Genomic DNA, 54,188 nt, shown 5'->3' with positions numbered 1-54,188 from the left:
GATATTTCCTTTATTGTTATTGATAGGCGATGGCTTGAGCCTGAGCTTGGTGTGCCAGCATCAGGTACACACCTTACCCCAGCCGGCTTTGATGCCGCTCCCGGGTTTCCTGTTTGGCCCGCTCACTCTTGCGCAACAATACATACAGGCTGCCGGTGCTGCCATGGTGGCGCTGGGTGCTGTGATAGGCAAGGACCTGAGGGATCTGCTTCAGCCAGCCGGAGACATAGCTCTTGAGCAGGGCCTGGGGTTGGCTGCGTTCGCCCTTACCGTGGACCACCACCAGGCTGCGATGACCCTGACGCAGGCTGTCGCGGATAAAATCCAGCAGTGCCTTACGGGCCTGCTCCACCCTGTGGTCGTGCAGGTCGAGACGGGCCTCACAGGGATAGTGCCCCAGGCGCAGCTTCTTGAACACCCCCTCCTGCACCCCGTCTTTTTTGTAGCCGACGATATCGTCCGGGTGCAGCAAGTCGACGGATTCGAGGGATAAATACAGGGGGGAATCTTGAGCCGGGGTTTCGGCCGCACTCCGTTTGGCGGCCAGGCTGGCGGCATCCCGGTCGGGGTTTGTCCGATGGGCCAGGGTGTCCTGATTGAGCGGCGTGATATCACCCAGCTCACCGACAAAGGCAGACCATTCAGAGGAAGACATAGGTGCGGCTCCGTAACGACAGGGTTAGCCGCAGTATAAGCAAGTTCAGCCGGAGAGGAAACGGCAGGCCCTGGGGGGGGGGAGGAGGTCAGGGTCCACCGCTGGTTAACGCGTATTATTCGTTAGGCTTGTCGGTTTTTACCTTGTAGATAAAATAGCCTGCGTAAAAGCTGATCAGTATGGAGGTGGCGATCACGACTATCATGGACATCAAACCAACATCGCTGCCAAACATCAGCTTCAGCCAGAATTCCATTGTGTGTCTCCTTCAGTCTGTGCTTCGAACACATCTTAGCGAGACGGCACCGGGCCATGATGATCCTGATCAATAAAGCGTGTCATCCTCGATTTTATTGAGGGTAAAACCGCGGGCGGACAAGCCTGCCAGCAGCCCATGCTCACCATACAGATGCAGGGCGCCGACCACCACCAGCACCTCGGGCGAGCCCTGCTTGGCCAGCTGCTCCAGCCACAGCTGGTTGCGTTGTGCCAATAACTGCTGTTCGATAAAGCGGCTCAGCTCGGGGCTTTGTTGTTGCGCCAGCAAGTCCTGCAGCGCCTGCTCGTCACCGCTCAGCCAGGCGCTCAACAGGGCATCCAGCTGGGTGGACATCTGTGCCATTTCATCCAGGCTGTGGCGCACGAAGTCATCCTCCAACCCAAGCTCCGCCAGGCGGGACAGCATGTCGAACACCAGGGTAGGGGATTCGAGGCCCTGGATGGGCAGGCCCTTTTGTCGAGCTTTTTTGTGCAGCTGAAAATCGATCCCCCATCGGGCGCTGAATCCAAATGACAGGGTCTTTGCCTGGGTCAGCTGAAGGGCGGCAAACCAGGGGGGGAAGCGGGTGAGTTGTTCCATGTCCTGTTCCCGGGCCGTGCGGTTCAGTTCGTTGGCCAGCGCGGCCCCCAGGCGCCCGGACCAGCTTTCTCCGGCGGGCATGGTCAGGAAAGGGGTTAGCTGCTCCATTGAAATCAGCTCGGGATCCACTTCCAGCAGCAGTAGCTGGCTCTGATCCAGCGCCTTGGTCAGGGCGGGGGGCAGTTGGCTCATCCGCCGGTCTGCCAAGTGGATGGAGCCAAACAACCAGAGTTGCTGGTTGTCCCTGGTGGCCGACCAGAGCGCGGGTGCCGCCAGCGCCTGGCTGCACCAGAGCCATAACAATCCATGTAATAAAATTTTCATAGGCCCTGCTGTTTTGTCGCTAAGGTTGTGATTATCATCGAATCGTCTCTTACTTCAGCATCTACAAAGGAATATTCCCATGCCTCACTTGCGTTTTCGCGGCGTATCCCGTGAAACAGTCAAACAACTTAGCAAATCCCTGGTCGATACCCTGGTTCCCCTGGCCGGTAGTCCGGCTGAGCATTTTACCCTGGAGTTCATCCCCGCTGAGTTCGTGCATCAAGGGCATGTGGTACCCGGATATCCGTTGGTGGAAGTATTCTGGTTTGAGCGCCCGCTCGACGTCCAGGACAAGGTCGCTGCCGCCATTACCCAGGTACTCAGGGCCCTGGTCGGTGATGAGCTGGAGATCGGCGTGATCTTTACTTACCTCAATGGCCGTAATTACTATGAAAATAGTGCACACTTCGGCTAAAGCATAGCCGACTATCCGCCGGCCTTGGCCAGCATCTTGTCCAGTGCCCGGTCGGTGAGCAGCCGCTTGAACCAGGCCATCATCCTGGTGGGCCGGGTAACCGGGTAGCGTATCCTGGGACTGGAGCTGGTCAGGGCATGGAGCACAGGCGCCATGCACGCCTCCGCCGGCAGGCTGAAGCGCGAGCTGGGCCCCGGCTGCTCCAGCCGGGCCAGGGTTTGCCGATAGGCCAGGGCATGGCGGCTATCGGCGGGCCGGATATAACGCAGGAAGGCGTCCCTGGCATTTTCCCGAAAACGGGTTTCTATCGGCCCCGGTTCCAGCAGGCTGACATGGACCCCGGTGCCCCGCAGCTCCAGGCGCAGGGTATCCGTGTAGCCTTCCAGGGCGAATTTGGAGCAGTTATAGGCGCCCCGGTAGGGCATGGCCACGAAGCCGAGGATGGAGCTGTTTTGGATTACCCGTCCCTGTCCGGCGGCCAGCATGATGGGCAATGCCAGCCGGGTCAGGTGGTGGGTGCCGAACAGGTTGGTGTTTAACTGCTCCCTCAGGGCCCGGGTGGGCAGATCTTCCAGGGCGCCGGGCTGGCCATAGGCACCGTTGTTGAACAGGCCGTAAAGCCGGCCGCCGGTCAGCGTCATCGCCTCCTTGAAACCGGATTCTATGCTGGCCTCGTCGGCCAGATCCAGTTGTACCGCCTCCAGCCCCTGTTGCCTGAGCGAGGCCACGTCGGTGGCGTTCCTGGCCGAGGCGATTACCCGGAAGCCTTTGGTCTTGAGAAAATGGGCGGCCGTGTGGCCAATACCCGAAGAACAGCCGGTAATCAGTACCGCGGAGTCCATAGCGTCACCCTGAAGATGGAAAACAATGGCTAATGTAGCCCGAACAGGGGGGCCGGGGTCAATCGCAGAGGAGCAGAGAGGAGGGAAAGTATCGAGCGCCATGAAATGGCGCCCCCACCAGGACTCGAACCTGGATCGGCCGCTTAGGAGGCGGCTGCTCTATCCTGTTGAGCTATGGGAGCCTGCGGCGAGTATATATAAGTCCCCTACGGATGAGAACCCTGACGGGCGCGAGTGCGCAGAAAAGCAGCACAGGCTTGGAAATCCCTGCGCTCTTTGTTTTAAAACAAGATTTGGTGAGAATTTTACCCCTGTCCGGCTTATGTTAACGCCTTCGGTGGCCCCTTGTGCTAGACTGGCGCCCATTTTTGAACAGTCTTAGTCACTGATTTATGCTTGAAGCCAGAGCCTTAACCTGTGTCCGGGAAGAGCGCACCCTGTTCCGTGAGCTGTCACTCAGGGTCGAGCCCGGCGACCTGGTACAGATTGCCGGGCCCAACGGAGCGGGGAAAACCAGCCTGTTGCGGCTGCTGGCCGGCCTGTCCCGGCCCTTCTCCGGCGAGGTGCTGTGGCAGGGCGAGCCGATCCAGCATGGCCGTGACGGTTATCATGCCGAACTCTTCTACCTGGGTCATCAGGCCGGTATCAAGCACGAGCTGACCGCCTTCGAGAACCTGGCCTTTTTCCGGCGCATGCACCATGGCCAGAGCCAGGCCAACCTGTGGCAGGTACTGGCCCAGGTGGGGCTGGCCGGGCTGGAAGAACAATATGCCGGCCAGCTGTCGGCCGGCCAGAAGCGGCGGGTCGCCCTAGCCCGTCTCTGGCTTGGCGGTCCCAGGCTGTGGATCCTCGACGAACCCTTTACCGCCATCGACAAGCACGGCGTCAAGGTGTTGGAAAATCTGCTGCTGACCCATACGGATGCCGGCGGCATGGTGCTGATCACCACCCATCAGGACTTGTCCCTGTGCGCCGGACGGGTACGCACCCTGACCTTGACCCCGAGCCTGGAGGAATAAGCATGTGGCAGATGTTTACCGGGGTGGCCCGGCGTGAACTGGTGTCGGCCCTGCGCCGCCGGGCCGACGTGCTCAACCCGCTGTGGTTTTTCATGATCGTGATCACCCTGTTCCCGCTGGGGATCGGTCCCGAGCCGGCGCTGCTGGCCCGCATCGCCCCCGGCATCGTGTGGGTGGCCGCCTTGCTGTCCTCGTTGCTGGCGCTGGAGCGGCTGTTCCGCGACGATTTTATTGACGGCACCCTGGAACAATTAATGCTTATGCCCTGTCCACTAGGGGTGCTGGTGCTGGCCAAGGTGCTGGCCCACTGGCTACTGACCGGCTTGCCGCTGTTGCTGCTGTCGCCGCTGGTCGCCGTCTTGTTGAGCCTGGACATGAGTACCTTTATGGCGGTGTTCTGGACCCTGTTGCTGGGCACGCCGGTGCTGAGCCTGCTGGGCGGCATAGGGGTGGCGCTGACGGTGGGTATCGGCAAGGGAGGGGTGCTGTTGAGCCTGCTTACCCTGCCCCTGTATATCCCGGTGCTGATCTTCGCCACCTCGGCGATAGAGGCGGCGAGCCTGGGGGTGGCCTATAACGGCCAGCTGGCGATCCTGGCCGCCCAGCTGGTGGGCAGCATAACCCTGGCACCCTTTGCCATTTCGGCGGCGCTGCGGGTGAGCGTCAATTAACCGGCTGTTTTGATCGAAAGGTTTTTTGGGGGGCGGATTTGGAGTATCTTTAATCTGCCGGATGATGCGTAGTATAAAAAAGGTTAGTAAGCAAGATGTGGAAATGGTTACATCCCTATGCCAAGTCTGAAGAGGCCTATCGGCTGGCCGGTTTATGGCTGCCCTGGTTCGCCGGCTTCAGCCTGATTTCCTTCACCATCGGCCTCACATGGGGGCTGGCCTTCGCGCCCGCCGATTATCAGCAGGGGGATGCGTTTCGCATCATCTATATCCATGTCCCCGCCGCCATCATGTCGATGGGCGCCTATTCCTCGATGGCGGTGGCCGCCTTTATCGGCCTGGTGTGGCAGGTAAAGACCGCCGACATGGCGGTGGCGGCCATCGCCCCGGTGGGGGCCGTGTTTACCTTTATTGCGCTGTTTACCGGCGCCGCCTGGGGCAAGCCCATGTGGGGCACCTGGTGGGTGTGGGACGCCCGCCTGACCTCGGAGCTGATCCTGCTGTTCCTCTATCTCGGCGTTATCGCACTCTACAACGCCATTTCCGACAAGATACTGGCGGGCCGGGCCGCCGGCATACTGGCGCTGGTAGGGGTGATCAACCTGCCGATCATCCATTACTCGGTCGAATGGTGGAATACCCTGCATCAGGGGGCCACCATCACCAAGTTCGCCAAGCCTTCCATTTCCAATGACATGCTCTGGCCGCTGTTGATCATGATTTTTGCCTTTATCTGTTTCCTGGGCGCCCTGACCCTGATGCGGCTGCGCAACGAGCTGCTGCGCAGGGAATCCCACCGGCCCTGGGTGCTGAAGCTGGCGGAGGAACAGGATGAAATTTGACAGTCTGTCGGCCTTCCTGGCCATGGGCGGCTACGGCTTTTATGTCTGGCTGTCGTTTGCCGTCACCCTGGTCGCCTTGCTGGGGCTGGTGCTGGCCAGTATCACCACCAGGAAACGTTTGCTGCGCGAAGTGCAACAGAAACAAGCCAGGGCTGCCCGCCGTAAGGCGGCCCAGAAGTTGGAGAATACCCTATGAACCCAAGACGTAAGAAGCGCATGGCCCTGTTGGTCGCCGTGGTGGTTGGGCTGTCGGCGATGACCGCGCTGATGCTCTATGCGTTGCAGCAGAATATCGATCTCTTCTATACCCCCACCGAGCTGGTGCAGGGCAAGGGAGAAGACAAGCTCAAGCCGGAGCCGGGCCAGCGGCTGCGCATCGGTGGCCTGGTGGTGCCGGGCTCGGTGCAGCGGGATCAGCAGAGCCTGAGGGTCAGCTTTGAGCTGGTCGATGCCGGCGGTGAAAAGGTTACCGTGCTGTTTGACGGCATACTGCCGGATCTGTTCCGGGAAGGGCAGGGCATAGTGGCCCAGGGCAACCTGAAGGATGCCCGCACCATAGAGGCATTCGAGGTGCTGGCCAAGCATGATGAAGAATATATGCCGCCGGAAGTGGCCGAGGCGCTCAAAGGGATGGAGCACTTCAAGCCGGAATATACCGAGGAGCAGCTGCAGGGGAGCCGTTCATGATCCCTGAGCTTGGCCAATTCACGCTGATCCTGGCCCTGGCCGCCGCCCTGTTGCTGAGCTGCCTGCCGTTGCTGGGCGCGGCCCGGGGCAACATCAACATGATGCTGACCGCCCGGCCCCTGGCCTATGCCCAGTTCTTTATGCTGTTGCTGTCCTTCCTCTGCCTGACCTGGGCCTTCGTCGACAACGACTTCACCGTGCTCTACGTCGCCTCCAACTCCAACAGCCTGCTGCCCCTGGAATACCGCATCTCGGCGGTGTGGGGCGCCCACGAGGGCTCGTTGCTGCTGTGGGTGCTGATCCTGGCGGGCTGGACCGCCGCCGTGGCCCGTTTTAGCCGGGCCCTGCCGCTGGATGCGGTGGCCCGGGTGCTGGCGGTGATGGGTATCGTCGCCATCGGTTTCCTGCTGTTTGTGCTGGTCACCTCTAATCCCTTTGAGCGCACCCTGCCTTATTTTCCGGTCGATGGCCGGGATCTGAACCCCTTGCTGCAGGATCCGGGACTGATCTTCCACCCGCCCATGCTCTATATGGGCTATGTGGGCTTCTCGGTGGCCTTCGCCTTCGCCATCGCCTCGCTGATGACCGGCAAGCTGGATGCCGCCTGGGCACGCTGGTCCCGGCCCTGGACCATGGCGGCCTGGATTTTCCTGACCTTAGGCATTGCCCTGGGCTCCTGGTGGGCCTACTACGAGCTGGGCTGGGGCGGCTGGTGGTTCTGGGATCCGGTCGAAAACGCCTCCTTTATGCCTTGGCTGACCGGCACCGCCCTGATCCACTCCCTGGCGGTCACCGAGAAGCGGGCCACTTTCAAGGCCTGGACGGTACTGCTGGCGATCCTGGCCTTCTCCCTCAGCCTGCTGGGTACCTTCCTGGTGCGCTCGGGCATACTGGTGTCGGTGCATGCCTTTGCCTCGGACCCCACCCGCGGCCTGTTTATCCTGGTGTTCCTGATGCTGGTGGTGGGGTCGTCGCTGTTGCTCTATGCCATCAGGGGCGCCGAAGTCAGAAGCCACGGCAAGCATGAGCTGGCCAGCCGGGAAAGCCTGTTGCTCGGTAATAACATCATCTTGATGGCCGGCCTGCTGGTGGTATTTATCGGCACCCTGCTGCCGTTGGTGCATAAACAGCTGGGGATGGGCAGCATCAGCATAGGCGCGCCCTTCTTCAACAGCCTCTATGCCTGGTTGATCATTCCCTTTGCCCTGTTGCTGGGTGCCGGTCCCCTGTTCCGCTGGCGCCGTCAGCAGATGGGCGAAATCAACGGCAAGCTGCTGTTTGCCCTGGTGGTGAGCGTGCTGCTGGGAGGCGGCCTGCCCTGGCTGTTTGCCGAACGCTTTGATTTCTGGGCGGCGACCGGCATCGGCCTGGGGGTCTATATAGTGGTGACCAGCCTGCAGGAAACCTGGGCCCGTGCCACCCACAGGCACAGCTTCGGAGTCGGGGTACGCAAGCTTGGCAACAGCCACTGGGCGATGATCCTCGGCCATATCGGCCTGGCGGTGTCCATCATCGGTGTTGCCAGTACCCAGATCTACAGCATAGAGCGGGATGTACGCATGGCCACCGGCGACAGCGTCACCTTTGCCGGTTATACCTTTACCTTCGAGGGCAGCCGGCGTGATGACGGGCCCAACTACGAGGGCCATAAGGGCATCATCCAGGTGGCGAAAAACGGCCGTCCGCTGACCACCCTGACCCCTGAAAAACGCCTGTATATAGTGCAGCGCATGCCGATGACCGAAGCGGCCATCGACGCCGGCCTGACCCGGGATCTGTATGCCGCCCTGGGTGAACAGCTGGATGACGGGGCTTGGGCGGTGCGCCTCTATTACAAGCCCTTCGTGCGCTGGATCTGGTTTGGCGCCGTGCTGATGGCCATCGGTGGCCTGGTTTCCATGGCCGACAAGCGCTATCGCTTCGGCCGCAACAACGGCCAGGCAAAGGAGGCAGAATGAATCGTCGTATCTTGATCCTGCTGCTGCCCCTGGCGCTGTTTCTGGGCGGCTCGGTGTTTCTGTACAAGGGTCTGTTTTCCGATCCTACCAGGCTGGAATCGGTACTGATCAACCAGCCGATCCCCGAGTTCGAGTTGCAGGACCTGCATCAACTGGACAAGCAGCACAGCCGGGAGATCTTCACCGGCCGGCCCATGCTGCTGAACGTCTGGGCCACCTGGTGCCCCACCTGCTATGCCGAGCATGAATACCTCAACGAGCTGAAGGCGACCGAGGGGCTCTATATCGTCGGCATGAACTACAAGGACGAGCGGGACAAGGCGCTGAACTGGCTCGACAACCTGGGCAACCCCTATGCCATCGATCTCTACGATCCCAAGGGCATGCTGGGGCTGGATCTGGGGGTCTATGGCGCGCCCGAGACCTTCCTGATCGACAGTCGGGGAGTGATCCGCTACCGCCATGTGGGGGATGTGAACGCCACCGTGTGGAACAATACCCTCAAGCCCATATTCGAGCAGATGGAGTAAGGCATGCTGTTATTCCGTTTATTGCTGTTGCTGCCGCTCCTCTGGCTAGCCCAACCGGCACGGGCCGCCATCGATGTCTATGAGTTCGAGTCGCCGCAGCAGGAAGCCCAGTTCCGCGAGCTGACCCGGGAGCTGCGCTGCCCCAAGTGCCAGAACCAGGACATCGCCGATTCCAATGCGGAGCTGGCCCGGGATCTGCGCGAAAAGACCTACCAGATGGTCATCGAGGGCCGTAGTAAGCAGGAGATAAAGGACTACATGGTGGCCCGCTATGGTAACTTCATCCTCTATCGCCCGCCGTTGATGGCTTCCACCCTGATCCTCTGGCTTGGTCCCGTGCTGGTGATCCTGTTCGGCCTAGCCCTGGTTATCCTGCGTACCCGAAAGGCCCCGACCAGGGCCAGACAGGCGGGTCTGGACGAGGCCGAGAAACAACGGCTGGCGGATCTGTTAAACAAAGATAAAGAGAGCTGATATGACCCTATTCTGGATCCTCAGTGCCCTGCTGACCGCAGCCCTGGCACTGGTGGTGATTTTCCCCCTGCTGGCCGGTCGGGCCGAGTCCAGCCAGAGCCGTAATGAGCTGAATACCCGGCTCTATCGGCAGCGCCTGCGCGAACTGGCCCAGGACAAGGAGCAGGGCCTGCTCGAAGACGAGGAAAGCGCCCGGCTGGAGCTGCAGAAAAGCCTGCTTGACGATGTGGTGCAAGAGCAGGCCGCTCCGAGCCGGCGGGCCTCCTGGCTCTGGTTGCCGGCGGCGGCGCTGATCCTGGCGGTGGCCTACGGTGGCTATTTCCAGCTGGGCGCCCATCGGGAAGTTCAGGCGTGGCAGGAGGTCAGCGGCCGACTGGGCGAGTTGTCAAAACGGGTACTGGTCGAACAGGACGAGACGGTGACCGAGCAGGAGCTGCGCGAGCTGGTGCTGGCGTTGCGCACTCGCTTGCATAAAGAGGGTGACGATTATCGGGGCTGGCTGTTGCTGGGCCGGCTGGCGCTGGAGCTGCGCGACGGTGAAACCGCCAAGGAGGCGCTGGAGCGGGCTTTCACCATGGCCGACGATAAGGGCATGGTGCTGGTCCCCTATGCGGAAGCCCTGGCGATGATGGGTGAAACCCTGCGTGCCGAAGGCATGCTCAAACAGCTGCTGGAGCAGGATCCGGATAACCTGGAAGCCTGGTCCGTCTATGCCTTTATGGCCCTGCAGCAGGATGATTTGGTCACCGCCAAGGCTCGCTGGCAGCAGATGCTGGGCCGGATGACGGAGGACAACCCCCGTTATGGCATGGTTGAACGATCCATCGCCTTTGTCGATCAGCGGATGTCTGCTGAGCAGGTCGTCCCGGTGACAGGTCCCCGCTATCAGGTGCAGATCACCACCTCTAGCGCGGTTCCCTATCATCCGGGGGCGGTGCTGTTTGTCTATGCGGTGGACGCGGCGGGCGGCGAGATGCCGCTGGTGGCGCGGCGCATAGAGAATCCCGGCTTTCCCCTCACCATTACCCTGTCCAACGCCGATGCCATGGTGTCGGACAATAATATGAGCCAGCGGGACGCCGTGGTACTGAGGGCGCGTATCGCCCCCAGCGGTAACGTGATGGACAAGACCGATGCCTGGGAAGGGCGCTCGCCGGTGCTGAGCACGGAGCAGGACAGCCAGGTGGAGATCATGATAGATACGCCGCTTTAGGAATCCTCCCCCTATGGGTGGCTCCATGATGCCGGTATTACCGCGTCCGGGCTGGTCAGAGCGGGAATGAATAAATACACTAGAGCCAGACGATAACAATAATAAGGAACTGACTATGTGGCGAGGTCTGCTGCTGACAGCCGGTATCATGTTGAGCGGCTGTGCCGCTCATGAAGGGGCTGAGGCCGAACAGGCTGGGGCTCCGTCTGAAAGTGCAGAGCCGGTGCATTACGGTCCGGCGGTGGCGGATGATCCTCGCGATCCCTTCGAGCCGGTCAACCGGGCATCCTGGGTGCTCAACTACGATCTGCTGGAGCCCTACGCGGTGCGCCCCGTGGTGCATGCCTACGCGGATTATATCCCGGAGCCGGCCAAGACAGGGGTGCAGAACATGATGCTCAACCTGGAAGAACCGGCCAGCCTGGTCAATCACCTGATCACCGGGGACCTGCCGGGGGCGGGCACCAACCTGGCGCGTTTTACCCTGAACAGCACGGTCGGCGTGCTCGGCTTCTTCGATGTGGCCGACAATATCGCTCTGGAGCCTGCGCCCAAGGACTTCAGCCAGGTCATGGGGCAGATTGGCATCACCGACGGTCCCTACCTGATGATCCCTGTCTTGGGACCGACCACCTTGCGTCAGTTGTCGGGCGATGTGGTGGATACCCTCTATTTCCCCTACGATCTGATGACCTTCGCCATGCGTGCCGGCAAGTTCGTCGCCATGGGCCTGTATGAGCGCAGCCAGCTGATCGATCAGGAAGCGGTAATCGACAACTCGCTCGATCCTTACGGACTGGTCAAGGATTTCTATCTGCAATATCAGGCCGCCAAGATTGGCAAGGAAATACCGGCCGAAGACGAAGAGGATCTCTCCGAGTTTATGGACGAGATCGACGGCTAGAGACTGGAAGCTGGCTTGGCGGAGGAGGAGGCCCCGGGGTCGATAAGACCGCCTGTTGGCTTATCGCGGCGGGGTTGCCGTTCCTAGGGTTTGCCTACCGGTGTTTTTGTCTTGCCGTTGGTTTTGCCGTTCGGCTTGCCGGTGACCCCGCCGCTGACCACAAAGCTGGTCACGGCGCCGGCGGGGGCATCCAACGGGCTGATCTTATCCCGTTCGACGATGATCAGATTGCCCGCAAAGTTGTAGGACTGGGGCAGATACACCGCCACCTTGTCCCTGAGTCCGAATCCGCCCAGATCTTCCTGGGTGATAAAGCCCATCAGTTGCACTTCTCCCCCCATCAGGTTGACCAATACGGGTTTATCGAAGCGTTTGTTGTCCCCCAGCAGGGCATTGAACAGATCACTCAATGAGTTATACAGCATTTTTACCAAGGGGATCCGCGTCAGCACGCCGTGAAAGATCGACAGGAAAAAACGACCCAGGAAATTAGAGGCGAGCATACCGGTCAGGATGATCAGCGTCAGGGTAACCAGGCCGGCGGCCAGGCTGGAGATCCAGCCCGCCTGCAAGGCCGGAAAAGCCAGCCGCAACAGGGCTCCTAGGGCGGAAAACAGGGTTTCATCCAGGGCGGCGAAGATCAGGTACACCAGATAAATGGTCAGGATAAAGGGCAGCAGGATCAGCAGCCCCTGGAAGAAAAACCGAATGAGTTGTTGCATCTAGGTATCGAATCCCGGAATGGACGAGGCGTCATAATGACAGCCTGCGGGCATGATTGCATCCCCCATGGAAGGAGCTGGGGCAGCGGGGGACGCAGCAAGGGATCAGCGCCAGCGACGCAGCAGCTTGCGGTACCAGGGGGGGCTAAAACGGCGGCTCTGCTCGGCGGCGAACAGCGCTTTTTGCAGGGTGGCGGTGCTGGGTTTACGGCCATAACGGCTGAGCCAATACCGGCCTATTTCTTCGACGATCAGCCGGCATTGGTGATCGTAGAGGGTGTCATTGTTATAGGACATGGGGCTGGTTTTATAATCGATGGCATAGTGATCCAGAATGCGTCTGAAGCTGGTCACCAGTAGTTGATATTCTTGATCCATCGGCATTCCTCCTCTTACCTCAGTATATAGTTTGGTTTGGCTCTTTTATCGTCATTTGACGCTCAACTACTAAAATAAATCGTTTTCGTCCGAAATCAGCACTTTGCAACCCAGGCCAGCCTTGGTAAGGTGAATGTGGTTGCGTAAAAGAGAAGTTGCGATATGTCAAATAAACAGCAATTTTTCTTTCTTGGTTAGTGTAATTATTTGTTTACAAGTGAGGATGTCATCATGCAGAAAGACACATTGAATAATATTCATATCCAATCGGAACGGGTCATGATCACCCCGGCCGAGCTGAAAGCTAAGCTGCCGATATCACCCAAGGCCTTGCAGTTTGTCGGCGAGGCCCGTCAGACTATTTCGAATATTATTCATCGCAAGGATCATCGTCTGTTGGTGATCTGTGGTCCCTGCTCGATTCACGATCTGGATGCAGCCAAGGAATACGCAACCCGCCTCAAAAAACTGCATGATGACTACCGTGATAGCCTTTATATCGTAATGCGCGTCTATTTTGAGAAGCCGCGCACCACAGTCGGTTGGAAAGGTTTTATCAACGATCCTCACCTGGACGGCACCTTTGATATCGAACTGGGCCTGCACAAGGCGCGCGAGTTGCTGTGCTGGCTGGCCGAGCTGGAACTGCCCCTGGCCACCGAAGCCCTGGATCCCATCAGCCCGCAATACCTGGCCGAGCTGTTCTCCTGGTCGGCGATCGGTGCCCGCACCACCGAATCCCAGACCCACAGGGAAATGGCCTCCGGCCTGTCGATGCCGGTCGGCTTCAAGAACGGCACCGACGGCAACCTGGGCACCGCCATCAATGCCACCAAGGCGGCAGCCGAACCCCACGCCTTCATGGGCATCAGCCAGGAAGGCCAGGTTGCCCTCCTCACCACCCAGGGCAACCCGGACGGCCATGTGATATTGCGCGGCGGTAAGCTACCCAATTATGATTCCGTGAACGTAGCCCTGGCCGAGAAAGCCATGAGCACTGCCAAGTTGCTCCCCAGCCTGGTGGTGGACTGCAGCCATGGCAACTCCAATAAGGACTACAGCCTGCAGCCACTGGTGGCGGAAAACGTTATCCACCAGATTCAGGAAGGCAATGATTCGATCATCGGCATCATGCTGGAGTCTCATCTGTTTGAGGGCAACCAGTCGAGCGAGCAGCCGAAGCAGCAGATGCGATACGGGGTATCCATCACCGATGCCTGTATCGATTGGGAGACCACGGCAGAACTGCTGGAAAAGTGCCAGCAACAGTTGGCCGAACCGCTCAAGGCTCGACGTAACAAATAAACAGCAGGTATCATAAGCACCGGCCTGGAACGGAAACGAGCGGTGTGTGCGAACATTGTCACCGGCAAGCGCTCGCAGGCATAATAGGCACCGGTTCGGGACGAGCCGGTGCCTTTTTATTGGAACTAGACCCATGGTAGATGAATTAAATGTCCTGCGGGATCAGATTGATGATGTAGACCAGCAGCTGGTCGAACTGTTTGCACGCCGGTTGAAACTGGTTGCCGGTGTGGGCGAAGTCAAGAGCCGCCACGGTGTGCCCATCTATGCGCCGGATCGGGAGGCGGCCATGCTGGCCCGTCGCCGTGCCGAAGCCGAGGCCCGCGGCGTACCACCGGATCTGATTGAAGATGTCTTGCGCCGCCTGATGCGCGAGTCCTATGCCAGTGAAAAAGACACCGGCTTCAAGTGTATCAATCCTGCCCTGAGCAAGGCGGTGGTCGTTGGCGGAGCCGGCCTGCTGGGTGGCTTGTTTGCCCATCAGCTGAAACTATCCGGTTATCGGGTCGAGATACTCGAGAAAGACGACTGGCAGCAGGCTGAAAGCCTGCTGGCCGGAGCCGGCCTGGTGGTGCTGGCGGTGCCCATCGATCAAACGGTGGCGGTGATTGGACGGCTGCCCAAGCTTCCCGATGACTGCCTGCTGGTGGACTTGACCAGCGTCAAGAGTGAGCCGCTGGCGGCCATGATGGCGACCCATGCCGGTCCCGTGCTGGGTCTGCACCCCATGTTCGGGCCGGATGTATCCAGCCTGGCCAAGCAGGTGATCATTTACTGCGCCGGCCGGGGTGCCGAGCAGTACGAGTGGCTGCTGGCCCAGATGCGCATCTGGGGGGCCCGGCTGCAGCCGGTATCGGCGGAAGAGCACGATGAAGCGATGAGCCTGGTGCAGGCTCTGCGTCACTTTACCAGTTTTGCCTATGGGGCACATCTGTGTGCCGAACAGGCGGATATTACCCAGTTACTGCGGTTAAGTTCGCCTATCTACCGGCTGGAGCTGGCCATGGTGGGGCGCCTGTTCGCCCAGGATCCGGCGCTGTACGCGGATATCATCCTGTCTTCGCCCAAGAATATCGAGATGATCCGCCGCTATCACCGCCGTTTCGGCGAACTGCTGTCCCAGCTGGAAAACGACAAGCGTGATGCCTTTGTCGAACAGTTCCGCACAGTAAGCGATTATTTTGGCGATCATGCTGAAATTTTCCTTAAAGAAAGCCGCATGTTGCTGGCTCAGGCCAACGACAGCCGCCACTATGGTGACGAGCCGGCAGGCTAACAACGGGAATGAGGCCGGTACGCTAGAGGGGCGATATTTGTTCTGACAACAGGCTTGTCAGGGTACTTTCAGTTTATGGCTTTGAGCACAATCGGTCTCCCCCGAATTCATTCGGGGGAGACCGATTGCTATTTTTCCTCTTTATTCCTGATACAACCGATGGGTCAGTTGCTGCAGCGCTTGCCAATCCGGCTGTTCTCCTTCCATGCCCGCCGTCAGCGGCAGGCAAAATCCCTGCACCCCGGCGCCTTTCAGGGCGTTGGCCATGGCCGGTAGCAGGCTGTCGGCCTGCAACACAGCAACCAGCGGCAGATGAGTAGCCTGCTGCAGGGTCAGCAGCCGAGGCAACGCCAGCTGCTGGCGGTCGAGCAGGGCGACCTGTTGGTTACCCTCGGCCAGGATCTGCTCGGCTCCGGCCAGCCAGGCATCGATATCGGTACCCGACGGCTGCTCCAGCAGCACCGGCCGGGTGCAGCGACCAGCGGCGGTCAGCAGCTCGGCATTGTGGGCGTCCTGGGCCCGAATCAGCAGCGCATCGGCCGACTCGGCCGCCCGGTTCAGTGTTTCGGGCTGGCTGATCCAGGTCATGATCGCCAGATCAAATTGATCCGCCACCTGACGAAGCTGGCGCAAACAGTCCATATTCTGCTCCGGATCGCCGTTGTCAAAGCAGGGGGCGGCCAGTACCTGGCCTCCGGCTTCCTTCACCTGGCGGGCTACCTCCATCAAGGGGGTCTTGCCCGGCCACCGGCTCAACTCGGCCAGGATCATGGGCTCATCGCCGCCCAGATAGAAACGGCCCAGCTGTAGCTGGGTTGTCGTTGCCTTATAGCTCCGGCTGTGGCGAGCCTGCTGTCCTTCGTCATCGACGGGGCTGTGTTGATGGCGCTGGCTCAGGGCCTTGGACGGTATCTGGGTCGGGCTGATCTCGGCACTGGGATAGCAGCCCAATACCTTGATAAAGCGGGTAATGCGGCCCAGCTCCTTGAGTGCCGACTGCATGGCCTCGCCATTGACGTTGGCGATCACGTCAACATAGAACATTTCTTCCCAGGGATTGCCGATGATGGGCCTGGACTCCAACTTGGTCATGTTGATGTCGTGGTTGCGCAGTACCAGCAGGGCCTCGACCAGCGCGCCGCTCTGTTGTCCGGTGGACATGATGAAGGTGGTCTTGGCGGGGATCTGCTCGGCGACCTCGATCGGTTTGCGCGCCACCACGATAAAACGGGTCATGTTCTGCTTCTGGTTGGCCAGCCCCTGTACCAGGGGCCGCAGTCCGTGCAGTTCGCCGCCATCGGCACTGCCCATGGCGCCGACGTCCGGCCGCTGCAGGCCGGCGACCAGTTCCATGGCATTGGATGACGCGGCGCAAAATTCGACCTTGACCTCGGGCAGGGTCTTCAAATACTGGGAACACTGCTGGTACACCTGGGGGTGGGTATAGAGGGTTTTCAGCCGCGATACGTCGGTGTCCACCGCGACCAGCAGGCAATGTTCGATAGGCTGGGTCAGCTCGCCGACAATCGACAGGCTGGTATGCTGCATCAGATCGAACACATCATTGATGGCGCCCGAGCTGGTGTTCTCGATGGGCAGCACCCCGTACTGGGCCTGACCTGACTCGACGGTATCGATGATCTGCTGAAAGGTTTCGCAGTTATGCTCGATCAGGTTGGCCTGGAAGCGGGACAGGTATTTACGGGCCGCCAGATTGGAATAGGACCCCCTCAGACCCAGGAATGCCACGCTGATCGCCGGCGTGCTGTCTTGCGGGTTGAGCAGGCTTTGCAGCAGTGCCTGCTGGGAGAGCACCGAGTCCTCGATGATGGTGTGATAAATCTGGGTAACATAATGGGCATCAAGCCCCAGTTGACGCCCCTGATTGATCAATGCCACCAACAGGGTCTGCTCCCGCTCCTGATCGCGGATCGGCTTGGGGTTTTCCAGTTTGGAACGCGCGACATCTAAGCTCAATGCCTTGCGTTTTGCCAGCAGGGTTAACAACTCCTGGTCCAGGCGGCTGATTTGGGTACGGATCTCATCCAGCTTCATGGTACGGCTTCCTTTATCGCCAGTCTGCGGTAAATAAAAAAGCCTCCCTGAGGGAGGCTTTGCTGTTCGTCTTTCGCTTATCTCTTGCCAAACAGAACGCCTCCCGGGTCAGGGTGCAAAAAAGAAGCGAAAGAAAAACAGGAACTGAGTCATGGTGGCCAGGTAAATGGGTTAAGCACCCTGCTAGGAATACTGAAAAGCGGCCGCGCTGGCAAGTATTTTCCGGCTATTTTGTGGAATTGGGTGATTAAAGGGGAGATATGGGCAATTCAGGGGGAAGGCGAGGCGCCGAAATCCGGTTTCCCTCAGTGACGGCAATAAGCAGGCCTGCCGTTGGCAGGCCTGGGGATCTACTTACGGGACATCCCTCGCTGCTTTTTCATTTCTCCTCTGTGGCGTCGGCCGGAGTCGCGGTTGCGGTCGTTCTTTGTGCCAGGGGTTTTTCCGCATAGCGGGACAGCTGGCGTTCCAGTTTGTGACCCAACTCGTTGATGGCGGCGTACAGGTCTTCGTGCTCCGCCTGGGCAAACAGGGTATCGTTAGGCACACCTGCCTTGGCTTCCACCAGGTAATTCAGCCCCTCTTTCTGAATGACCACATGGGGGTTGATAAGCACGATATTACGCCGGTTGAGTTTGTCGAAGCGGCTTTCGATCCGCGCCCGGATGGCATTGGTCAGTTCGACAACTTGGCTGGTAATCGCAATAGACATAATGACCCCCTTGCTGTTTCATCGTTGGTGTTCAAACTCAGATTACTCCAGACAGGCTTTTGTTTTGTGATGGAAATCAATTTTTTACCGAACTCATCCTCCAGCCCGTCGGATTTGTGATCCCCTGATGACAAATGACAAAAAAGCCTTGCCAGCCGGCGGGAGGCAGGGCAGACTCGACTGGATAAGTTTCTCACTTTGTTTTTTATCTGTTTGATTTTTAAGCTTTTTTGTCGAAACCCCTGTCACTCCCCGGCACAGTCATAAACGTCTTGTCCATCCCGAATGCCAAATAAAAAGTTAATTTTTTCCGCCCCATTGGCAGTGCTGGCCAGTTTCCTTAGGATACGGTGATTAACCATTGTTAGGGGTGTGCAGTGAAGAGCTGGCTGGGGATTGGATTATTGGTGTTTAGCCTGGGAGTATCCGCCCAGACGTCGTCCCTGCGGGAGCGTTACGACGCGGCCGAGCAGGCGTTGAAACGCAACGAGTTGACACGTTTTCAGCAACTCAGGCAGGGACTGGACAGCTATCCGCTGACCGTCTATCTGGACTATGAACTGATTTCCAGGCGCCTCAACCAGCTGTCTCTGGGGGAGGTGCAGGCCTTTATGCGCAAGTACCCGGACTCCCTGCAGGCCGACCGGTTGGAGCGGGCCTTCCTGGTGCGCCTGGCTCAGGAGCAGCGCTGGCAGGAATTTTTATCCCTGTATCCCAAACTGCCCAACAGCACCGAGCTGCAGTGTGCCCATTATCGAGCCAAATGGGCGCTGGGCGACAGGGCGACGGCCCTGGCCGGTGCCGAAAGGTTGTGGCTGAACGGCCGTTCCCTGCCGGGGGCCTGTACCCCCCTGTTTGACAGCTGGCGCAGTGTCGGTGGACGGACCGACCACCATGTTTGGCAGCGGATGGAGCTGGCCTTCGAGCTCGGCGAGAGCAGCATCGTCAGCTACCTGAGCCGGGAACTGGGCCCTTCGACCCGTGCCGCCGGGGAACTACTGGTGCAACTGGATAAACAACCGGAGCGCCTGGGCAACATAACGCAGTTCGATGGTTCCAGCCCCCAATACCAGTCGGCGGTCAGCCACGGCCTGGCCAGGCTGGCCGACACAGAGCCGGGCCTGGTGATGAACCTTTATCCGCAATATCAGAAACGTTTGGGGCTGTCCCGCGAGCATGTCGCCCGCATCGAGCGTAAGCTCGCGCAACGGCTGATGTTTAACCGCACCCGCGAGCATCGGGAGTGGCTGGACCACCGCCTGCCCGAGGTGGGCGATATTGATCTGCTGGAACTGCGGGCCCGGCTGGCCATCTGGGAGCAGGACTGGCGCCGTCTGCCCGAGTGGATCGACCGGCTCCCGACCGAATCCCAGCAGGACAGCCGCTGGCAATACTGGCGGGGCCGAGCCCTGTCGGGCCTCCGTCAGTCGGACCAGGCCGACGCCGCCTGGCATAAGGCGGCCCAGGCCCGGGATTACTACGGTTTTCTTGCTGCCCATCAGAGCAGCCGTCCGGTTGCCCTGCAGAAACAGCCGCTCAAGCCGGCCCCCGCCTGGGACAAGGCCGCGGCCAGATGGCCGGCCTTGCGGCGGGTGGATGAATGGATGGCCAGGGGTCACAAGTCCAATGCCAGGATCGAGTGGAATCATCTGCTGAGCAAGCTGGACGTCGACGCCCAGAGCGAGCTCGGCAGCCTGGCGTTAACCCGCCATTGGTACGACAAGTCTATCCTGGCCAGCATCCAGGCCAAGGCCTGGGATCAGTTGGATCTGCGTTTTCCCGTGGTCTATCGGGACTCCTTCCGTCGACAGGCCCAACGGCTGAATATCGAGGAGGCCACCCTGTTTGCCATCGCTCGCCAGGAGAGCGCCTTTTTTGAGCAGGCGAGATCGCCGGCCGGCGCCGGAGGCCTGATGCAACTGATGCCGGGGACGGCCCGGGAGACAGCCCGCAAGCATGGCATTCCTTTTCGCAGTGCCAACGATGTCTATCATCCGGACATCAATGTGCAGCTGGGTTCGGCCTATTTCAGGGAGCTGCTGGACAGATACGACAACAACCGTATTCTCGCCATCGCCGCCTATAACGCCGGGCCAGGCCGCATTAACGGTTGGCTGAGAGAAAGTGGCAGCCGCCCCTTCGATGTTTGGGTCGAGAGTATTCCGTTCCGTGAGACCCGGGGCTATGTGCAGAATGTGTTGGCATTTGCGGTGATCTATCAGGATATACTGGGTCAACCGAAAAGCTTGCTGAGGCCGGTGGAGGTGATTTATGGCTACTGATGGGCCATCGGTGGCCATTGTCGGCCTGGGGTGGCTGGGTGAACCCCTGGCCGAAACCCTGCAGGCCCGAGGCTACCGGGTCGCCGGCACCACCACAGATGCCGGCAAGGCCGACCGTCTGGGTGCCGCCGGGCTGAGGGTGCGGCTATGGGATATCAATGGCCCGCTCCCCGCATGCTGGCCGGCTGAGCTGGTTGCGGACACCCTGATCCTCTGTGTGCCGCCGGGCAGGGTGGACGACTATGCGTCAACCCTGGGCCGGCTGGCCTCGCTGGCGGCGGCCGGCGGGATCAAGCGGTTGCTGTTCACCAGCGCCACCTCCGTCTATGGCGGCCCGGGTCATAAAACAGAGCAGCATGCCGCACCCGATTCGGTGCGGGGCGAGCGCATGCTGGCGGCCGAGCAGGCGGTACGGCAGGCGGGCGTGCCCCAGGTGCTGTGCCTGCGCCTGGCGGGCCTGGTGGGGGGCAGCCGGGAGCCGGGCCGCTTCCTGGCCGGGCGTCGTTTTCCCGGCGGGGAAGAGCCGGTCAACCTGGTGGCGCAGGAGGATTTGTTGCGGATAATCCCGGCCATACTGGCGCGTGCCGACTGGCCGTCCTGCCTCAATGTCTGTGCCCCCCACCATCCCAGCCGGCGGGCCTTCTATACCAAGGCCGCACTCGACCGTGGCCTGACGCCTCCGGCATTTGACGGCGGCGGCGAGGGTAAGCATATCGATGGCAGCGCCCTGACCCGCTGGCTCAAGCTGGACTACCGGGTCCAGGACTGGTTTGCCTGGCTGGAACAGCGTAAGGCGCAGGATTGAGCAGGGGGGCCAGCGCCAGGATCAGGGTGTCTCTATAGACCTGGGTTCGGCTCAGGACATCATGGGTTAACACGCCGATCGCCCCGCCGGCCTGCTTGCAGTTGGTGAGCCGGAATAACCGGTCCATGGCCTCGCCCAGCTCTTCGCCTTGCTCCAGCGCCTCGGCCACGAAAGGCGGCAGGGTCAGGCTGGCGCTGCGCGCGCCGTTGTCCAGCCCCTGGCCAAGGACCTGGATCCAGGCAAAGGTCAGCAGCTGTTGTTGCAGGCGTGCCACACCCCCTTCCATGCCAATCCACAGATCCGCATCGGGATATGCCCGGCGCGCGGCCCGGGCCCGGTTGCTGGCTCCCAGGCGGGTTTCTTCGTCGCTGAAGGGTTGCGCCGACACCCCCGAGGGAACGGAGACCCCGGTGATGCTGACCCTGACGGCAGGGAACAGCCTGTCCAGTGCCTGTTGCGCCGCGGCGACCTTGGCGGGATTCAGGGAGGCGATGATAATCTTCATAGTCATTCCGGTGGCAGGTAATTGCGGGCGTGGATCAAGACCACTATTATGCCTGCAAAAGCCGGGATTTGAGGAGACAAGATGACAGAAGAACGTAGCCCTCGGGGGGAATTGCTGTTGCGCACCGTCGCCATGCCCGCCGATACCAATGCCAATGGCGATATCTTCGGCGGCTGGATTATGTCCCAGATGGATCTTGGAGGCAGCATCCTGGCCAACGAGCTGGCCCGTGGCCGGGTCTGCACCGTGGCGGTAGAAGGCATGACCTTTCACCGGCCCGTGCAGGTGGGAGATGTGGTCTGTTGCTATGGCGAGCTGCAGCGGGTGGGCTCGAGCTCCATCGCCGTCAAGCTGGAGGTCTGGGTCAAGCCGGTACTGGAGCCGGAAAACAACCACCGTTATTGTGTGACCGAAGCCCTGTTCATCTATGTGGCTATCGACGATCAGGGGCGCCCCAGGACAGTGCCGCCCCATGACTAAACGCCATTGGCTGCTGGCGGCGGCGGTCGGCCTGTCGCTGGCCGGCTGCCTGAAAATACCCGACGAGATACTGTTGAGCGACAGTCACCGGCCGGTGGCGGCCGACTGTTTTTATCCGTCGTTGACGCACAGTCGGCCGTTGCCCTCGGAATTTACCCTGCTCAGCTGGAATATCTATAAGCAGCAAGGTGACTGGCAGGCGGAGCTGGCCCCCTGGGCCGAGGATGTTCAGCTGCTGGTGTTGCAGGAGGCCACCGGCAAGGCGAGCCTGCATGCCTGGCTGGCACAACGGGATTACCGCTGGGAGCAGGTCGCAGCCTTCAGCTGGCGTGACGTGCCGGCCGGGGTGATGACGGCGGCGCAAGCACCGGCCACCCAGGTGTGTGGCCAGCGCATCATCGAGCCCATCAGCCGGATCCCCAAGTCCCAGCTGTTCAGCCGTTATCATCTGGAGGGGGCCGACGAACAGCTGCTGGTGGTGAACCTGCACGGGGTGAACTTCTCCCTGCATGGCCGTAGCTATCGGGATCAGCTCGAGCGCATCGCCGATTACATGACGGATTATCGTGGCCCGGTGATCGTGGCCGGTGACTTTAACAGCTGGAATGCCAGGCGGGTAGCCATGTTGCGGCAATGGGCCGAGGCGGCCCGGCTGCAGGAAGTCAGCCTGCAGGAGGATCACCGCAGCCGGGTATTCGGCTATCCCCTGGACCGAGTCTATTACCGCGGGCTGCGGCTGCAGCAGGCGAAGAGTATGACCTCCAACGCCTCGGATCATGGTCCCATACTGGCGACCTTCAGCGCCGGCATTGAATAACAAAAAGGAAGCCGAAGCTTCCTTTTTGTGTTAACCAGGATGAGCCATTAGCCGGCGGCGTTGATAGCCACGATCAGCTGCTGGCCCGGGCGCAGGTATTCATGCTTGCGCAACCGGTTCCAGCGCAGCAGATCGGTAATGGAGACGCTGAACCGGCTGGCAATGGCGTGCAGGGAGTCGCCGCTTTGCACCTGATACAAGCCGTCTGTCGGCGCCGCCGCCTTGCCTGTCGTGGGCAGCATCAGGGTCTGCCCGGCGCGGATGCTGTTGGAACGCAGGTTATTGGAGCGCTTGATGGCATCGATACTGGTGTTATTATTACTGGCGATCAGCCCAAGGGTATCGCCGCGACGCACCTGATAGCGGCGGAATTCCTTACGCTCCTGTTGCGGCAGATCGGCCATGGCCAGCTCCAGGCCCTGGGCGTTTTTCACCGGCACCAGCAGGTTGGCGGTGCGCGCCGGGGAAGTTGCCGCCCGTTTGAAGGCCGGGTTCAGATGCTTCATCTGCTGACGGTTCACCCCCGCCAGATCGGCCGCCATATTCAGATCCACCTGGCCCTCAACCTGTACCACCTTGACCTGGGGGTGGTTGGGGATGGCGGGAATATCCAGGCCATAATGGTCGGGGTGCTTCAGGATGTCGGCCAACGCCATCAGCTTGGGCACATAATTCTGGGTTTCTTTCGGCAGGGATAAGGCCCAGTAGTCGGTGGACTTACCCTGTTTGCGATTGGAACGGATCGCCCTCTGCACCCGGCCTTCGCCCGAATTATAGGCGGCCAGCGCATGGGTCCAGTTGCCATCGAAGAAGTTGTTCAGATATTCCAGGTAGTCCAGCGCGGCATTGGTCGCGGCCATAACGTCATAACGGCCGTCATACCAGCTGTCGTAATGCAGACCAAAGTTTTTGCCGGTCCCCTGCAACATCTGCCACAGGCCTGCCGCATGGCTGCGGGAATAGGCTTTGGGGTTGAAGGTGCTTTCAACAACCGGCAACAACACCAGTTCCATCGGCATATCCCGCTTTTCTATCTCTTCCTTGATGAGATACAGAAAGGGTCTCGCCCGTTCGGCCACGGAACGCATATGCTCCGGGTGCTTGAGGAACCATTTACGTTGGGCGACCACACGGGGATGATCCGCGGGGATTGTCAATTCCATCTGATCCGCCAGCTGGAGCCACAGATTCTCTTGTTGCTGACCGGTTACAGCCTGTTTGCCGCTACGCGAGCTCAGTGAAGTCCGTGATACTGAGCTTGAGTAGAGGCGACTACCGCTGTTTGCCTTCAGCAAGGTCCGGCTGGATGAATCCGCCGAGTCGCTGCTTATCGTCAGCGAGGGAAAATCCGTCGCCTGGGGGTAGAGCCGATGGCTTGCCGTGCTTGTGCCCCCGCCTTTGGGATCCTGGTGGCTGTAAGGGTAGGGGGCTGAGCCCTGCGCTTGACAGCCCGCCAGGAGTAAGGCACTGGATATGATACAGAGTCTTCTCATGGTAACCGCTTTCTCAAAAAATGGCGGCCAGTTTATGCGTTGTACGCAATTTAATCAAGTTTGCTAAAAAGCATCCTTCCAGCGCCTAAGTGCAGCGAACACCTGATAGTCTTCATTTAACTCCAACATGGCATGGTGCTGGGCTGCGGCCCTGACCGCGGGAATATGGGGCCTGAGGAACACATTGACGGCCTTTTCCCGGGCGATACTGCTGGGTAAGGTGGGGATACCCTGCTGGCGCAGCTTGGCGACTTTTTTCAGATAATCCTGCAGTTCGGGATTATGTGGCTCGACGGCATGGCAAAATGCCAGGTTCGCCTGAGTATACTCATGGGTACAGTACACCTGGGTGGCGTTGGGCAGGGCGGCCAGGCGGGAAAGCGAAGCATGCATTTGCTCGGGCGTGCCCTCGAACAGGCGGCCACAACCACCGGAAAACAGGGTATCGCCGCAAAACAGCAACTCCTCGCCATAATAGGCGATATGTCCCAGGGTATGGCCGGGAACCGCCAGTACCTGCAGGGTCAGGTCCAGGGCATCGAGGGTGACCCGGTCGCCATCCTGCAGGGCGAGGGCGCCGGCGGCGGGCAGTCGTTCGGCGGCGGGAGCATAGACCTTGGCCCGGGGCCACTGTGCCAACAACCGGTCGATGCCGCCGGTGTGATCCCGATGATGATGGGTGATCAGGATTGCCGCCAGCTCCAGGTTGCGTTCGGCCAGGATAGTCAGTACCGGAGCCGCATCGCCCGGATCGACAACTGCCGCCTGATTATCTTTGCTTATCAGCCAGATATAGTTATCGTTAAAAGCAGGGATCGGGCAAATTTGACGCATCACTCTGTCCTAGTTGTCATGTCTATTGTTAGCTTAACAGAGGTACCATGAGATCAACCAGCCAACCGACAGCGCCGCTGGCCTGGCAGTCTTTGCCCAGGGGCGGCTATATTGCCGATCAGCTGCAGCAGCGGCTGGATGCCTGGTCGTCCCGGTTGTTTGGTTTTACCTTGTTGAAGATAGACCCGCTCAGCGCGGCCCTGTCATTGGAGCAGAGTCGGCTGCGCCAGGGGGTGGTCATGGCCCAGTTCCCCTTCGACGGCATGGATCTGCAGGCGGATGCCACCGCCATGCCATTTGCCGCCGGCAGCCTGGATGCCTGTTTACTGGCCCATGTGCTGGATTACAGCGCCCATCCCCATGCCATCTTGCGTCAAACCGAGCTGGCCCTGCGCGACGATGGCTGGTTGATCCTGACCGGCTTCAACCCCTACAGCCTGGCGGGCGTGTCCTGCCTGCTGCCGGGCATCCAGCGGCGGCTGCCGCGTTGGCGACAGATGCTCAACCCCAACCGGCTGGAAGACTGGCTGAAATTATTGGGATTCGAGGTGCTCGAACGGGACTATTTCGGTTTTTCGGCCCTGGGCTATATGCCCAGGCTGGCCTATTGGCGGCAACAGTTATGTCCCAATTACTGCCCTTCACTGGCTTCCGTGTATATTTTCCTGGCCCGCAAGCGGCGTTTCCCACTGACGCTGATCCGCGAAATGCAGCCGGTCAAACATGCCCTGTCTCAGCCGGGGATGGCCCGTCAGCTGAAATAGCCGCTGTCCTCATGGGTGGCCTGGTGGGTGGCCGCTTCCCGGGCCAGCAGGTCACAGCGCTCGTTTTCCGGATGGCCCGAGTGGCCCTTGACCCAGTGCCAGTTCACCTGGTGCTTTTGGCAGAGGGCATCCAGCTGCTGCCACAAATCGGCATTCTTGACTGGTTGCCTGGCCGAGGTCTTCCAGTTGTTGCGTTTCCAGCCGTGGATCCACTGGGTAATGCCCTGACGTACATACTGGCTGTCGGTGGTCAGTTCCACGGTGCAGGGGCTGGTCAGGGTCGCCAAGCCCTTAATGGCGGCCATCATCTCCATGCGATTGTTGGTGGTCAAGATAAAACCCTGGCTGAGTTCCTTGCGATGCTGGTTGTAGACCAGCACGGCGCCGTAGCCGCCGGGACCGGGATTGCCCAGGCAGGAGCCGTCTGTATAGAGCTGAACCTTTTTCATAAAAATGCAGGTGTCCGAGAATAAACGGCAAGTCTGCCATAGGGGTGCCCGGCAGACCAGCCGCCGGCGGGACGCTTTGGCGACATCCGCCTTTATTCCTGCGACCGTGGCCGGATATACTGTGTCGCGCGTAGAACGGAGGAAAACCCATGACTCAGGCCAACCAGAGCCGTCAGATCGTACTCGATACCGAAACCACGGGTATGAACATGGATACCGGCCCCCATTATCTGGGCCACAGGGTGATCGAAATCGGCGCCGTCGAGGTGATCAACCGACGGCTGACCGGCCGCCATTTCCATGTCTATCTCAAACCCGATCGCAAGGTCGATGAAGAGGCGATCCAGGTGCACGGCATTACCGACGAGTTCCTCGCCGATAAACCGCCCTTTGCCGACAAGGTCGCCGAATTTCTCGAGTTTATCAGCGGCGCCGAGCTGGTGGCCCATAACGCGCCCTTCGACGTCGGTTTCCTCGATTATGAAATGCAGCTGCTGGGCCGCCCCGAGCGGATGGCCACCCTCTGCAAGGTGACCGATACCCTGGCGATGGCGCGCAAGATATACCCGGGCAAGCGCAATAACCTGGATGTATTGTGCGAGCGCTACGGCATAGACAACAGCCACCGTTCGCTGCACGGCGCCTTGCTGGATGCCGAGATCCTGGCCGATGTCTATCTGCTGATGACAGGTGGCCAGACCAAGCTGAACCTGAGTAGCGACAGCCAGCAGCAGGATGGCGCGAATGCCGGCGGCCTGCGTCGCCTGGCGGCGGACAGGCCCGCCCTGAAGGTGATCCGGGCCAGCGAGCCGGAGCTCAACGCCCACGAAGCCCGCCTGGATTTGGTGATGAAAAAAGGCGGCAGCTGCCTGTGGCGCGATGCATAACCCATCGTTTTTATGTGGTATTAGCCAAAAAATAACCGAACGGAGCAAAAGTGTAAGCAAGCCCCTTGACCAAGTGGCCAGCTAAATCTAATATCTGCCCCGTTTACAGCAGCAAGCGTAAGCACCGGAGCGGTAGTTCAGTTGGTTAGAATACCGGCCTGTCACGCCGGGGGTCGCGGGTTCGAGTCCCGTCCGCTCCGCCAAATTTAAAAAAACCTTAGCTAGTTGATAGCTAAGGTTTTTTTGCTTTCTTTCCTCAGTAAGGTCACTTTTCCCCAATCTGTCAAATTACCTCACGTGACCAAACCGTGACCCGAACCCGGCTTTGACCGGAGGTCAAAGTGGCTGAATGACGAGGCGTTTTTCCTGTTTACTCGACGTCCCTATGTTCTAAAGAGTGTTACTTTTTAGTTGATACATTGCTCCAGCTGAGAGCGATTCTTCCGTGAAGATTATTTACTGATATTGGCACTTTTTTTTAGCAAGCACCTGCCAGCTAAGGAGTACTGCCAGGGATCCAACTACCGAGCAAATAGGCTTAGATTTTATAAACACACTCCATGACTTGAGCACTTCGAGAAGGATTGTCCCCCCCTAGAAGGCCCAAAGTAACGAACGTGTTGTGTCCTGTTTGGGCGTTAAGAAAGGTTTAGTTCAGCTGCGGAAAACAGTGTGTCTAGTTGCGGGTTGCTGGTGATCACTTTAATTTGTTTGATGGTGGGGGCTTGGTTTATCTCCAGTCGTACGAAATGCTCTCCCCTGGCAGAAGAGTGCTTTCGTATAAGCTGAATACGGCCGAATAAGACACCGTGTTGCTCGGAAAACTCTGCAAGCCCGACAGATTTTTCAAAATTATCAGCCAGGCTTGGATCATGAGGTTCAAGGATATTGATAACAAACTCATTATCTACTTGCCGCACTATGACAAGATCGGGGAACACCGGACGGATACCACCACCTGTTTGATAAGAAATTTCCAGTGACCATGGTTTCCTATCCAGATTGCGTAACCATCCAACAACTTTGGGCTTAGCCAGCTCTTCCAGTAATACTTCTGCTTCCCAGCTCCTCAGTTCCGTACGGCATTGTCCATTAGCTTCTACAAATAGGTGGCGTTACCATAGCGTATCTGTCGGTTTACGGGTGAAGTTAATGGAGGCTGGTAAATGCCATGGCACTTCTTGGGGCTTGGCGGTTGCTAATCGCAATTTCTCGTAGCCACTCCGTTGTTGTTCATTCAGTTTGTAGATTGCTTTCTTGTGCTGATCATAGAGAGCATCGAAAGCCTTCTCTGCAAGCAACTCTAGTAAAGCTATTTCTTCGGCATCGCGAGAGAGTACTATCGCTTCTACTTTAACCTCCTGTGCGTCACGATCTTCGTTATTACGCCAGTATTCCATTTGTAGGCCATGACTAAACTGTCTGCATCCGCCTGGTGTAAAGCCTGGCTAGCTGCACCTCACGGCATAACCTCAGCAACTGACAGCAGTACAACCGGGCCTTGGTCAATCGCGGTTCACTGACCTTCTGGATGGATGAGCAGGCCATCACGCAATGGTATTGTCATGAGCACCATGGCCGCCCGAGGCGAGGTGTTCGCTACAGCGATAGCGTCCTTATGTCTTGTAGGATATGCGCTTTGCGCATCCTATGCTCTTCTCAGCGGAGCGTGGATATCTAATGTGTTTTTGGCGAAATTAATTCGATTAAACGGCAGGGGGCGTCTACTGAAGTGACTCCTTCCAGCGGCCAGTAGGTTTAGACTTAAGCGGGTAAAGATAAAAAGGAAAATAGCAAGATTAACTCGGTCAGTTACTGTGATACGTCTCACTGTATTAACTGTGCATAGATGAAATACGAGACTAGACTTTTCAGTCAACAGGCCGTTCATGGATTAGAGCAATGAGAGCCGAAGGGCGTGGATTCGTCAATATTACTGCCATCTTCACCGGTTGAGTTTCCCTTCCGTGACCTTTGACGAAAATAGTACTCCTATAAGTAAGGTTATTCACAACATAGAGGAAAATTCATGGATATATCAAAAGGTATCAGTGAGCAGAATAGTTATATCTATTACATCACCAACCAGGACAACAAGTGTATTCACCTGCATGATGGCCTAAACGCCAACGGCGCAGCGCTCACCCTGTGGGATAAGATTGATCACCCCAAGGCCCATTGGCATGTGCGCCCCAGCGGTGAGCGGGGTTACTTTCATGTGGTCAACCAGGAAACCGGGCGGGCCATCCACAACCACGGTGGCGGTAAAGAGAATAATGCCCCCTGCACCACCTGGGAGATAATCGACCAAGACAACCTAAAAATCCGATTAGAAGAAGTGGGGCCAGAACATCCGGGTTACTACTATCTTATTTTCAAGGATTCAGGAAAGTGCGTCCACAACGAAGGCGATCGCCTCAGCAACGGCAGCCCTATCACCCAGTGGGAAAAACTGCCGCAAAAAAACCTGATGTGGCGCTTCGAACCTGTGCATAAAATCGTTATTACACGTCAACCCTATGGCGCTGAGGAGCAGAGCGAACAGTCGGGAGAGTATGTGGAAATCGCCAATAACGGTGAACAAGCGGTTGATATTTCCAGCTGGTCTTTAGGCGCAGAAGGCGTCGATAAAACTACGGCCTTTCCAGCGGGCACCATAATAGAGCCGGGTCAGGTGATTCGCGTATACTTGGTCACCATTAGCCCGGACCACATTGTTCCGTCGTCAAAAAATTCATTAATGAGTGACCAAAAATCCCAAGATCCCTTCAAAGGATGGCCAGAGATCGCGATTCAAGCCTATCACGATCATCAAGAAAAATATAAAAATCATTCTCCCAGAGTGCCCTTTCTGGTGCAATTCTCCATGTCAGAACTACCCCAGACTTTTCCAGATGGCGGCAACTCCCTTAGCAGCTACATTTCCTATACCTTGGATCCCGGAGAACTCAGTGACGGCGATGGCCCCACTTTCCAACTATATCCGTATAGAAAAAGGGAAGAGAAGATGTTGCTCGCTGAGTTGTCTCATATTCTACAGAGTCTAGGGGAGTGATTAGAATAATATTAGTGGTCAACTAATCCCGGACAGTAAATTAGACTGATTCTCGACCTGGACCGGCGGCAGACCATCATTGTGATGATGAGGAGACTGCCGGTTGTAGTCGTTCATCAGGTAATCGCTGATGTCTCTTTTAGCTTCGGTCATGGACGGATAGCCGGTCGCCGGCACCCATTCCGTTTTCAGACTGCGGAACAGTCTTTCCATCGGGGAGTTGTCCCAGCAGTTGCCGCGACGACTCATACTTTTCGTGATGCGATAACGCCACAACCGTTGCCTGAACATGCGGCTGGCATATTGACAGCCCGGATCTGAGTGGAACAACAGCCCTGATGGTCTTCCCCGCTGCTCGTAAGCCATGTCCAGCGCCTTGGCAGCCAGCTCGGCATCCGGTCGATGCGAGAGAGCCCAGCCAACCACCCGACGACGGTACGGATCCATCACGGTGGCCAGATAACACCAGAGGCTGCCAGCCCAGATGTAGGCGATATCCCCGCACCAGGAGTGATTGGGTGCGGCTGGTGTGAACTCGCGATTCAGCCTGTTGGGTATGCCCGGCCGTTCAACGGTGGCCGTTTATAGGCATGGGAGCCGGGTTGTTTGCACCTCAGACCCAGCTCTTTCATCAGGCTTTTCACCCGGTAACGACCTACCCGATGGCCTTGTTCCCGCATCATCAGCATCAGCGTTCGGCTGCCGGCCGATGCCCGACTGGCGGTGAACAGCCGGTTGATGCGGGCTTCCAGTTCCTGGATCCGCTGCTGCTCTGGGGTTAGTGCCTTGCCGGCAGGTGTGGCGCTGTCCCAGCGCCTGAGGATGGTCTCCCCGATATCCAGCGAGCGGCTGGCGTCGGCGATGGAGTAGCCTTGGTCGAATACCAAGCTGGCAGCGTTCAGTTTGAATTCGGACGAGAAGGAACGACGTTTTCTGGTCATGGAACACCTCTTGTTACGGTGGTGACTGTACCACCTTAAACGGTGTCCGGGAGCATTAGACCACTACAAACGGTACGCGGTGATTTCTTGTTAGTCGAAGAGGCATCGTCTCTCAGCAGGAGCCCGTGGAGCGTTTCCCTGCTGAGTGTCGTTAGCAAAGGCTCAGGCAAGACGGAAGAATTAACCCAGCGCGGGTAGCGGGTAAATGGTGCACCACTCATATGCTGCCCGGGCGGCAGGATGCAGTTCAACACGGACTGATGGACTCACTTTTGATATCGCCGGGACGGTGTTTTCCACTCATTTGACCATGGTTTATACTGTGTGCGGCAGCCTCGTATGGATCAGATGTTGCACCTAAATAAGCAAGGTTTTTGTGACCGTGACCACGAGTTCGTCGTTAATCACCGTTAAATCTACTGAAGTGGCTGGCCAAGTCTAACCTTTTAATATCAGTAGGTTACCTTTAATGTATAAAGACGTAGATTAAGCAAAACTGACTGGCACGGCCTGTCACGCCGGGGGTCGCGGGTTCGAGTCCCGTCCGCTCCGCCAAATTTTAAAAAGCCACCTTACCGGTGGCTTTTTTCGTTTGGCTGCGCCGGACCTTCTGGCTGACGTCGGTGCCGCGCATCTCGGCATTCAAACGCGGTGCGTTTGCCGCTCCGTCACGGCCGGATGGCTCGTCACAGATTGTGGATCATTTCGTCCAGATCGACCGTCCGTTCATCGTGCACATGCTCCATCATATGGTCGATAAACAGCCGGGTTTTCGCCGGCAGGTAGTTGCGTGACGAGTAGTAGATCATCACCTGAATGGGATCGGCCTCGTAGTCACGCAGTATCCGTCGAAAGCAGCCTTGCTCAATACAGGGTTTGGCATGGCCTATGCCCACGGCCGCAATGCCTACCCCCATTTCCACGGCCTTGATGGCGGCCGACAGGCTGTTTACCGTCAGGTTGCCCTGAGGCTCACGCTGGATAAGCTCGCCATCAACCCGAAAGTTCCAGGTCTTTTTACGGCCGGTGGTGGGGGAGCGATAGGCGATGCAGTTGTGCTGCGACAGTTCGTCCGGTGTTTGGGGTTCGCCGAACTTTTCAACATAGTGGCGGCTGGCCACCAACACCGGCTGCAGCTTGTAGAAGTCGCGGGCGATCAGGCGGCTGTCCTGGTTGATCATGACCCCTATGCCCACATCCGCGCCTTCCTTGACCAGATCGCCGATGCGGTCGTCGAACCGCAGATCCAGCTCGATGTCCGGGTATTTTTCGAGAAAGGCGGGCAGCAGAGGCAGCACCACCATGCGCCCGAAGCTGTCGGGCAGGTTGATCTTTAACCGGCCGTGGGGCTGCTTTTTCTTGTCCTTGCTGCGCCGGATCTGATCTTCCAGCTGCTCAACCAGGGGCCCGGTTCTTTTGTGCAGCTCATGGCCGTCTTCGGTCAGGGTGAGCGAATGCGTGGTGCGGTGAAACAGGCGCAATTCCAGTGTTTTTTCCAGCTGGGCCACGGCCTTGCTGACGGCCGCGGAGGTCACGCCCAGGTGCCTGGCCGCGGAGGAAAAGTTACCGCTTTTAACCACCGCAAGAAAGATGTTGAGCTGGTTGGGTATCATGGCAGGCGGTGTGGTCTCCGGTTGATGAAGGCCCTGCCATCGGCAGGGCACTACGGGTGGTGTCAGTCGGGGTTGAAATCGTCCGCACTGTGCCGCTCGGCCAGCTGCTCGGATTCCTCGCCCCAGGTCCGGTTAACCCGGCGACCGCGCTGCACGGCAGGACGCGCATCGATGGCGTTGGCCCAGCGCAATACGTTGGGATAGTCGGATACCGACAGGAATTCTGCTGCATCGTATAGGCGGCCCAGTACCAGGGCGCCGTACCAGGGCCAGATGGCGATATCCGCAATGCTGTAGCTGTCGCCGGCGATAAAGGGCCGGTCGGCCAGCTGACGCTCGAGCACATCCAGCTGACGCTTGGCTTCCATGCTAAAGCGGTTTATCGGATATTCCAGCTTTTCCGGTGCATAGGCGTAAAAATGGCCAAAGCCGCCGCCCAGATAGGGGGCCGAGCCCATCTGCCAGAACAGCCAGTTCATCACCTCGGTTCTGGCGGCCCTGTCTTCGGGCAGCAGGGCGCCGAACTTTTCGGCGAGGTACAGCAGGATGGAGCCAGATTCAAACACCCGCACCGGCTGGTCGGTGCTGTTATCCACCAGCGCCGGTATCTTGGAGTTGGGGTTCACTTCCACAAAGCCGGACGAAAACTGATCCCCCTCACCGATGCGAATAAGCCAGGCGTCGTATTCGGCGCCGCTGTGGCCCAGGGCCAGCAGCTCTTCCAGCATCACCGTGACCTTGACGCCGTTGGGCGTGGCCAGGGAATACAGCTGCAGCGGGTGCTTGCCCACCGGCAGCGCCTTGTTGTGGGTAGCGCCGGCTTTGGGCCGGTTGATATGGGCAAATTCGCCGCCATTGGCTTGGTCCCAGGTCCAGACTCTGGGCGGAGTATAGGGGGTATTCATCATCACAGTCTCCTGATGGTTCAATCACAAATAGCGGGAAAAGGAATGGCTGCTTCCTGTTCGAGCCCTCGCAACCGGCGCGCATACTGCTCAAGCAAGGCTATGCGGCCATGCTCACACAGGCAGGCCGGCTGATAGGCGACGAAGGGCGCCAGTACCTGAAAGCCGGCCAGGGCAAGCATGCCCCTGTGTATGGGGTGGAGTATGTCCGACATGGTTCCGAGAGGGCCGCCGGCCAGGTACAGCGACTCTGGTCCGCCGGTGGTCAAAGACAACATGGCGCGCTTCTCCCTGAAGGGCGCTGCATCGCAAGGGTATTGGGTATCATCGTCGTGCTGGCAGGTAAACACCCGGTCGACCCAGCCTTTCATGATGGCGGGCATGCCAGACCACCACAGGGGGAACTGAAAAATCAGCAGATGGCACCATGCGAGCTTTTGCCGCTCGATGTCTATGTCTTCTGCGAAACCATCATGCCTGGCGGCATGGGCTTCTTCGTCCTGCTGCTTGAAGTACTCCGGGTTGGCGGTGGTGGTGAAGTTATGGCGGCCCGACACCGGGTTGAATGTCAGTTCGTTCAGATCGGAAATCTGCACTTCGTGCCCCTGGGCCGTCAGCACCCGGCTCGCGGTGCGCAGCATGGCGGCGTTGAAACTGGCCGGTTCCGGGTGCCAGTAGACAATCAAGATATTCATGGCGTTGTCTCCAGGTTATGGGAGCACCATAAGGCAAACGAGAGGGCTGTTTGTAGCCGCCGTTCGTTTACAATGGCTTCAACCTTTAGTTGAAAGCGTAGTGTTTGGCCGACATCGGGAAGACGCAAAGGGCTTCCCGACATCTGTGGCATGGCCATCACGCCAGCCTCAGGCGTGGGGCAATATAGTCGAGAAATGCCGTGATCCGGTTGGAAAATGCGGTGTTGCGGTGGTAAATCGCGTGCACCAGCTCCCGGTTGTTTGGTGTTGCTATCTGGTCATCCAGCACCTTGACCTGGCGGCCACTGGCCAGATTGTCACAAATCATGAAGTCGGACAACAGCGCCAGGCCCTGGCCGGTCAGGCAAAGCCGGCGTACGGTTTCGCCGCTGCTGCCGCTGAGCTGGGGAGACAGGCTCGCCGGCTCCAATAGGGGCCAGCGGTTCAAATGGGGCGCATCGGCAAAGCCGATGATCTGGTGCCGGCCGAGCGCCTCCGGCGCTGGCGGCGTGCCTTGTCTTTCCAGGTAGTCCGGCGAGGCGACGATATGCAGCGGGCTGCGCCCCAGGAAGCGGGCGTGCAGGTTGGAGTCCTGCAGGGCGCCGATGCGAATGGCCAGATCGGTCCGGCGTTCAGTCAGGTCAACCTCGACAAACGACACCAGGCCCGGGCTGCCTGAGACTGAAACTACCCGGTTTCAACTTTTACTAACAATGGTTCCAAAGCCGGAATGGCTACCCAGCCAGGGCCGGTTCTGGCGCAATACGCCCGTGCCTTTGACCAGGCAGGCCCTGCCTGTAACGATAGCGAGGATTGACATGACAGATCTCTTTACGCCGGTTCGGCTCGGCGCCGTCGCACTGAACAACCGGGTTCTGATGGCCCCCCTGACACGTATTCGTGCCGATGCCGACCATGTTCCCACTGCCCTGATCGCCGAGCATTATGCCCAGCGTGCATCCGCCGGTCTTATCATTGCCGAGGCGACCATGGTGATGGAAGGCAATTCTGCGTTCTGGCGTGAGCCGGGTATTTACTCGGATGCCCAGGTGGCCGGCTGGAAGAAGGTAACCGAGGCCGTGCATGCCCGGGACGGCAAGATTTTCCTGCAGCTCTGGCATGGCGGTCGTGCCTGTCATCCACTGTTGAACAAGGGGCGTGAGCCGGTGGCACCCAGTGCGGTGGCCATTACCAACGATGAAGTGCATACCCCGGAAGGGAAAAAGGCCTACACGGTGCCGCGTGAACTGCGCGATGACGAAATCCCGGCCATTATCGACGGCTTTAAAACCGCCGCCGAAAACGCCAAACGCGCCGGTTTTGACGGTGTGGAAGTACACGGTGCTAATGGTTACCTGCTGGATCAGTTTTTGCGCGACGGGGGCAATCAGCGCAAGGGGCCTTATGGCGGCCCGATTGAGCATCGTGCCCGGCTGCTGCTGGAAGTGCTCGATGCCGTTGTGGGCGTCTGGGGCAGTGACAGGGTCGGTGTGCGTCTGTCGCCGCTCAACAGCTTCAACAGCATGAAAGACAGCGATCCGGTCGGGCTGGTTACCTGGATGGCGCAGCGCTTGAATGGCTACAACCTGGCCTATCTGCACCTGATGCGCGGCGACGTGCTCGGTGAGCAGGAAGGCGATGTGGTGACCCCCGCCCGTGAGCATTATCAGGGCAACCTGATCCTGAACATGGGCTATGCCGGTGAGGAAGCCAATGCCACCATTCGATCCGGTCAGGCAGAGGCGATCGCCTTTGGGGTTCCCTTTATTGCCAACCCGGATCTGCCGGCTCGCCTGAAATCCGGCGCCGAACTCAATGAACCCGATCCCGCCACCTTCTATGTCCAGGGGCCAGAGGGTTACAACGATTACCCCACCCTGGAAGCGCTGGTCGAAGCCTGACAACAAGGCGGGAGCTCAGGCTCCCGCTACCATGGCGCACACTGTGATTGTGCCGAGGAGACAAGCAACGTGATTGATGTCATTGCAACCATCAGGGCAAAAGCAGGACGAAGGGACAGGGTGCTGGGCGAATTGCTGCGCATTCGGCCTGAGGTGCTGGACGAGGAAGGCTGCCATCGCTATTTCCCCCTCGAAAATGTCGCGACCGACATACCGATACAGGAAACGCTTGGTGAAGACACCCTTATCCTGCTGGAGCAATGGGCGTCGGTGGCGCACCTGGAGGCGCATCTGGCAACCGCTCACATGAAAAGCTATCAGGAGGCGGTCAGCCCCTGGGTGGAAGAGGCCGGCATTCAGGTTCTGAATGCCGGCCTGTAACCCTTGAGTTGTGCCTGCTGATCGCCAGGGCCGACGGCAAGCTCTCCCTCCGGCGGCCTTCCGTTTCGCAGGGGCGGTGCCGCACATTGCTGCGCTGGTGCCGGTCAACAGGACTGTGCCAGCGCTTCAACTTTTTGTTTAAGCCAATTTAACCAGCCACCCGCTACAGAGTTGAAGCCATCTTCCGGATACTTACGCCCCGTTGTTTTTTGGATCCGCCCCGAGCTGGATGTGATCGGAGCGCAATATCAGGGCGCGCTGGCAACCCTGACAGGGATCACGCTGCGGGAAGCGAGGGAGCGAATTTCACCATCCGGGTTGCCTGCGCTCGAATCACTGAACAGGCCGAGTCGAGATATGAATAGGGCTGATTCCCTACCTGGCCTATCTGGATGCCCAACGGGATCTGCTGACCTCCGAAGCTGGGGTCATCGATGCTCACACCCGGTTACTGGAAGCCTTCAGCGAATTGCAGCGTGCCTTTCCGGGCCATTGGATCAATTTACTGTAAGTCCGGTTATGGACAGTGCCTTGCCCGCCGTTATGGCGGGCTTTTTTATGCTTCAAACCGCCGGCGATAGGCCGGCGCTGTTTTGCGGAGGAACCCCAAAGGTTACCCATCGAGGCCCCATTCCGGAGGCCTCGTGTGCTCCATCCTGACTCACAACCACTGGCCGACCGGGCCGGCTAGTGCAGAAAGCATGACCCGAGTTCGTCTGATCCGCTTCTTTCCGTGCGGCCACAATGCTGTTTCTCGCCATCACATCGCGAGACGTTGGAGCGGGCCCGACGCCCGCAGCCGAGCTTCCCGATCTTGCCTCCTTTAGAGTGGAGGCGACTGATACAGAGGTCTTGGTTCCGGGCATATTCGAGCACCATTACATTTGAAATATCGAATATTTGATTTATTGAATATCTGTTTTTTCATATGTATTCTGTGGTCAGACATGGGGGAGCATATGATGAAAAAAGTCTTGTTTGTCTGCACGGCCAACTCGGCCCGCTCGCAGATGGCAGAGGCACTGTTGCGTCATCTTGGAGGGGACCAGTTTGAGGTATTCAGTGCCGGTACAGAGCCATCCGGAGTAGATCCCCGCACGATTGAAGCAATAAAAGGCTTTGGGCTCAACGCCGAAGGGCTGGTATCCAAGTCGGTCGAGAGCCTGGGAGAGCGGCATTTCGACTATGTCATCAGCCTGTGCGACAAGGCGCATCAGGAATGCCGGCACTGGCCTTCCAGCGGCGTGGTGATTGCCTGGGACTTTCCCGATCCCAAAACCAGCCCTGATCCCAATGCGTTTGCACGCACCATGCAGGAAATTGGCGAGCGGCTGCGGCTTTTTGTGCTGGTGAATAGCAAAAAGGTCGATTCCGAGATCAAGGCATTGCAGCCGCTGACCTTCTTCAAGTCCCTGGCCGATGAAACCCGCCTGCTCAGCCTGCTGCTGATAGAGCAGGAAGGGGAGCTGTGTGTCTGCGAATTGATGGAGGCACTGGCATTGCCACAACCCAAGATCTCCAGGCACCTGAGCCAGCTACGCAAGCATGGCCTGTTGCTGGATCGGCGTCAGGGCCAATGGGTGTTCTATCGCATTCACCCCCAGTTGAGCGACTGGATGCGCAACATGCTCAAAGAGACCCTGAAACACAGTCCACAGCTGCTGGAGCAACCCCGTGCCCGCCTGAACGAGATGAATTCCCGCCCTTCGGCAGAGGGCAATATCTGTGACGAGGAGCCTGTTAATGACCACTGACATTACTGACATAAAGGATCTGCCCAACCTTGATGGCGAGCAATTTTTGGTACCGGACCCGCACGCCCTGGGCGTGAGCGGGCCCGATCAGGCACCCAAAATTCTGTTGTTGTACGGCTCCCTGCGTCAGCGTTCCTTCAGCCGTCTGGTAACGGAAGAGGCGGCCCGCCTGCTGCAGGCGATGGGTGCCGAAACACGTACCTTCAACCCCAGTGGCCTGCCGTTGCCGGATGATGCCGACGAAACTCATCCCAAGGTGCAGGAATTGCGTGAGCTGGTGCAGTGGTGCGAGGGCATGGTGTGGTGCTCGCCGGAGCGTCACGGCGCCATGACGTCTGTCATGAAGGCCCAGATTGACTGGATTCCGCTCAGCATCGGTGCGGTGCGTCCGACCCAGGGCAAGACCCTGGCCGTGATGCAGGTTAGCGGCGGTTCCCAGAGTTTCAATGCGGTCAACCAGATGCGCATTCTGGGGCGCTGGATGCGCATGATCACCATTCCCAACCAGTCATCGGTTGCCAAGGCGTTTCTGGAGTTTGATGACAATGGCCGCATGAAGCCCTCATCCTATTACAACCGCATCGTCGATGTGATGGAGGAGCTGATGAAATTCACCTTGCTGACCCGGGGCTGCAGCGATTATCTGACGAACCGCTACTCCGAGCGGGTGGAAAGCGCCGAGCAGCTTTCCAGGCGTGTCAGTCAGCGTGCCATTTAAGGAGCCATGGGCCGGTGGGAATATTTGAACGTTATCTGACCCTGTGGGTGATCCTTTGTATTGTATCGGGGGTGGTGTTGGGCAGCCTGGCACCCGGTGTGTTTGGCGCCATTGCGGACATGGAGCTGGCTCACGTTAACCTGGTGGTGGCGGTGCTTATCTGGGTGATGATCTACCCCATGATGGTGCAGATAGACTTCAGCGCCATTCGGGATGTGGGCAAAAAGCCCAAGGGGCTGCTGCTCACCCTGGTGATCAACTGGCTGATCAAGCCGTTCACCATGGCGGCGCTGGGCTGGTTGTTTTTTCGCGTGCTCTTTGCCGGCTGGGTCGATCCGCACAGTGCCGGTGAATATATTGCCGGCATGATCCTGCTGGGCGTGGCGCCCTGTACCGCCATGGTGTTTGTCTGGAGCCAGCTGACCAAAGGAGATCCCAACTACACCCTGGTGCAGGTATCGGTCAACGATATCATCATGATCTTCGCCTTTGCGCCGATTGCCGCGCTTTTGCTGGGCGTCAGCAACATGCAGGTGCCCTGGGAAACGCTGCTGTGGTCGGTGGTGCTTTATGTGGTGCTGCCGCTGGTGGCCGGCGTCTTGACCCGTCACCGGCTGAAGCGCAAGGGGGATGGCGCCCGCCTCAACCACTTTTTGCGCGTGCTCAAGCCCTGGTCGGTGCTGGGGCTGCTGGCGACCGTGATGCTGCTGTTCGGGCTTCAGGCAGAGACCATTCTGGCCCAGCCCCAGGCCATTGGCCTTATCGCCATTCCGCTGCTGATCCAGACCTACGGCATCTTCATCATTGCCTACGGAGCGGCCCGTTGGTTGCGCCTGCCTCACAACGTGGCCGCCCCGGCCTGCATGATTGGCACCTCCAACTTTTTCGAGCTGGCCGTGGCGGTGGCGCTTTCATTATTCGGGCTGCACTCGGGAGCGGCACTGGCCACCGTGGTCGGTGTGCTGGTGGAAGTGCCGGTCATGTTGTCCCTGGTGAGCATTGCCAACCGTACCCGGCATTGGTTTGAGGCGGTTTAACCCCGGTTTATTTATTCCCGTATTACATAAAGAACTTCCACAAGGAGCTTAATAATGACCATTAAAGTAGGAATTAACGGTTTTGGCCGCATGGGGCGCCTGACCATGCGGGCGCTGTTTGAACAGTCGGACATTGAGGTGGTACAGATCAATGATCCGGCGGGGGATGCGGCCACCCTGGCGCACCTGCTCAACTTTGATTCGGTGCATGGGCGCTGGCACCACCAGGCCCAGGCCGAAGGTGAGGCCATGCTAATCAAGGGGCAGTCCATCGCCGTCAGCCGCAACAAGACCATTGCTGAGACCGACTGGTCGGGCTGTGATCTGGTGATTGAAGCCTCGGGCAAAATGAAGAGCAAGGCGGTGCTGCAGGCCTATCTGGAGCAGGGGGTGAAGCGAGTGGTGGTCACGGCACCGGTCAAGGAAGAAGGCGTGCTGAATATCGTCATGGGGGTGAACGACCACCTTTATGATGCGACGCAGCACCGGATTGTCACGGCGGCATCCTGCACCACCAACTGCCTGGCACCCGTTGTCAAGGTGATCCATGAGCAGCTGGGGATCCGGCATGGTTCCATCACGACCATTCACAGCATCACCAACACCCAGACGATTCTGGATGCTCCCCACCAGGATCTGCGCCGGGCGCGTTCCTGTGGCACCAGCCTGATCCCGACGACGACCGGCTCGGCCACCGCCATCACCCACATCTTTCCCGAGCTGAAGGGCAAGCTGAATGGCCACGCCATTCGCGTGCCCCTGACCAACGCTTCCATCACCGACTGTGTGTTTGAAGTGGCGCGTGAGACCACGGCGGAGGAGGTGAATGCTCTGCTGCAGGCGGCGGCTCAGGGCGAGCTGGAGGGTATTCTGGGTTATGAGGAGCGTCCATTGGTGTCTGTCGATTACCAGACCGATCCGCGTTCCAGCATCATCGATGCGCTGTCCACCATGGTGGTGAATGGCACTCAGGTAAAAATATATGCCTGGTACGACAACGAATGGGGCTATGCCAACCGTACCGCCGAGCTGGCGCTGAAGGTGGGGCGTTCGTAAATGCTGACCCGGCTTTCCCCCGCCATCCGCCAGTATTTGGTGGTAACCGGCAACTACTGGGCCTTTACCCTGACCGACGGCGCCCTGCGCATGCTGGTGGTGCTGCATTTTCATGGTCTGGGGTATTCGCCGCTGGAGATAGCCCTGCTGTTCCTGTTCTACGAGATCTTCGGGGTAGTTACCAACCTGGTGGGCGGTTGGCTGGGGGCTCACCTGGGGTTGAATCGCACCATGAACTTCGGCCTCGGGCTGCAGGTAGTGGCGCTGTCGATGCTGTTGGTACCGCCAGCCTGGCTGACCGTTTCCTGGGTGATGGCCGCCCAGGCGGTGTCGGGCATCGCCAAGGATCTGAACAAGATGAGCGCCAAAAGCGCGATCAAGATGCTGGTGCCCGAGCATGCCCAGGGAACACTCTACAAATGGGTGGCGATCCTGACCGGCTCCAAGAATGCCCTCAAGGGGGCCGGGTTTTTCCTGGGCGGCATCTTGCTGATGGTGCTTGGTTTTGCCGGTGCCGTGGGTGTCATGGCCGGGGCGCTGACCCTGGTCTGGCTGCTCAGCCTGGCGTTGCTGAAGCAGGATCTGGGCAAGGCGAAGCACAAGCCGAAATTCCGTGACATCTTTTCCAAAAGCCGGGCAATCAACATCTTGTCTGCGGCGCGCATGTTCCTGTTCGGTGCCCGTGATGTCTGGTTTGTGGTGGCATTGCCGGTGTTTCTGTCCCAGACGCTGGGCTGGAATCACAGCCAGACCGGTGGGTTTCTCGCCCTTTGGGTTATCGGTTACGGTTTTGTGCAGGCCCTGGCCCCCCGTATTACCGGCCGGTCTGCCGGGGGGGTACCGGACGGCCGCAGCGCCACGGCCTGGGTCGCGGCGCTGACCCTGTTGCCCGTACTCATTGCCCTGGGGCTGATGGGGGGGCTGGACCCGGCATGGGTACTGATCGGCGGCTTGCTGCTGTTCGGGGCGGTCTTTGCCGTGAACTCGTCACTGCACAGCTACCTGATTGTCAATTATGCCGGTCACGACGGCGTCTCGCTGGATGTGGGCTTCTATTACATGTCCAACGCCATGGGGCGGCTGATCGGTACCTTGCTGTCGGGCTGGGTGTTTCAGCTGGCCGGCCAGGGAAGTCAGGGGCTGCAGGCCTGTTTGTGGATTTCCACGGCCTTTTTGCTGACGACCTCCGTCATCTCGCTCAAGCTGCCGCGACGGGTGAGTTAGGGGGGATCAATAGAACGCCTTTAATGTCATCATCAAGAAGCCGGTGAAGGCGGCCTCGGTCTGTGCAGGGATTTATCTACCCTGTCTCTTATCAGGATGCTCCGTTCAGGCTACCTTGTATAGAATCATAGGTTGGGGGCCACCACCAAGGTAAACGGCGAAATGGCGCTACCGGGCATCCCGGCCAGGCTGCATTGATGGCTTTCCGTACCCGAAGCAGGCCGGCAGGACAACCCGGTCAACGGCCAGAATCTGGATCACGGCGACGCATGCAGCTTGATAATGGGGGAATAATTGTCTTTCGATCTGAAAAGCCTGGAGCTCTTTGTGCGCGTGGCCACCCTGGGCGCCATCGGCCGGGCGGGGGCCGAGTTCAGTCTGTCTCCGACCAATGCAACCCAGCGGATCAAGGCCCTGGAAGCCGAACTGGGGGTCAAATTGCTCAACCGGACAACACGGGCGGTATCCCTGACACCGGATGGCGAGATCCTGCTGGAACATGCCAGGCGTATCCTCGACGATGTTGAAGATACCCGCAATGTGCTATCGCATACCACCAAGTCCATCTCGGGCGCGTTACGGGTAACGGCGTCGGCCTCTTTCGGGCGCTCCCATATCGTACCCTTTGTGCCGGAGTTTCTGCGCCTCTATCCCGACGTAACCCTGGATCTGCATTTGACCGATGCGGTCGTAAATATTGTCGAGATGGGCTATGACCTGGCTTTTCGTATCGGTGCGCTGGCACCGTCCAGCCTGCTGGCGCGCAAGGTTGATAGCAATCCGTTGTTGCTGGTGGCGTCGCCAAACTACCTGGCCCGGGCAGGGCACCCCGAAGCGCCGCAGGAGCTGGCCGAGCATGTCTGCCTGCCGCTGGGCGAAAACCGCAGCTGGAAGCTGGTCGACAAGGATGGCACCCTGCATGAAATCCGGGTCTCCGGGCCGGTATCGGTCAACCTGGGGGACGCCATTGGCGAGTGGATCCTGGCGGGGTTGGGAATCGGACTGACTTCCCTGTGGCATGCGGGTCCGGACATCAAGGAAGGTCGGCTGGTTCCCGTCCTGCCCGGCTTCCGGATCTGGCCCGACGCGAACATCTGGGCGGTGCGCCCGCCCGGCCGCCTGCTGCCCGCCAGGGTCAAGGCGTTTATGGCTTTCATGGAGGAACGCATCGTGGAAACCAATAGGTCCCGTTACGGCTGCCTGCTTGATGAGAGCGGCAACATCTGCATCGACAGCCAGGCAAGCGGGGCCGCCTAAGCGGTCGCGACAAACATTATTCTTAAAATCGGAATAATGTTTTTGGTTTCTGCCAGATAGTTCAGAAAAACGGAACTTGTTATGGTGTGGCCCATCAAACAAGGAGCCCACACCATGACCAACCAAACAGACACCGTTTTCGCCAGCGCCGATATCCAGGAACAGATCCTCCAGGCCTTCCATTTCCGCCATGCCACCAAGGTCTTCGACCCCGAGCGCAAGATCGGCGACGACGAGTTCAATACCATCCTCGAATCTGCCCGGCTGTCGCCGAGCTCGTTCGGCATGGAACCCTGGCAACTGCTGATCGTGCAGAGCCCGGACAAGCGCGAGCTGTTCCGCGACTTCACCTGGGGAGCCAACGGGGCCTTCAACGGCACCGCCGGCCAGCTGGGCACCGCCAGTCATTTTGCCATTTTCCTGGCCCATACCGGCGCCACCATGACACATCATTCGGATTACCTGCAAAGGCACATGAAAGAGGTAAAGCAACTGCCGGATGAGGTGATCGGCTTTATCAACGGTGCCTACCAGAAATTCCAGGAGCAGGATTTCGGCATCGAAGGCGACCGCCAGATCACCGACTGGTCGGCCCGCCAGGCCTATATCGCATTGGCCAACATGATGACCACCGCTGCCCTGATGGGCATCGACTCCTGCCCGATCGAAGGGTTCGAAATGGACAAGGCCAGCGCCGTGCTGGAGCAGTATTTCGGTATCGATCCGGCCATCTATCAACCGGTGGTGATGGTTGCCTTCGGCTATCGCGCCGGCGCGCCGGCGCATCCCAAGACCCGCCGCGAGCTGGATCATCTGGTGACCTGGGCCTGATCAGGCCCCGATCCTTACACCCTGCTCCCGGCATGCAGGGAGCCCGATAAAGATTCATGTTGTCGCAGTGAATGCGGCAACACCATCGGCAAGGCCGCCGTCAATCATTGAGGAGAAGACACATGGGATCCGAGCTTCGTATGATCGTGACCCTGAAGATCTCGCCCGAGGCCGTAGATAATGTCAGGGCGGCGATGCAAAAGCTGGTGCCGCCAACCCGGGCCGAAGCAGGCTGCCTGCAATACGACTTCTTTGAGGTCACTCCCGAAGGGCCTGGCGGTGTGGCCAACACTGGCGGCGACTTTGTGGTGATCGAAGGCTGGCGCGACGAGGCGGCCCACCGGTCGCACGTTGAGTCTGACCATTTCCAGGCATTTATCACTGCCTTCAGCGCCGATGAGCTGCAGTTGTCGGTCCAGGTGCTGAAAAACGCCTGAGCCGGCATCACTGCCACCGGATTGGCTCCGGAGCCTGCCGCCCGGCAAAGAATGTTCAAAATAACTGATAGTTTTTATCAAGTATTATCGATTAAAAATCGATCAAGCCCCGAATATCATGGATGGGTAGCAACAAATCCTGTGAACAACATTGAGAGAGAATCATTATGCGTAATCAAATCCTGCCCGCCATTGCCCTGTTGTCCCTGTTTGCTGTCGGCGCCGTACAGGCCGGCGAACTGCAGTCCAGCCAGGATCCCGCCCGCCAGATCCTGCAAAGCGACAGCGATGGCATCGACCGCCTCGAACAACGCCTGGCCGAACTGCGCGAGGCCCGCGGCTAACAACGGGCACCCGAGCTCAATATGAGAAATGCACCTTGACCGGTGTATTTTTTCTGGCGTCTGCGACCGGAATAAACAACCGATCCGTTTAAGAATTCATGCCCCCGGGGCGCGTGCAACAGGTCAATAATGAGTCAACCTAGCGAGTCTCTTGGCAGACAGTTATACCGCATGACATGGCCAATGTTGATTGGCGTGCTGGCCATCATGAGCAGTCAGCTGGTGGACAGTGCCTACATCGGCCAGCTGAGCACTCAGTCCCTGGCTGAGGTGGGCTTCACCACCCCGGTGTACCAGCTCATCATAGGTATACAGGTCGGGCTGGGCATCGCCACCACGACGATCATTTCGACCGCCCTGGGGGCCTGCAAACAGGGCGAGGCCAGACAACTCGGCAGCCTGGTGATGGCAACCGGTGGGGTGTTGGTGTTTGTGCTTTGCCTGCTGCTCTGGGCCGGCCAGCAAGCGATCATATTCAGACTGGGCGCCAGTGAAGCCCTCTCCCCCCTGGTGCGGGAATACTGGCTGCCCTGGCTTGTCAGCTGCTGGCTGGGCGCCATGCTGTATTTCGGCTACAGCATTTTCCGGGCCCATGGGGAAACCCTGCTGCCGGGCATGGTGATGGTGCTGACCAGTCTGCTGAATGTGGTGCTGGATCCGGTATTTATCTTCGTCCTGGATATGGGCCTGGCCGGCGCGGCCTGGGCAAGCAGCTGTGCGTTCGGGGCGGGTTGTCTGATCATCTTCGTCGGCATGGTTCGCCGGCGACTGCTCCGGCTGCCGAACAATGCAGCCCGTATCACCGCAGTGCTCCAGTGTTGTACCATGGCGGGCAGGCTCTGCTGGGTGGAGGCCATGCCGGCGGCCAGTACGAGCAGGGTCAGCAGGGTAGAAAACACGAAGGGTGAAGGCTGGTAGCGCTGTACTAGGTTCACGCTGAGCCCCGTTATTTTATTGAACATCTGTAATTCTTATGATGAGCATTTATTCGGCCATACCACGGGCGTGACCGGGACAGTACGAGCGGGGCGCGTACCTGCTTTGGCCACGCCCCTGTAATTGCCCGGGTACGGTATCAGGGCCGCTCTATGGCCATGGCCACGCCCTGGCCGCCGCCGATGCAGAGGGTGGCCAGGCCTTTCCCGGCATCACGGCGTACCATCTCGTGCACCAGGCTCACCAGCACCCGGCAGCCGGAGGCGCCGATGGGGTGGCCGAGGGCGATGGCGCCGCCATTGACGTTGACCCGCTCCGGATCCCAGCCCAGCTCATGGCCGACGGCCAGGGCCTGGGCGGCGAAGGCTTCATTGGCTTCAATCAAATCTACCTGTTCCAGGGTCCAGCCCGCTTTGTCCAGGCAACGGCGGGTGGCAGACACCGGCCCTATGCCCATGATGGCGGGGTCCACGCCGGCGCTGGCGCAGGCACTGACGCGTGCCAGTACCGGCAGGCCCAGCGTCCGGGCACGGGTGGCACTCATCAGCAGCATGGCGGCGGCACCGTCATTCAGGCTGGAGGCATTGCCGGCAGTGACGCTGCCGTCTTTACGAAAGGCCGGCTTCAGCATGGCCAGCGACTCCGGCGTGATGCCGGGACGAGGCTGCTCGTCGGTATCGAAGTACAGCGGCTCACCTTTGCGCTGGGGAATAGAAACCGGACAGATCTCCTGGCGGAAACGGCCGCTTTCGATGGCGGTCATGGCTTTTTGCTGCGAGGCGGCGGCAAAGGCATCCTGCTGCTCACGGCTGATCCGGTATTTTTCCACCAGATTCTCGGCGGTGATACCCATGTGGATATCATTAAAGGCATCCCACAGGCCGTCCCGGATCATGCTGTCGACCAGCTCTGCATGGCCCATGCGCAGGCCGGTCCTGGCCTTGGGCAGTACGTAGGGGGCCAGGCTCATGTTTTCCTGACCGCCGGCGATGATCACCTCGGCGTCGCCACAGTGGATAGCCTGGGTGGCCAGTTGCAGCGCCTTGAGACCGGAGCCGCATACCTTGTTCAGGGTCATGGCCGGCACTGTCACCGGCAGGCCGGCGGCGATGGCTGCCTGCCGGGCGGGATTCTGTCCGGCGCCGGCGCTCAGCACCTGACCGAGGATGACTTCATCCACCTCGGCCGGGTCCAGTCCGGTTTGCGCGATCAGTCGGCGAATAACGGTCGCCCCCAGCTGATGGGCCGGGATCCCGGCCAGTGCACCCTGAAAGCTGCCGATAGGAGTACGGGTGGCGGCAACGATAACGACATCTTGCATGGTGTTCTCCTCGATGAGTTCAGTCGACGAAGGTCATTTCTGGCACCTGGTTGGGCACGATCAGCTTGCCGGCGGTCTTGGCTTTGATCTCTTCCACGCTGACCCCGGGAGCCCGCTCCTTGAGGATAAAGGCGCCGTTTTCTATCTCCAGATAGGCCAGATCGGTGAGCACGCGTTTGATGCAGCCGGCGCCGGTCAGCGGCAATGAACAGTGCGGCAGCAGCTTGGATTCGCCATGCTTCGAGGCGTGTGTCATGGTGACGATGATGTTGTCGGCACCGGCTACCAGATCCATGGCGCCGCCCATGCCTTTGACCAGCTTGCCCGGGATCATCCAGGAGGCGATATTGCCGTTGACGTCCACCTCGAAGGCACCGAGTACGGTCAGGTCGACATGGCCGCCGCGGATCATGGCGAAGGACTCCGCCGAGCTGAAGATGGAGGCGCCGACACGGGTGGTGACCGTCTGTTTGCCGGCGTTGATCATGTCGGCGTCCAGCTCTTCCTCGGTAGGAAAGGCGCCCATGCCGAGCAGGCCGTTTTCGGACTGGAGCATGACTTCCATGCCGTCCGGGACATAGTTGGCAACCATGGTGGGAATGCCTATCCCCAGGTTGACGTAGAAGCCGTCCTGCAGTTCGCGGGCGACGCGTTGGGCCATTTGTTCGCGGGAAAGTGCCATGATATTGCCTCTTGTACGGATTCAATGAGTCGAATGGGGTGCCGGTGGCCTGCAGCCTCAGCCGCGCAGCGTGCGCTTTTCGATACGCTTCTCGAACTGGCCGCAAATGAGGCGGTCCACATAGATGCCGGGGGTATGGATCTGGCTCGGCTCCAGCGTTCCGGGTTCGACGATTTCCTCGACCTCGACCACCGTTATCTTGCCGGCGGTGGCGGCCAGCGGATTGAAGTTCTGGGCGGTATGACGGTAGACCACGTTGCCGAAATGATCGGCCTTCCAGCCTTTGACGATGGCAAAGTCACCGGTGATGGCCTGTTCGAGTATATGGGAGCGGCCATTGAACTCGCGCACTTCCTTGCCCTCGGCAATGGTGGTGCCGTAACCGGTTGCGGTATAGAAGGCGGGGATACCGGCGCCGCCGGCGCGCATCTTTTCGGCCAGGGTACCTTGCGGTGTCAGTTCTACCTCCAGCTCACCATTGAGCAGCAGCTGTTCGAACAGGGCATTTTCGCCGACGTAGGAGGCGACCATCTTGCGGATTTGCCTGTCTTCCAGCAGTATCCCGAGGCCAAAGCCATCAATGCCACAGTTGTTGGAGACCACGGTCAGCTCCCGGGTGCCCTTGCGTTTGATCTCGGCGATCAGATTTTCGGGGATACCGCACAAGCCGAAACCGCCGGCCAGGAGGGTCATACCATCCTCGAGGCCTTCAAGGGCTTCCGCGTAGGAACTCACTCGCTTATCGAAACCTGCCATACCATTTCCTCTTTTTGGGTACTACCGGACACCGGGTTGTTGTAAAAGAGTATCCGTGCGGGTTACTTATTTGTTAAGTTTGTTTTTATCATCGATTGATTGGCTTATTAAAATAATGTGTCGGTGAGCTGCCGACGATCTGGGGAGAATAGATTCAATGACGGTAAAGCAACTCCGTGCCTTCATCGCCGTGGCGCAAACCCTGAGTTTTGCCCAGGCCTGCGAACGGCTGCATCTGTCCCAGTCGGCACTCAGCCTGACCATCAAGGCACTGGAGGACGGCCTGGGAGGCCGGTTGTTCAGCCGCACCACCCGCCATGTCCGCCTGACCCCGGAAGGCGAGGTGTTGCTGCCGCGGGCGCTGCGCCTGATCGCCGACTGGGATAATGCCGAGGACGAACTGCGCCAGCGCTTCGCACTGCAGCAGGGACGCGTCACCCTGGCGGCCATGCCGTCATTTGCCGGCAACCTGTTGCCGCCGCTGCTGCGTGACTTCCGCCGCCGCTATCCGAAAGTCAATGTGACCATCAACGATGTGCTCAACGAACAGGTGATCGAAATGGTCCAGGATGGTCATGTGGAGCTGGGTATCGCCTTCGAACCACCGGTGGGCACCACCCTGGCGTTCAGGCCGCTGTACCTGGATCGCTTCGTCGCCGTGGTGCCGGCGGATTCGGCTTTGGCCGGACGGAAGGAGTTGTGCTGGCGTCACCTGCTTGAGCAGCCCTTTATTACCCTGCAGCGGCCGTCGGCGGTGCGCCTTATGCTGGAACAACATCTCCACGACTGGAAGCTGACATTACCGGTGGCATTTGAAAGTCACCAACTGGCGACGGTCGGCCGGATGGTCGGCTGCGGCCTGGGGGTCAGTGCGGTGCCGTCCTTGTGCATCGGACAGATGCACGAGCTGGGCGCGCGTTGTCTCCCGTTACTCGACCCGGTGATCGAGCGGCCCGTGGGGATACTGACCAGGGCGGAACACGAATTATCCGTGGCCGCCCAGGCGCTCTTCGATACCCTGCTGGCATCGTCTATGCCTTCCCTTTAGCAGGCTGGTTTACTCTGCGGATATTTCTATATATCCACTCATCGAGTAGGCCTTGTTTACTATGTTCGGTTGCGGCGGGGAGCGGGTCGTGAGTGACCAAGGTCTGGAAGCGGTGGGTTGCCGGCCGCCATGGCGGCGGGATAATTATCCGTGGGCAGGGGATGAGCCATCTGCAGCCTGTGCTCTGGGGTAATAATGATGCCCACATTCCCGACTAAGTTGATATGCTACCGTCCGGTGTTCTGAATGACGCCGCCGAGCCCCGAGGAGCAGCTTGTTGCCTGCACTGAGTTGAATGATGGGCCGAACATCCAGTGAATGTTCGCAGCCGTTATCCAGTGCAGGTGACCTTAAATTTCGGTGAGTCGGCGTATGGGGAAGGACTTCCCCGTTTCTGCTTAATTGCACTGCATGGCGTTGGCACTGGACCTTTGATTTATCCCAGATCTGCTGTTATCAAAACACAACCGATTCGAATATCTAACGACTGGAGAAAGTTACCCATAATGAAAAAAACAACGGTATTTTGTTCGGCCCTGGTGTCCGTGGCCCTGCTCGGCGGTTGCGCCACCGAAACCTCCCGCTCACTGGGCGTCGAAAAGGTCGCCAGCTACGGCAGCCAGTACCAGGGCCCGCGCAGCCCCATTTCGGTGGGGAAATTCGATAATCGCTCCAGCTACCAGCGCGGAATTTTCTCCGATGGGGTCGATCGTCTGGGCAACCAGGCCAAAACCACGCTGGTGACCCACCTGCAGCAGAGCAATCGCTTCAATGTGCTGGATCGCACCAATATGGCGGAAATCCAGGCCGAGGCCGGCATCAAGGGTCAGCGGCAAACCCTGAAGGGGGCGAATTACGTGGTCACGGGTGACATCACCGAGTTTGGCCGCAAGACGGTCGGCGATCATCAGCTGTTCGGCATACTGGGCCGTGGCAAGTCGCAAGTCGCCTATGCCAAGGTCCACCTGAATGTGGTGAATGTGCAAACCTCCGAAGTGGTATTTTCATCCCAGGGGGCGGGGGAATACCAGCTGTCCAACCGGGAAATCATTGGCTTTGGCGGTACCGCCAGCTATGACTCCACCCTGAACGGCAAGGTGCTGGATCTGGCCATGCGCGAGGCGGTCAACAACCTGGTGGCCGGTATCGACAGCGGCGCCTGGCAACCCGTTCAGTAAGCGATGGAGTCGGCCATGACCTTTTTCAACAAAACAAGCGGCCTGCTGCTGGCGGCGGGCCTCCTGGCGGGCTGCAGCGCTCCCACCACCCTCTATCAATGGGATAACTATCAACCCGCCCTGTATCAGTATTACCAAGAGGACGAAACCGGTCCGGAGGAGCAGGTGGCGGCGCTGGAAGAGAATATCGAACAGGCCAGGGCCAGGGGGACCAGCGTGCCTCCCGGCCTTCATGCCCACCTCGGCCTGCTCTATGCCAATACCGGCCGAGAGGAGGAGGCCCTTAACCAGTTCGCCACCGAAAAAGCGCTGTTCCCCGAGTCGGCCCCCTTTATGGATTTTCTGCTGAAACAGGGTAAGGAGAGGGCACAATGAAACCTATTTCAACACTGGCCGGCATCGTGCTGGCGGCATCGCTTGGCGGCTGCGTGACCCCCGAGCCCTACGATTACAGCGCCTTTGAACAGAGCCGGCCCAGATCGATACTGGTATTGCCGCCGGCCAATCAGTCGCCCGATATCAAGGCCAGTTACAGCCTGTTGTCGCAGGTCACCTATCCGCTGGCGGAGTCGGGCTATTATGTGTTGCCGGTGGCGGTGGTGGATGAAACCTTCCGCCAGAATGGCCTGGTCAACCCGGAAGAAATCCAGGGGGTGTCGGTCGCCAAGCTGCATGAAATCTTTGGCGCCGATGCGGTTCTCTATCTCGACGTGACCGAATACGGCACCACCTATATGGTGATCAGCAGCGATACCCGGGTGACCGCCGAGGCGAGGCTGGTCGATTTAAGAACCGGCCAGCTGCTGTGGGCCGGCACCGCCACCGCGTCCAGCAGCGAGCAGGAGTCCAGCTCCGGCGGGGGCCTGGTCGGTATGCTGGTACAGGCGGCGGTGACCCAGATAGCCAATACCCTGACCGACAAGGGACACCAGGTTGCAGGCATCACCAGCGCACGGTTGCTCTCCGCGGCCCGCCCCAACGGTATCCTCTACGGTCCGCGTTCTCCCCACTACGGCAACATCGAGTAAGCGAGATATCGGTTCGCAAAGCAAATGGAAAGCCTGCGACAAGCACGCCGCAGGCCTTGGTTACCGGGATGAAAGGAGTTTGCCTTTCATCCCGGTAACCATTAACTAAGGCTCCAATCAGTACCAGCAACCTATAAGGACATCATGATGAAGCTTTATTCTTCCACTACCTCTCCCTTTGTGCGCAAAGTGCTGGTGGTCGCCCACGAGGCAGGCTGCCTGGATGCCATCGAGCCGTTGGCCGGGAAGGCCAGCCCGATACAGGCGGATATGGCCATCGTCGCCACCAATCCTCTGGGGCAGGTGCCGACCGCCATCGTCGATGACGGCCAGGCGCTGTTCGACAGCCGGGTGATCTGCGAATACCTGGATGCGCAGCAGGGCACCGGCCTGTTTCCGGCGGGTGCCGGGCGCTGGCCGGCGTTGACCCTGCAGTCCCTGGCCGACGGCATACTGGATGCGGCCCTGCTGGCCCGCTATGAGCAGGTCACCCGACCGGAAACGCTGCGCTGGGAGCCCTGGCTGGAGGGACAGATGGGCAAGATCAGCCGTGCACTGGCGCAATTGGAGCTACAGGTTCCGGCGTTTGCCGTGCAGCTGCACATCGGCACCATCAGCCTGGCCTGTGCCCTCGGTTACCTGGACTTCCGCTTCTCCGAGTTTGCCTGGCGCGAAGGCCACCCGCGGCTGGCCGACTGGTATCAGACTTTCAGCGCCCGGCCGTCCATGGCGCAGACGGTGCCCCAGGGGTAGTCACGACCCCGAATGGAGACCGACCCCTGTGGCACCAATGAGGAACGGTGATTCAGAGGAAGCGTTTTGGCGATAGCGCCATGGCCAGAGCATCGGGTCGATGGCCTGCCAGACAGTCGGCCACCAGCCGGCCGGTGATCGCGGCCAGGGTCATGCCCAGGTGGCCATGGCCAAAGGCCAGGAGCACACGCTCATTGCCCGGCAGGGATCCGATAACCGGCAGGGAGTCGGGGGTGCTGTGGCGTACCCCCATCCATCGTGAGGTCACCGCAACCGGGCGGCCAAACAGGCGTTCGGCCCAGCCCTGCATATGGCGGTACCTGTCTTGTGCCGCGGGTGCCGCCGGCCGGGCAAATTGCGTGGTACCGGCGATGCGGATGCCGTTGTCCATCGGGGTGGCATAAAAATAATGGGCGAGCCAGCCGACGGGCCTGTTCAGCACCAGATCCTTATCGTCCAGCATCAGGTGGTAGCCGCGCTCGCTCACCACCGGCAGCCTGACACCCAAAGGCGCCAACAGCTGCTGGTTGCCCATACCCGCACAGAGCACCACGGTATCGGCCACCAGCTCCCGAGCGCCGGCCCGCACCAGGATGCGGTCATCCACTTGTTTGACGGTATCGGCCGATAATGGCTGATAATCCAGTCCTTGTCCCAGCAGTTGCTCATGGAGTTGCGTGCAGAGCTGCCGGGGATGGCGCAGCGACCAGGTGTCGGGATACCAGAGCCCGCCCTCTAGGCCTTGCGGATTCAGGCCCGGCTCCAGTTCCAGTAACGCCTCCCGGCTCAGGGCTTCACACCGCACCCCGTCCCGTTGCTTGGCGGCGGCCAGTTCGGCCAGCCGTGGAGCTATGTTAGGATCCTGGCGATAGATCTGCAGGCAGCCCTTGGTTTGGTAGAGTTCATTCGAGCCCAGGTTCTCCAGCAGCCGATGCTGCAACTGGGTCCCCCTGGTGACCAGCTCGACCAGGGTTCGCTTGTTTTCGGTAAAGGGCCCGTTGCCGATGGCTTGCAGGAAAGCGCGGCCAAAGCCGGTCAGTTCAGGCAGGTAACGGGGATCGACCGACAGCGCGCGTTTGCTGCGGATGATTTCCATAAGCATAGAGCGCAGGCTGTCGGGGTTGGCCAGCGGGGTGGTGGCATAATTGGCGATAAGGCCGGCATTGCCAGAGGAAGTACC

At 59.3% G+C, this 54,188-nt stretch carries 59 protein-coding genes, 2 tRNA genes, 3 pseudogenes and 1 other annotated feature (1 of these 65 cut by a window edge); of the genes and pseudogenes, 39 read left to right on the top strand and 25 right to left on the bottom strand.

Annotation, left to right across the window (positions count from 1 at the left end; translation table 11 throughout):
* Nucleotides 1-73: 73 nt before the first annotated feature.
* The 3 genes from smrA to ABD806_RS08980 all read right to left on the bottom strand — a co-directional run bounded on the left by smrA (nt 74) and on the right by ABD806_RS08980 (nt 1,838).
* Complete coding sequence (smrA, locus tag ABD806_RS08990; RefSeq protein WP_344957055.1) at nt 74-655, bottom strand: DNA endonuclease SmrA; 582 nt, start codon at nt 653-655, stop codon at nt 74-76.
* Nucleotides 656-770: 115 nt separating this feature from the next.
* The gene (locus ABD806_RS08985) at nt 771-911 is read right to left on the bottom strand and encodes a DUF3149 domain-containing protein (protein WP_344957053.1); all 141 of its coding nucleotides are present in this window, start codon (nt 909-911) and stop codon (nt 771-773) included.
* 69 nt (nt 912-980) lie between these two features.
* Entirely contained in the window at nt 981-1,838 is an 858-nt protein-coding gene (locus ABD806_RS08980; protein ID WP_344957051.1) for a TraB/GumN family protein, read from the bottom strand.
* A 79-nt stretch (nt 1,839-1,917) separates the two neighbouring features.
* On the opposite strand from ABD806_RS08980, the gene ABD806_RS08975 reads away from it, so the two are divergent.
* A complete protein-coding gene (locus ABD806_RS08975; protein WP_344957049.1) occupies nt 1,918-2,253 on the top strand; it encodes a DUF1904 family protein in 336 nt (111 codons plus the stop codon).
* Between the two features lie 11 nt (nt 2,254-2,264).
* On the opposite strand, the gene ABD806_RS08970 is transcribed toward ABD806_RS08975, so the two are convergent.
* Together ABD806_RS08970 and ABD806_RS08965 are read right to left on the bottom strand one after the other, a co-directional pair.
* Nucleotides 2,265-3,095 (bottom strand): SDR family NAD(P)-dependent oxidoreductase, encoded by an 831-nt coding sequence (locus ABD806_RS08970; protein ID WP_344957047.1) that lies wholly within the window; start codon nt 3,093-3,095, stop codon nt 2,265-2,267.
* A 106-nt stretch (nt 3,096-3,201) separates the two neighbouring features.
* Nucleotides 3,202-3,277 (bottom strand) — tRNA-Arg (locus tag ABD806_RS08965).
* A gap of 210 nt (nt 3,278-3,487) precedes the next feature.
* On the opposite strand from ABD806_RS08965, the gene ccmA reads away from it, so the two are divergent.
* From ccmA to ABD806_RS08915, 10 genes are all read left to right on the top strand, one after another.
* Nucleotides 3,488-4,114 (top strand): cytochrome c biogenesis heme-transporting ATPase CcmA, encoded by a 627-nt coding sequence (gene ccmA, locus ABD806_RS08960; protein ID WP_344957045.1) that lies wholly within the window; start codon nt 3,488-3,490, stop codon nt 4,112-4,114.
* Nucleotides 4,115-4,116: 2 nt separating this feature from the next.
* A complete protein-coding gene (gene ccmB / locus ABD806_RS08955) occupies nt 4,117-4,785 on the top strand; it encodes a heme exporter protein CcmB (RefSeq protein WP_344957043.1) in 669 nt (222 codons plus the stop codon).
* Nucleotides 4,786-4,880: 95 nt separating this feature from the next.
* Nucleotides 4,881-5,627, top strand: coding sequence for a heme ABC transporter permease (locus ABD806_RS08950; RefSeq protein WP_344957041.1), 747 nt, complete (start codon nt 4,881-4,883; stop codon nt 5,625-5,627).
* Nucleotides 5,617-5,823 (top strand): heme exporter protein CcmD, encoded by a 207-nt coding sequence (gene ccmD / locus ABD806_RS08945; protein ID WP_344957039.1) that lies wholly within the window; start codon nt 5,617-5,619, stop codon nt 5,821-5,823. Before ABD806_RS08950 ends, ccmD begins: the two co-directional genes overlap by 11 nt.
* On the top strand, nt 5,820-6,314 hold the full coding sequence (gene ccmE, locus ABD806_RS08940; RefSeq protein WP_344957037.1) for a cytochrome c maturation protein CcmE: 495 nt from the start codon (nt 5,820-5,822) through the stop codon (nt 6,312-6,314). Before ccmD ends, ccmE begins: the two co-directional genes overlap by 4 nt.
* Nucleotides 6,311-8,272 carry a heme lyase CcmF/NrfE family subunit gene (locus ABD806_RS08935; RefSeq protein ID WP_344957035.1) on the top strand — a complete coding sequence of 654 codons (1,962 nt, stop codon included), beginning with the start codon at nt 6,311-6,313 and terminating at the stop codon, nt 8,270-8,272. Before ccmE ends, ABD806_RS08935 begins: the two co-directional genes overlap by 4 nt.
* Nucleotides 8,269-8,802 (top strand): DsbE family thiol:disulfide interchange protein, encoded by a 534-nt coding sequence (locus ABD806_RS08930; protein WP_344957033.1) that lies wholly within the window; start codon nt 8,269-8,271, stop codon nt 8,800-8,802. The genes ABD806_RS08935 and ABD806_RS08930 overlap by 4 nt, the downstream gene beginning before the upstream one ends.
* Before the next feature lie 3 nt (nt 8,803-8,805).
* Nucleotides 8,806-9,276, top strand: coding sequence for a cytochrome c-type biogenesis protein (locus ABD806_RS08925; RefSeq protein WP_344957031.1), 471 nt, complete (start codon nt 8,806-8,808; stop codon nt 9,274-9,276).
* A 1-nt stretch (nt 9,277) separates the two neighbouring features.
* A complete protein-coding gene (gene ccmI / locus ABD806_RS08920; protein WP_344957029.1) occupies nt 9,278-10,489 on the top strand; it encodes a c-type cytochrome biogenesis protein CcmI in 1,212 nt (403 codons plus the stop codon).
* Nucleotides 10,490-10,604: 115 nt separating this feature from the next.
* The gene (locus ABD806_RS08915; RefSeq protein ID WP_344957027.1) at nt 10,605-11,393 is read left to right on the top strand and encodes an MlaA family lipoprotein; all 789 of its coding nucleotides are present in this window, start codon (nt 10,605-10,607) and stop codon (nt 11,391-11,393) included.
* Between the two features lie 83 nt (nt 11,394-11,476).
* On the opposite strand, the gene ABD806_RS08910 is transcribed toward ABD806_RS08915, so the two are convergent.
* Both ABD806_RS08910 and ABD806_RS08905 read right to left on the bottom strand, forming a co-directional pair.
* Nucleotides 11,477-12,115, bottom strand: coding sequence for a DUF502 domain-containing protein (locus ABD806_RS08910; RefSeq protein ID WP_344957025.1), 639 nt, complete (start codon nt 12,113-12,115; stop codon nt 11,477-11,479).
* A 105-nt stretch (nt 12,116-12,220) separates the two neighbouring features.
* On the bottom strand, nt 12,221-12,493 hold the full coding sequence (locus tag ABD806_RS08905; RefSeq protein ID WP_344957023.1) for a hypothetical protein: 273 nt from the start codon (nt 12,491-12,493) through the stop codon (nt 12,221-12,223).
* A gap of 231 nt (nt 12,494-12,724) precedes the next feature.
* On the opposite strand from ABD806_RS08905, the gene ABD806_RS08900 reads away from it, so the two are divergent.
* The gene (locus ABD806_RS08900) at nt 12,725-13,798 is read left to right on the top strand and encodes a 3-deoxy-7-phosphoheptulonate synthase (RefSeq protein ID WP_344957021.1); all 1,074 of its coding nucleotides are present in this window, start codon (nt 12,725-12,727) and stop codon (nt 13,796-13,798) included.
* Between the two features lie 133 nt (nt 13,799-13,931).
* The gene (gene tyrA, locus ABD806_RS08895; RefSeq protein ID WP_344957019.1) at nt 13,932-15,074 is read left to right on the top strand and encodes a bifunctional chorismate mutase/prephenate dehydrogenase; all 1,143 of its coding nucleotides are present in this window, start codon (nt 13,932-13,934) and stop codon (nt 15,072-15,074) included.
* Between the two features lie 141 nt (nt 15,075-15,215).
* On the opposite strand, the pseudogene ABD806_RS08890 reads toward tyrA, so the two are convergent.
* The 3 genes and pseudogenes from ABD806_RS08890 to hpf all read right to left on the bottom strand — a co-directional run.
* Nucleotides 15,216-15,695, bottom strand: a pseudogene (locus ABD806_RS08890) (chorismate mutase); the annotation flags it as partial.
* A gap of 285 nt (nt 15,696-15,980) precedes the next feature.
* Nucleotides 15,981-17,129: pseudogene (locus ABD806_RS08885) on the bottom strand (chorismate mutase); the annotation flags it as partial.
* A 32-nt stretch (nt 17,130-17,161) separates the two neighbouring features.
* Nucleotides 17,162-17,283 (bottom strand) — a sequence feature (Phe leader region).
* Nucleotides 17,284-17,508: 225 nt separating this feature from the next.
* Nucleotides 17,509-17,841 (bottom strand): ribosome hibernation-promoting factor, HPF/YfiA family, encoded by a 333-nt coding sequence (gene hpf / locus ABD806_RS08880; RefSeq protein ID WP_344957017.1) that lies wholly within the window; start codon nt 17,839-17,841, stop codon nt 17,509-17,511.
* A 377-nt stretch (nt 17,842-18,218) separates the two neighbouring features.
* On the opposite strand from hpf, the gene ABD806_RS08875 reads away from it, so the two are divergent.
* Together ABD806_RS08875 and ABD806_RS08870 are read left to right on the top strand one after the other, a co-directional pair.
* Nucleotides 18,219-20,123, top strand: coding sequence for a transglycosylase SLT domain-containing protein (locus tag ABD806_RS08875; RefSeq protein ID WP_344957015.1), 1,905 nt, complete (start codon nt 18,219-18,221; stop codon nt 20,121-20,123).
* Nucleotides 20,113-20,928 (top strand): NAD(P)-binding domain-containing protein, encoded by an 816-nt coding sequence (locus tag ABD806_RS08870; protein WP_344957012.1) that lies wholly within the window; start codon nt 20,113-20,115, stop codon nt 20,926-20,928. Before ABD806_RS08875 ends, ABD806_RS08870 begins: the two co-directional genes overlap by 11 nt.
* Here the strand turns inward: ABD806_RS08870 and yjjX are convergent.
* On the bottom strand, nt 20,864-21,433 hold the full coding sequence (gene yjjX, locus ABD806_RS08865; RefSeq protein WP_344957010.1) for an inosine/xanthosine triphosphatase: 570 nt from the start codon (nt 21,431-21,433) through the stop codon (nt 20,864-20,866). The genes ABD806_RS08870 and yjjX overlap by 65 nt on opposite strands.
* Nucleotides 21,434-21,514: 81 nt before the next feature.
* Here yjjX and yciA point away from each other — a divergent pair, with 81 nt between their 5' ends.
* Together yciA and ABD806_RS08855 are read left to right on the top strand one after the other, a co-directional pair.
* On the top strand, nt 21,515-21,913 hold the full coding sequence (yciA, locus tag ABD806_RS08860) for an acyl-CoA thioester hydrolase YciA (protein ID WP_344957008.1): 399 nt from the start codon (nt 21,515-21,517) through the stop codon (nt 21,911-21,913).
* Nucleotides 21,906-22,730, top strand: coding sequence for an endonuclease/exonuclease/phosphatase family protein (locus ABD806_RS08855; protein WP_344957006.1), 825 nt, complete (start codon nt 21,906-21,908; stop codon nt 22,728-22,730). Before yciA ends, ABD806_RS08855 begins: the two co-directional genes overlap by 8 nt.
* Nucleotides 22,731-22,777: 47 nt before the next feature.
* On the opposite strand, the gene ABD806_RS08850 is transcribed toward ABD806_RS08855, so the two are convergent.
* Nucleotides 22,778-23,893, bottom strand: coding sequence for a transglycosylase SLT domain-containing protein (locus ABD806_RS08850; RefSeq protein WP_344957003.1), 1,116 nt, complete (start codon nt 23,891-23,893; stop codon nt 22,778-22,780).
* Between the two features lie 393 nt (nt 23,894-24,286).
* On the bottom strand, nt 24,287-25,057 hold the full coding sequence (gene gloB, locus ABD806_RS08845) for a hydroxyacylglutathione hydrolase (RefSeq protein ID WP_344957000.1): 771 nt from the start codon (nt 25,055-25,057) through the stop codon (nt 24,287-24,289).
* 47 nt (nt 25,058-25,104) lie between these two features.
* Between gloB and ABD806_RS08840 the strand changes: the two genes are divergently transcribed.
* Nucleotides 25,105-25,821, top strand: a complete 717-nt coding sequence (locus tag ABD806_RS08840; RefSeq protein ID WP_344956998.1) for a class I SAM-dependent methyltransferase — start codon at nt 25,105-25,107, stop codon at nt 25,819-25,821.
* On the opposite strand, the gene rnhA is transcribed toward ABD806_RS08840, so the two are convergent.
* Nucleotides 25,809-26,270, bottom strand: coding sequence for a ribonuclease HI (gene rnhA, locus ABD806_RS08835; protein ID WP_344956996.1), 462 nt, complete (start codon nt 26,268-26,270; stop codon nt 25,809-25,811). The genes ABD806_RS08840 and rnhA overlap by 13 nt on opposite strands.
* A gap of 149 nt (nt 26,271-26,419) precedes the next feature.
* On the opposite strand from rnhA, the gene dnaQ reads away from it, so the two are divergent.
* The gene (gene dnaQ, locus ABD806_RS08830; RefSeq protein WP_344956994.1) at nt 26,420-27,157 is read left to right on the top strand and encodes a DNA polymerase III subunit epsilon; all 738 of its coding nucleotides are present in this window, start codon (nt 26,420-26,422) and stop codon (nt 27,155-27,157) included.
* A 126-nt stretch (nt 27,158-27,283) separates the two neighbouring features.
* Nucleotides 27,284-27,360, top strand: a tRNA-Asp gene (locus tag ABD806_RS08825).
* 435 nt (nt 27,361-27,795) lie between these two features.
* On the opposite strand, the gene ABD806_RS08820 is transcribed toward ABD806_RS08825, so the two are convergent.
* Entirely contained in the window at nt 27,796-28,098 is a 303-nt protein-coding gene (locus ABD806_RS08820) for a hypothetical protein (protein ID WP_344956993.1), read from the bottom strand.
* A gap of 174 nt (nt 28,099-28,272) precedes the next feature.
* Nucleotides 28,273-28,557 (bottom strand): hypothetical protein, encoded by a 285-nt coding sequence (locus ABD806_RS08815; RefSeq protein ID WP_344956992.1) that lies wholly within the window; start codon nt 28,555-28,557, stop codon nt 28,273-28,275.
* A 101-nt stretch (nt 28,558-28,658) separates the two neighbouring features.
* On the opposite strand from ABD806_RS08815, the gene ABD806_RS08810 reads away from it, so the two are divergent.
* Nucleotides 28,659-28,838 carry a transposase gene (locus ABD806_RS08810; RefSeq protein WP_344956991.1) on the top strand — a complete coding sequence of 60 codons (180 nt, stop codon included), beginning with the start codon at nt 28,659-28,661 and terminating at the stop codon, nt 28,836-28,838.
* A 348-nt stretch (nt 28,839-29,186) separates the two neighbouring features.
* Complete coding sequence (locus ABD806_RS08805; RefSeq protein ID WP_344956990.1) at nt 29,187-30,212, top strand: RICIN domain-containing protein; 1,026 nt, start codon at nt 29,187-29,189, stop codon at nt 30,210-30,212.
* An 18-nt stretch (nt 30,213-30,230) separates the two neighbouring features.
* Here the strand turns inward: ABD806_RS08805 and ABD806_RS08800 are convergent.
* From ABD806_RS08800 to ABD806_RS08780, 5 genes and pseudogenes are all read right to left on the bottom strand, one after another.
* Nucleotides 30,231-31,153 (bottom strand): annotated as a pseudogene (locus ABD806_RS08800) (IS3 family transposase).
* 686 nt (nt 31,154-31,839) lie between these two features.
* Nucleotides 31,840-32,766, bottom strand: a complete 927-nt coding sequence (locus ABD806_RS08795) for a LysR family transcriptional regulator (RefSeq protein WP_344956989.1) — start codon at nt 32,764-32,766, stop codon at nt 31,840-31,842.
* A gap of 62 nt (nt 32,767-32,828) precedes the next feature.
* Nucleotides 32,829-33,674: a glutathione-dependent disulfide-bond oxidoreductase gene (gene yghU, locus ABD806_RS08790; RefSeq protein WP_344956987.1), complete on the bottom strand. Its 846-nt coding sequence runs from the start codon at nt 33,672-33,674 to the stop codon at nt 32,829-32,831.
* 17 nt (nt 33,675-33,691) lie between these two features.
* On the bottom strand, nt 33,692-34,366 hold the full coding sequence (locus tag ABD806_RS08785) for an NAD(P)H-dependent oxidoreductase (protein ID WP_344956985.1): 675 nt from the start codon (nt 34,364-34,366) through the stop codon (nt 33,692-33,694).
* Nucleotides 34,367-34,523: 157 nt separating this feature from the next.
* Nucleotides 34,524-35,027 carry a LysR substrate-binding domain-containing protein gene (locus ABD806_RS08780; RefSeq protein ID WP_344956983.1) on the bottom strand — a complete coding sequence of 168 codons (504 nt, stop codon included), beginning with the start codon at nt 35,025-35,027 and terminating at the stop codon, nt 34,524-34,526.
* 157 nt (nt 35,028-35,184) lie between these two features.
* Between ABD806_RS08780 and ABD806_RS08775 the strand changes: the two genes are divergently transcribed.
* From ABD806_RS08775 to ABD806_RS08720, 12 genes are all read left to right on the top strand, one after another.
* Nucleotides 35,185-36,267, top strand: a complete 1,083-nt coding sequence (locus ABD806_RS08775) for an alkene reductase (protein ID WP_344956981.1) — start codon at nt 35,185-35,187, stop codon at nt 36,265-36,267.
* Between the two features lie 69 nt (nt 36,268-36,336).
* Nucleotides 36,337-36,648, top strand: a complete 312-nt coding sequence (locus tag ABD806_RS08770; RefSeq protein WP_344956980.1) for a putative quinol monooxygenase — start codon at nt 36,337-36,339, stop codon at nt 36,646-36,648.
* A 959-nt stretch (nt 36,649-37,607) separates the two neighbouring features.
* Nucleotides 37,608-38,402: a metalloregulator ArsR/SmtB family transcription factor gene (locus tag ABD806_RS08765; protein ID WP_344956978.1), complete on the top strand. Its 795-nt coding sequence runs from the start codon at nt 37,608-37,610 to the stop codon at nt 38,400-38,402.
* On the top strand, nt 38,392-39,120 hold the full coding sequence (gene arsH / locus ABD806_RS08760) for an arsenical resistance protein ArsH (protein WP_425583091.1): 729 nt from the start codon (nt 38,392-38,394) through the stop codon (nt 39,118-39,120). The genes ABD806_RS08765 and arsH overlap by 11 nt, the downstream gene beginning before the upstream one ends.
* A 14-nt stretch (nt 39,121-39,134) precedes the next feature.
* A complete protein-coding gene (arsB, locus tag ABD806_RS08755; RefSeq protein ID WP_344956976.1) occupies nt 39,135-40,157 on the top strand; it encodes an ACR3 family arsenite efflux transporter in 1,023 nt (340 codons plus the stop codon).
* 54 nt (nt 40,158-40,211) lie between these two features.
* Complete coding sequence (locus tag ABD806_RS08750) at nt 40,212-41,213, top strand: ArsJ-associated glyceraldehyde-3-phosphate dehydrogenase (protein WP_344956974.1); 1,002 nt, start codon at nt 40,212-40,214, stop codon at nt 41,211-41,213.
* On the top strand, nt 41,214-42,437 hold the full coding sequence (gene arsJ / locus ABD806_RS08745) for an organoarsenical effux MFS transporter ArsJ (RefSeq protein WP_344956972.1): 1,224 nt from the start codon (nt 41,214-41,216) through the stop codon (nt 42,435-42,437).
* A gap of 294 nt (nt 42,438-42,731) precedes the next feature.
* Nucleotides 42,732-43,694: a LysR family transcriptional regulator gene (locus ABD806_RS08740; RefSeq protein WP_344956970.1), complete on the top strand. Its 963-nt coding sequence runs from the start codon at nt 42,732-42,734 to the stop codon at nt 43,692-43,694.
* 114 nt (nt 43,695-43,808) lie between these two features.
* Nucleotides 43,809-44,525, top strand: a complete 717-nt coding sequence (locus ABD806_RS08735; protein WP_344956968.1) for an NAD(P)H-dependent oxidoreductase — start codon at nt 43,809-43,811, stop codon at nt 44,523-44,525.
* Between the two features lie 122 nt (nt 44,526-44,647).
* Nucleotides 44,648-44,962 (top strand): putative quinol monooxygenase, encoded by a 315-nt coding sequence (locus ABD806_RS08730; protein ID WP_344956966.1) that lies wholly within the window; start codon nt 44,648-44,650, stop codon nt 44,960-44,962.
* A gap of 167 nt (nt 44,963-45,129) precedes the next feature.
* On the top strand, nt 45,130-45,306 hold the full coding sequence (locus tag ABD806_RS08725; protein WP_344956964.1) for a hypothetical protein: 177 nt from the start codon (nt 45,130-45,132) through the stop codon (nt 45,304-45,306).
* A gap of 183 nt (nt 45,307-45,489) precedes the next feature.
* The gene (locus ABD806_RS08720) at nt 45,490-46,224 is read left to right on the top strand and encodes an MATE family efflux transporter (protein WP_344956962.1); all 735 of its coding nucleotides are present in this window, start codon (nt 45,490-45,492) and stop codon (nt 46,222-46,224) included.
* Nucleotides 46,225-46,381: 157 nt separating this feature from the next.
* On the opposite strand, the gene ABD806_RS08715 is transcribed toward ABD806_RS08720, so the two are convergent.
* Genes ABD806_RS08715 through ABD806_RS08705 form a run of 3 tightly spaced genes read right to left on the bottom strand, consistent with a single transcriptional unit; the run spans nt 46,382 to nt 49,001 of the window.
* A complete protein-coding gene (locus ABD806_RS08715) occupies nt 46,382-47,563 on the bottom strand; it encodes an acetyl-CoA C-acetyltransferase (protein WP_344956960.1) in 1,182 nt (393 codons plus the stop codon).
* 19 nt (nt 47,564-47,582) lie between these two features.
* On the bottom strand, nt 47,583-48,245 hold the full coding sequence (locus ABD806_RS08710; RefSeq protein WP_344956958.1) for a CoA transferase subunit B: 663 nt from the start codon (nt 48,243-48,245) through the stop codon (nt 47,583-47,585).
* A 57-nt stretch (nt 48,246-48,302) separates the two neighbouring features.
* A complete protein-coding gene (locus ABD806_RS08705) occupies nt 48,303-49,001 on the bottom strand; it encodes a CoA transferase subunit A (RefSeq protein ID WP_344956956.1) in 699 nt (232 codons plus the stop codon).
* Between the two features lie 157 nt (nt 49,002-49,158).
* Here ABD806_RS08705 and ABD806_RS08700 point away from each other — a divergent pair, with 157 nt between their 5' ends.
* From ABD806_RS08700 to ABD806_RS08680, 5 genes are all read left to right on the top strand, one after another.
* On the top strand, nt 49,159-50,049 hold the full coding sequence (locus tag ABD806_RS08700) for a LysR family transcriptional regulator (RefSeq protein WP_344956954.1): 891 nt from the start codon (nt 49,159-49,161) through the stop codon (nt 50,047-50,049).
* Between the two features lie 506 nt (nt 50,050-50,555).
* On the top strand, nt 50,556-51,227 hold the full coding sequence (locus tag ABD806_RS08695) for a CsgG/HfaB family protein (RefSeq protein WP_344956952.1): 672 nt from the start codon (nt 50,556-50,558) through the stop codon (nt 51,225-51,227).
* Between the two features lie 15 nt (nt 51,228-51,242).
* Nucleotides 51,243-51,602, top strand: a complete 360-nt coding sequence (locus tag ABD806_RS08690) for a DUF4810 domain-containing protein (RefSeq protein WP_344956950.1) — start codon at nt 51,243-51,245, stop codon at nt 51,600-51,602.
* Nucleotides 51,599-52,255 carry a DUF799 domain-containing protein gene (locus ABD806_RS08685; protein WP_344956948.1) on the top strand — a complete coding sequence of 219 codons (657 nt, stop codon included), beginning with the start codon at nt 51,599-51,601 and terminating at the stop codon, nt 52,253-52,255. The genes ABD806_RS08690 and ABD806_RS08685 overlap by 4 nt, the downstream gene beginning before the upstream one ends.
* Nucleotides 52,256-52,399: 144 nt before the next feature.
* Nucleotides 52,400-53,008: a glutathione S-transferase gene (locus ABD806_RS08680; protein WP_344956946.1), complete on the top strand. Its 609-nt coding sequence runs from the start codon at nt 52,400-52,402 to the stop codon at nt 53,006-53,008.
* Between the two features lie 52 nt (nt 53,009-53,060).
* Here the strand turns inward: ABD806_RS08680 and ABD806_RS08675 are convergent, their stop codons facing one another.
* Nucleotides 53,061-54,188 carry the 3' portion of an NAD(P)/FAD-dependent oxidoreductase gene (locus ABD806_RS08675; protein WP_344956944.1) on the bottom strand. It continues 111 nt past the right edge of the window, so 1,128 of the gene's 1,239 nt are visible here — the last part of the coding sequence; its start codon lies beyond the right edge, outside the window; its stop codon occupies nt 53,061-53,063.

Origin of the sequence: Zobellella aerophila, assembly GCF_039539325.1 — a bacterium.
GTDB lineage: Bacteria > Pseudomonadota > Gammaproteobacteria > Enterobacterales > Aeromonadaceae > Oceanimonas > Oceanimonas aerophila.
Note: the sequence above shows the minus strand (reverse complement) of the source record. Positions and strands in the feature narration are given on the sequence as shown.

What these genes read in the sequence shown, in the direction of transcription:
- ABD806_RS08850 (WP_344957003.1), bottom strand. Translation starts at nt 23,893, where the DNA reads ATGGAATTGACAATCCCCGCGGATCATCCCCGTGTGGTCGCCCAACGT.
- ccmA (WP_344957045.1), top strand. Translation starts at nt 3,488, where the DNA reads ATGCTTGAAGCCAGAGCCTTAACCTGTGTCCGGGAAGAGCGCACCCTG.
- ABD806_RS08970 (WP_344957047.1), bottom strand. Translation starts at nt 3,095, where the DNA reads ATGGACTCCGCGGTACTGATTACCGGCTGTTCTTCGGGTATTGGCCAC.
- ABD806_RS08930 (WP_344957033.1), top strand. Translation starts at nt 8,269, where the DNA reads ATGAATCGTCGTATCTTGATCCTGCTGCTGCCCCTGGCGCTGTTTCTG.
- ABD806_RS08840 (WP_344956998.1), top strand. Translation starts at nt 25,105, where the DNA reads ATGAGATCAACCAGCCAACCGACAGCGCCGCTGGCCTGGCAGTCTTTG.
- ABD806_RS08690 (WP_344956950.1), top strand. Translation starts at nt 51,243, where the DNA reads ATGACCTTTTTCAACAAAACAAGCGGCCTGCTGCTGGCGGCGGGCCTC.
- ABD806_RS08705 (WP_344956956.1), bottom strand. Translation starts at nt 49,001, where the DNA reads ATGGCAGGTTTCGATAAGCGAGTGAGTTCCTACGCGGAAGCCCTTGAA.
- ABD806_RS08870 (WP_344957012.1), top strand. Translation starts at nt 20,113, where the DNA reads ATGGCTACTGATGGGCCATCGGTGGCCATTGTCGGCCTGGGGTGGCTG.
- ABD806_RS08795 (WP_344956989.1), bottom strand. Translation starts at nt 32,766, where the DNA reads ATGATACCCAACCAGCTCAACATCTTTCTTGCGGTGGTTAAAAGCGGT.
- ABD806_RS08925 (WP_344957031.1), top strand. Translation starts at nt 8,806, where the DNA reads ATGCTGTTATTCCGTTTATTGCTGTTGCTGCCGCTCCTCTGGCTAGCC.
- ABD806_RS08750 (WP_344956974.1), top strand. Translation starts at nt 40,212, where the DNA reads ATGACCATTAAAGTAGGAATTAACGGTTTTGGCCGCATGGGGCGCCTG.
- ABD806_RS08950 (WP_344957041.1), top strand. Translation starts at nt 4,881, where the DNA reads ATGTGGAAATGGTTACATCCCTATGCCAAGTCTGAAGAGGCCTATCGG.
- smrA (WP_344957055.1), bottom strand. Translation starts at nt 655, where the DNA reads ATGTCTTCCTCTGAATGGTCTGCCTTTGTCGGTGAGCTGGGTGATATC.
- ABD806_RS08985 (WP_344957053.1), bottom strand. Translation starts at nt 911, where the DNA reads ATGGAATTCTGGCTGAAGCTGATGTTTGGCAGCGATGTTGGTTTGATG.
- ABD806_RS08715 (WP_344956960.1), bottom strand. Translation starts at nt 47,563, where the DNA reads ATGCAAGATGTCGTTATCGTTGCCGCCACCCGTACTCCTATCGGCAGC.
- yjjX (WP_344957010.1), bottom strand. Translation starts at nt 21,433, where the DNA reads ATGAAGATTATCATCGCCTCCCTGAATCCCGCCAAGGTCGCCGCGGCG.
- yciA (WP_344957008.1), top strand. Translation starts at nt 21,515, where the DNA reads ATGACAGAAGAACGTAGCCCTCGGGGGGAATTGCTGTTGCGCACCGTC.
- ABD806_RS08910 (WP_344957025.1), bottom strand. Translation starts at nt 12,115, where the DNA reads ATGCAACAACTCATTCGGTTTTTCTTCCAGGGGCTGCTGATCCTGCTG.
- gloB (WP_344957000.1), bottom strand. Translation starts at nt 25,057, where the DNA reads ATGCGTCAAATTTGCCCGATCCCTGCTTTTAACGATAACTATATCTGG.
- ABD806_RS08980 (WP_344957051.1), bottom strand. Translation starts at nt 1,838, where the DNA reads ATGAAAATTTTATTACATGGATTGTTATGGCTCTGGTGCAGCCAGGCG.
- yghU (WP_344956987.1), bottom strand. Translation starts at nt 33,674, where the DNA reads ATGATGAATACCCCCTATACTCCGCCCAGAGTCTGGACCTGGGACCAA.
- ABD806_RS08685 (WP_344956948.1), top strand. Translation starts at nt 51,599, where the DNA reads ATGAAACCTATTTCAACACTGGCCGGCATCGTGCTGGCGGCATCGCTT.
- ABD806_RS08710 (WP_344956958.1), bottom strand. Translation starts at nt 48,245, where the DNA reads ATGGCACTTTCCCGCGAACAAATGGCCCAACGCGTCGCCCGCGAACTG.
- ABD806_RS08775 (WP_344956981.1), top strand. Translation starts at nt 35,185, where the DNA reads ATGACAGATCTCTTTACGCCGGTTCGGCTCGGCGCCGTCGCACTGAAC.
- ABD806_RS08765 (WP_344956978.1), top strand. Translation starts at nt 37,608, where the DNA reads ATGATGAAAAAAGTCTTGTTTGTCTGCACGGCCAACTCGGCCCGCTCG.
- hpf (WP_344957017.1), bottom strand. Translation starts at nt 17,841, where the DNA reads ATGTCTATTGCGATTACCAGCCAAGTTGTCGAACTGACCAATGCCATC.
- ABD806_RS08975 (WP_344957049.1), top strand. Translation starts at nt 1,918, where the DNA reads ATGCCTCACTTGCGTTTTCGCGGCGTATCCCGTGAAACAGTCAAACAA.
- ABD806_RS08730 (WP_344956966.1), top strand. Translation starts at nt 44,648, where the DNA reads ATGGGATCCGAGCTTCGTATGATCGTGACCCTGAAGATCTCGCCCGAG.
- ABD806_RS08725 (WP_344956964.1), top strand. Translation starts at nt 45,130, where the DNA reads ATGCGTAATCAAATCCTGCCCGCCATTGCCCTGTTGTCCCTGTTTGCT.
- dnaQ (WP_344956994.1), top strand. Translation starts at nt 26,420, where the DNA reads ATGACTCAGGCCAACCAGAGCCGTCAGATCGTACTCGATACCGAAACC.
- ABD806_RS08900 (WP_344957021.1), top strand. Translation starts at nt 12,725, where the DNA reads ATGCAGAAAGACACATTGAATAATATTCATATCCAATCGGAACGGGTC.
- ABD806_RS08720 (WP_344956962.1), top strand. Translation starts at nt 45,490, where the DNA reads ATGTTGATTGGCGTGCTGGCCATCATGAGCAGTCAGCTGGTGGACAGT.
- ABD806_RS08855 (WP_344957006.1), top strand. Translation starts at nt 21,906, where the DNA reads ATGACTAAACGCCATTGGCTGCTGGCGGCGGCGGTCGGCCTGTCGCTG.
- ABD806_RS08735 (WP_344956968.1), top strand. Translation starts at nt 43,809, where the DNA reads ATGACCAACCAAACAGACACCGTTTTCGCCAGCGCCGATATCCAGGAA.
- ccmE (WP_344957037.1), top strand. Translation starts at nt 5,820, where the DNA reads ATGAACCCAAGACGTAAGAAGCGCATGGCCCTGTTGGTCGCCGTGGTG.
- ccmD (WP_344957039.1), top strand. Translation starts at nt 5,617, where the DNA reads ATGAAATTTGACAGTCTGTCGGCCTTCCTGGCCATGGGCGGCTACGGC.
- ccmI (WP_344957029.1), top strand. Translation starts at nt 9,278, where the DNA reads ATGACCCTATTCTGGATCCTCAGTGCCCTGCTGACCGCAGCCCTGGCA.
- arsJ (WP_344956972.1), top strand. Translation starts at nt 41,214, where the DNA reads ATGCTGACCCGGCTTTCCCCCGCCATCCGCCAGTATTTGGTGGTAACC.
- ABD806_RS08695 (WP_344956952.1), top strand. Translation starts at nt 50,556, where the DNA reads ATGAAAAAAACAACGGTATTTTGTTCGGCCCTGGTGTCCGTGGCCCTG.
- ABD806_RS08785 (WP_344956985.1), bottom strand. Translation starts at nt 34,366, where the DNA reads ATGAATATCTTGATTGTCTACTGGCACCCGGAACCGGCCAGTTTCAAC.
- ABD806_RS08905 (WP_344957023.1), bottom strand. Translation starts at nt 12,493, where the DNA reads ATGGATCAAGAATATCAACTACTGGTGACCAGCTTCAGACGCATTCTG.
- ABD806_RS08700 (WP_344956954.1), top strand. Translation starts at nt 49,159, where the DNA reads ATGACGGTAAAGCAACTCCGTGCCTTCATCGCCGTGGCGCAAACCCTG.
- ABD806_RS08680 (WP_344956946.1), top strand. Translation starts at nt 52,400, where the DNA reads ATGATGAAGCTTTATTCTTCCACTACCTCTCCCTTTGTGCGCAAAGTG.
- arsH (WP_425583091.1), top strand. Translation starts at nt 38,392, where the DNA reads ATGACCACTGACATTACTGACATAAAGGATCTGCCCAACCTTGATGGC.
- ABD806_RS08915 (WP_344957027.1), top strand. Translation starts at nt 10,605, where the DNA reads ATGTGGCGAGGTCTGCTGCTGACAGCCGGTATCATGTTGAGCGGCTGT.
- tyrA (WP_344957019.1), top strand. Translation starts at nt 13,932, where the DNA reads ATGGTAGATGAATTAAATGTCCTGCGGGATCAGATTGATGATGTAGAC.
- ABD806_RS08815 (WP_344956992.1), bottom strand. Translation starts at nt 28,557, where the DNA reads ATGGAATACTGGCGTAATAACGAAGATCGTGACGCACAGGAGGTTAAA.
- ABD806_RS08805 (WP_344956990.1), top strand. Translation starts at nt 29,187, where the DNA reads ATGGATATATCAAAAGGTATCAGTGAGCAGAATAGTTATATCTATTAC.
- ABD806_RS08935 (WP_344957035.1), top strand. Translation starts at nt 6,311, where the DNA reads ATGATCCCTGAGCTTGGCCAATTCACGCTGATCCTGGCCCTGGCCGCC.
- rnhA (WP_344956996.1), bottom strand. Translation starts at nt 26,270, where the DNA reads ATGAAAAAGGTTCAGCTCTATACAGACGGCTCCTGCCTGGGCAATCCC.
- ccmB (WP_344957043.1), top strand. Translation starts at nt 4,117, where the DNA reads ATGTGGCAGATGTTTACCGGGGTGGCCCGGCGTGAACTGGTGTCGGCC.